Source organism: Vannielia sp. ABF1_015, from assembly GCF_056160745.1.
Genome location: NZ_JBSWXT010000003.1, coordinates 214,622 through 269,673 on the forward strand (window position 1 = coordinate 214,622; position 55,052 = coordinate 269,673).

Sequence of the window (55,052 nt, forward strand, 5' to 3'; positions counted from 1 at the left end):
GGCGGCGTCGTTGGCGCGCTGGCCCCGCATGTGCCAGAAAACTGGAACCCGAAGAAGGCCTTTCAACTGGAAAGCCTGCTGGCGGCAGAGAGCTTTTGGAGCGGCGTTCAGGCTGCCGGAGGGGTAGACCCGGGCTATGCCCGCACGGGGCGCGTGCAACCGGTGGTGCCCAGCGGCGAGGCGCTGGCCCGGGCGCGGGCGGCGGGGGCCGAGGCGCTCTGGCAGGGACGCGCGACCTGGCAGGTGGTGGGTGAGAGCGAGGCCCCGGCCTTCCGCCCCGTCTCGCAAACCGGGCTTTATGTGATCGACACGCTAACAGCCCGGCTCCACCCCGCCCGCGCCTGCGCCGCCCTCGCGGCGGCGCTGGAAGCTGCGGGCAGCGAGGTTGTGGTTGGCGACAGCGCCAACGAGGACGGCGGGCAAGGCCCGGTGATCTGGGCCACCGGGGCCGATGGCCTCGCCGCGCTCTCCGCCGATATGGGCCGCTCCGTTGGTGCACCGATCAAGGGGCAGGCCGCGCTGCTGCACTTCGAGGCGCAGGAGGCCGCGCAGCTTTTTGCCGATGGTGTCCATGTCGTGCCCCACGCAGATGGCACGGTGGCCATCGGCTCCACCTCCGAGCGCGAATTTGATGGGCTGGAGACCGATGCGCAGCTCGATACGCTGCTGGAAAAGGCCAGCGCCCTCGTGCCCCTGCTCCACGGCGCACCGGTGCTGAAGCGCTGGGCCGGCCTGCGCCCCCGCGCCCGCAGCCGCGCGCCCATGCTCGGGGTCTGGCCCGGGCGCGACGGGCACTTCATCGCCAACGGCGGCTTCAAGATCGGCTTCGGCATGGCCCCCGGCGTGGCCCGGGTGATGGCCGACCTCGTGCTGGAAGGGCGCGATGCGATCCCGCAGGGCTTCCGGGTGGAAGACAGCCTCTAGCACGGCCGGGGTTTTGGGGCACAGATCCGGCGCCGCGCCGAGAAAAGTGTTAACAAAAGGTTAACGCCAGCCTAGCCTCTGCCCAAGAGAGGCCCGATGACCGAAACCGCCCTTGCCCTGATCTACTGTTCTATGTTCGCCATGGGCGATGTCGAAGTGCGCGTGCCCTATAACGTCGGCTACGATCTGCACTACGTCCGGGTCGATTGCCGCACCGAAAGCCACGTCATCGAACTGGGGCTCGACAAGCGCAGCTCCATCGACAGCGTGCATCAGGCGGTGTTTGCCGCCACGCAAACCGGCCTCACCCCCAAGGTGGTGATGATCGACACCGACGGGCGCGAGGATGCCTATGAGTTTCAGGTGCGCACCGTCGCCCAGCAGCTCGGCGTGGCCTATGAGGTGGTTGACGCCAACTACCTCATCCGCTGGCAGATGACGCAATACCTCCGCAACTACCCCCGCCCCTCCGGCCCCGGCGGCTCCTGAGCGCGCCTCGCCCGGCCCTAGGCGGCCTTCAGAGCCTCACGCCCATGCGGCGCCGTCCAGTCCAGCACCGGGTTCAGCGGGATGATCCGATGCGGGTTCACCGTGTCGTGGCTGTAGTGGTAGTGGCGAATGTAATGCGCGGGCACGCAAGTCCTGGCCACGCCGGGCACCTGATAAAGCTCGCGGGCATAGCCCCAGAGGTTGGGCATTTCCCGCAGAAAGTTGCGGTTGCACTTGAAGTGCGTGTGATAAACCTCGTCAAAACGCACCAGCGTGGTGAACAACCGCCAATCAGCCTCGGTCAGGCGCTCGCCCATCAGGTAGCGGTGGGTGGCAAGGCGATCTTCCAGCCAGTCGAGGCTTTCGAAAAGCGGGTGCACGGCCCCGTCATAGGCCTCCTGCGAGGTGGCGAAGCCGGACTTGTAGACGCCGTTGTTCACCGTGTCATAAACCCGCGCGTTCACCTCTTCGATGCCCCCGCGCAGCTCTTCGGGCCAGTAATCATCGCGGTTGCCGGTGATCCCGTCGAAAGCGGAGTTGAGCATGCGGATGATCTCGGAGCTTTCGTTGCTCACGATGGTGTCGCGCTTGGTGTCATAGAGCACCGGCACCGTCACCCGCCCGCTCATCTCGGGGTCCACATGGGTGTAGACCTGCCAAAGATAGTGTTTGCCAAAGAGCCCGTCGCCGGTCGCGCCCGGAAAATCGGTGCGAAACTCCCAGCCGTTCTCCAGCATATCGGGGTGCACCACGGAAACGGAGATATGCTCTTCAAGCCCCTTCAGCGCCCGGAAGATCAGCGCGCGATGGGCCCAGGGGCAGGCCAGCGACACATAGAGATGATAGCGCCCGCTCTCGGCCTCAAAGCCGCCCTCGCCCGACGGCCCCGCAGCGCCATCGGCGGAGATCCAGTTGCGGAACCCCGAGGTAGAGCGCACAAACTTGCCGCCACTCTTGCTGGTATCATACCACTCGTTTTTCCAGTCGCCCTCAACCAAACGGCCCATGTTCGCCTCCTACATCTCAGTGTCCCACGCTACTTAGCCAATGTGCGCCGCATATCATACGGGCAGTCATGAAGGGTGTTTTGCGCATTTTCGCACGGAACCTCTCGCCGTGCCCAAGTGTTACACTCGCGCAGGGAGGGAACCGCCGGAAAACGTTAACCTTGACGTCACCCGATTCGGTCACAATGCTCCTGCCCACGAACCGGAGCTGCCAAATGTCTGATTTTCTGCCACAATCGGTCCGCGAAGGGCTGGACGCGGCGCGACGTGATGCCGAGCGCCGCAAAAGCCGCCTGCGGGTACGCGACGGCGATGAAAGCTACCCCGTGCTGCGCTTCTGGTCCAAGGGCTTTGCCCTCGCCGCAGAGCCCGCACCCAATCTGCGCGGATTGGTGGACCTGTTCGAGGGCGAGCGGCACCTCTACCAATGCCTGATCGTCACCAGCCGCGAAGAGGCCGGGGAGCGCATCTTCGAGTTCAAGCGCAACACCGCCGCTGCCGACAGCGCGCCGCTGGATTTTGCCCGCGCCAAGGATGCGCCGGTCGGCCTGATCGAAAGCCGCTAAGCACCGCGCTCAAAGGCACGACGCCGGAGAACCGCAAGCTGCCAGCCCGAACGGGCCGCACCGCCGCGCCTCAGGCAAACTGCTCCCGAATGAGCCGCTCCTCCAGCCCGTGGCCAGGGTCAAACAGTATCCGGTGGGTGATGCTCTCATCCGAGCGCACGATGACCGTCACCACGTTTTCCACTGCCCGGCTGTCGGCCTCGGCCCGCACCGGGCGCTTTTGGGGCTGGAGCACGTCAAAGCGCACCTCGGCGGCCATTGGAAGCAAGGCTCCGCGCCAGCGGCGCGGGCGGAAAGCGGCAATCGGCGTCAGCGCCAGCACCTCGGCCCCAATCGGCAGGATCGGCCCGTGTGCCGAGTAGTTATAGGCCGTGCTCCCCGCTGGCGTGCACAGCAGCGCCCCGTCACACACCAGCTCTTCCATCCGCTCCCGGCCATCCACCTGAATGCGCAGCTTCGCCGCCTGCGGCCCCTGCCGCAGCAGGCTCACCTCGTTGATCGCCAGCGCCTCCTCGGTGCCGCCATCGGCGGTAAAGGCCCGCATCCGCAGCGGGTGCAGCACCTCTTCCTCCGCCGCCTCAAGCCGCTCCTTCAGGCTCGGCTCGCTGTATTCGTTCATCAAAAAGCCGATGGTTCCGCAGTTCATCCCGTAAACCGGCGTATCCAGATGCTGGGTGTCACGCAGGGTTTGCAGCATATGCCCGTCCCCCCCCAGCGCCACAATCACCTCGGCCTCCTCGGGCGGCACATCCCCATGCTGCCCGGCCAGATGGCGGCGCGCCTCCTCGGCAATCTGGGTCTCGGCGGCCATGAAGGCGATCTTGTCCAAGGGGCATCCTCCGGGTTTCCCCAAAGACTTCGCCCGCGCCGATCCGAAACACAAGACCGCCGATATGCCGTCATTCCGCGCAAAAGTGGCGCTTTGTCGCTTTTGCCCCGCCCTGCCATGGGGTAAACCCCGCCCAACCGTTCCCCAGCCAAAGAGGCCCGCCCAATGAACGCGCCCCACCGTGACAGCGGATTTTTCACCGAAGAGCTTGCCAGCCGCGATCCCGAGATCGCCAAGGCCATCACCCAGGAGCTCGGACGCCAGCGCGACGAGATCGAGCTGATCGCCTCCGAGAATATCGTCTCCAAGGCGGTGCTCGAGGCCCAGGGCTCGGTGCTCACCAACAAATATGCCGAGGGCTACCCGGGCAAGCGCTACTACGGCGGCTGCCAATTCGTCGATATCGCCGAAACGCTGGCGATCGACCGCGCCAAGGAGCTCTTCGGCTGCGACTTCGCCAACGTCCAGCCCAACTCCGGCTCCCAGATGAACCAGGCCGTCTTTCTCGCGCTGCTGAAGCCGGGAGACACCTTCATGGGGCTGGATCTCAACAGCGGCGGCCACCTCACCCACGGCTCCCCCGTTAACATGTCGGGCAAGTGGTTCAACGTGGTCAGCTACGGCGTGCGCCAGCAAGACCAGCTGCTGGATATGGAAGACATCCGCGCCAAGGCGCTGGAGCACAAGCCCAAGCTCATCGTCGCTGGCGGCACCGCCTATTCCCGCGTCTGGGATTGGGCCGCCTTCCGCGAGATCGCCGATGAAGTCGGTGCCTACCTGATGGTCGACATGGCCCATATCGCCGGGCTCGTCGCCGGGGGCGTCCACCCCTCGCCGATTCCGCATGCCCACGTCTGCACCACTACCACACACAAAAGCCTGCGCGGTCCGCGCGGCGGCATGGTGCTCACCAACGACGCCGACATCGCCAAAAAGGTGAACTCCGCCGTCTTCCCCGGCCTCCAGGGTGGCCCCCTGATGCATGTCATCGCCGCCAAGGCCGTGGCCTTCGGCGAGGCGCTGCGCCCCGAGTTCAAGAGCTACGCCGCCCAGGTGGTCAAAAACGCCCAAGCCATGGCCGACCAGCTCCAGAAGGGCGGGATCGACATCGTGTCGGGCGGCACCGACAACCACCTCTGCCTCGCCGACCTGCGGCCCAAGGGCGTCACCGGCAAGGCCGCCGAGGCAGCCCTTGGCCGCGCCCATATCACCACCAACAAGAACGGCGTGCCGTTTGACCCTGAGAAGCCCTTCGTCACCTCCGGCATCCGCCTCGGCGCGCCCGCAGGCACCACGCGCGGCTTTGGTGAGCCCGAGTTCCGCCAAATCGCCGACTGGATCGTCGCCGTGGTCGACGGGCTCGCCGCCAATGGCGAAGACGGCAACGCCGAAGTCGAAGAGAAAGTAAAAGCCGAAGTCAGCGCCCTCTGCGCCCGCTTCCCGCTCTACGAATGAGCCGCGCGCGGCGTCATCCTCGGGCCTGACCCGAGGATCTCTTACATCCCAAAACCCCGCCCCTCCCGGCGGGGTTTTTTCTTGCCACCCTCACCGCACGGTCGATTGATTAATGCCACCTATGTCATCCGACATGTGCATAGGATGTGCATCACTTGTGCACAGGATGTTGCCCTTTGCTATTTGGGGTTAACGCCCGCTCCCTACCCCTCCGCACGCCCCCATTCGGAATCCTGCATCTCGCGCAACCGGCTGGCCGTGCGCTCAAACTCAAAGGTGCCTTCGCCTTCCAGATAAAGGCTTTCCGGCTGGTCGGCGGCAGAGCAGATCAGCCGCACCTTCCCCTCGTACAGCGCATCAATCAGGGTGACGAACCGCTTGGCCTCGTTAAAGTTCGAGCGGCTCAGGCAGGGGATATCATCCACCATCAGCACGCGCGCGGCCTCTGCAATCGCGAGGTAATCCGCAGGCCCCAGCGGGCGGCCGCAGAGCTCATAGAAACTGGCACGCCCCACCCCGTTGGAAAACCTCGGCACCTCCACCTCGCGGCTCTTCACCACCAGCTTCAGCGGCGCCGCATCGGGGCCCGAGAGGTCGTGCCAAACCTCGTCCATCTTCGCCCGCGTCTCCGGGCCAAGCGGCGAGAAATAAACAGGATTTCCCGATAGCCTGTCTTGCCGATAGTCAGTATCGGCGGCCAGCTCGCGCACCTCCATCCGGGTGTCCAGAAGCTCGATGAAAGGCACGAAGAGCTGCCGGTTGAGGCCGTTCTTATACAGGTCTTTCGGCGGGCGGTTCGAGGTTGTCACCACGGCCACCCCGGCAGCAAAGAGCTTCTCGAACAGCCGCCCCACGATCATCGCATCGGTGATATCGGTAATCTGCATCTCGTCGAAACAGAGTAGCTCCACCTTCTGTGCCACATCCTCGGCCACCGGGCGAATGGCATCATCCACCCCGGTCTTGCGCACCTCGTGCAGCGCGCCATGGATCTCCTGCATGAAGGCGTGGAAGTGCACGCGGCGCTTCTTCGGGCTGTTAACGCTTTCGTAGAACATATCCATCAACATGGATTTGCCCCGGCCCACTCCGCCCCAAAGGTAGAGGCCCTTCACCGGCTCGGGTGTGCTCTTTCCGCCGAACAGGCCGCGCAGGCCGCCTTTTGGCTCCGGTCGCGCCTCCAGCGCGGCTCGCACCCGCTCGAAGGCGGGCAAGGCGCCCCGTTGTGCGGGGTCGTCCTTCAGCGTGCCATCACCCACGCGGGCGTCGTAAATCTCGGGCAGAGTCGCGCTCATGCTGTCCTGTACCTCGGCTGCCGGGCGGGTAAAACCCACCACCTGTGATCCGTCACATCACGAAATGCGATTTGACCTATTCCATGACTTGGTCAAATAAATCCACATGGAAACCCGCACCCCTCTCCTTACCCCGGTCCTGATCGGCGGTTGCCTCGTCATCCTCGTCGGTTTCGCCATCCGGGCCAGCTTCGGGGTGTTCCAGATCCCTATCGCGGAAGAGTTCAACTGGCCCCGCGCCGAGTTTTCCCTCGCCATCGCCATCCAAAACCTCGCATGGGGCATCGGCCAGCCGATCTTCGGCGCGATTGCCGAGCGGATCGGCGACCGCAAGGCCATCATCATGGGCGCAGTGCTCTATGCCGTGGGCCTCGTGCTCTCCTCCGTCGCCGTCTCGCCGCTCCAGCACCAACTGCTTGAAATCCTTGTCGGCTTCGGCGTCGCGGGCACCGGCTTCGGGGTGATCCTCGCGGTCGTGGGCCGCGCCTCCTCGGATGACAACCGCTCCATGAGCCTTGCCATCGCCACCGCCGCCGGGTCCGCCGGGCAGGTTTTCGGCGCGCCGCTGGCCGAGTGGATGCTGGGCTTCCTCAGCTGGCAGGAGGTCTTCCTCGTCTTCGCCGTCGCCATCCTCGCCGTGCTCGCGGTGCTGCCGATGATGCGCTCCCCCAGCCAGGTCAGCCGCCACGAGCTGGAAGAATCCATCGGCCAAGTGCTCATCCGCGCCGCCAAAGACCCCTCATTCACCCTGATTTTCCTCGGCTTCTTCTCCTGCGGCTACCAGCTCGCCTTCGTCACCGCCCACTTCCCCGCGCTGGTGGCCGAGATGTGCGCCCCGATCCAGGCCGGCGGCATGCTGGCAGGGCTAGGCATCTCCACCACCTCCGCCCTCGGAGCCATCGCCATCTCGCTGATCGGGCTGGCCAATATCGCCGGCACCCTCGCCGCAGGCTGGGCCGGCAAGCGCTACACCAAGAAATACCTGCTCGCAGGCATTTACACCGCCCGCACCATCATCGCGGCGGCCTTCATCCTCTTCCCGATCACCCCCGCCACCGTGCTGCTCTTCTCCGTCCTCATGGGCTCGCTCTGGCTGGCCACCGTGCCGCTCACCTCCGGCCTCGTGGCCCATATCTTCGGGCTGCGCTACATGGGCACGCTCTACGGCATTGTGTTTTTCTCGCACCAGCTTGGCAGCTTCCTCGGCGTTTGGCTCGGCGGGCGGATGTATGACATCTATGGCGACTATACGATGGTCTGGTGGATCGGCGTCGGCATCGGGGCCTTCTCGGCGCTCGTGCACCTGCCGATCCGCGAAAACCGCACGCCGTCACAAGGACTTGCCGCTTGATCCGCACTGCCCTCGCCGCCCTACTCCTCCTCCTCACACCGCTGAGCGCCACCGCGCAAGACACCCTGTCATGGGCGCGCAACCAGCCTCAGCCGATGCGCACCGTGCTGCTGAAAATCGCCAAGGATCCGGCCTTCGTCGCCACGCTCCGGCAGTGCCCCGCTTCGGTCTACCGCGCCTCGAGCACCCGCTACCGCTCCGACAAAAGCTGCGCCCGCAAGCCCAACGCCTGCCTGAACCGCTGCCTCGGTGGCGACCAATCCTCCTGCTTCAACCTCGCCCACGCGATGCAAACCGCCACGCCGCTGGAGGAAGAAAGCCAGTTCACCTACCCGCTCTTCATGCGGGCCTGCGCGCTCGGCAACGCCAACGCCTGCGTCAACGCCGCCGCCACCGCCCGCAACGGAAGCTGGCGGCCCGGCACCCGCCCGGCGCAAGCCACCGCCCCCGCCTGCCAGAAGAAAACCTATTCCGAAGCCTGCACTCGCGGCGCGGCATGGGGCTGCTTCATGGAGGGCAACATCTACCGTGACGGGGCACCGGGCACCGGGCGGAACACGCAACGGGCCGATGCACTTTATCGCCGCGCCTGCGATCTGGCCCCGCGCTCCGGGGCCTGCAAGGCAGCCTACCGCTAAAGCCTTGGCGTAAAGCCTGCCAGCGCCTTCAATACCTCGCGCGGATGGGTGTGCGGCAGCCCGTGGCCTGCCTGCGCCACGGTGATCTGCGCCGCGTTGCCCGCCTGCCGCGCCAGCCGCTCCCGTGCCGTGCGGGCAATCAGCCGGTCTTCCCCGCCCCAGATCGCCAGCATCGGCAGGCCCCCCGCATCCAGCGTCTTCAATATCGGGCCGATGCGCTCGCGCAGCATGTGGCGCAGCGATGACAGCACCGCGCGGCGATAGCCCCGCGTCCGGCTCTCTGCAGCCAGCCGCGCGGTGAGCCCCTCCACCGAGGACGGCCCCTGCGCCGCCGCCTTGCGCGCCTGTGCCCGCAGCCCGAAGCCCGAGAAGCTGGCCCAGAGCCAATCGCCCACCACCGGCGTGGCGAGGCAAAAGCGGGTGAAACCGTCCAGCCGGTGCCCCAATCCGGCCGGGGCCAGCATGGCCAGCCCGCGCACCCGCGCCGGGTAAGCCTCTGCATAGACGGCCGAAATCGCCGCACCCATCGAGTAGCCTATCAACAGCACCGGCCCCTCCGGCGCCTCGGCCTCGATCACCCCGGCAAGCTGGCGCACAAACAGCGCCTTGTCCTGCGTCTTGCGCGGCATGTCCGAGCCGCCACGGCCCCAAAGATCGTATCGCAACACCCGCCAGCCCTGCACCACGAGCCCCTCGGCGATGGCGTCAAACACCCAGCTGGGCGTTGTCAGCCCGTGCACCATCACCGCCACCGGGCGGCCCTCCAGCCCGTCGAGCCGCAGCTGCACCTGCCCCTCGTCCAGCGCAAGGTTCCGCCCCGGCAGCCCCTTGCGCGCGGCACGGCGCGACCGCGAAAGTAGCCATGCAATCAAGGGCGGCGCGAGGATCGTCACGCCAAACGCGCAGGCAATCCAGAGCCAGAGGCTCACGCCCTCACCCGGTCGAGGATGTGCCGGGCGGTCATCAAATCCAGATGCGCCCCGCCGCCGTTCTTGGCCATGGTGATCTCTTCGGCGCTGCCCCGGCAATAGGCCTCAGGCTCATAGAAATCGGCCAGCACATCGGCCTGCGTGATCACGCCCCGCGCCAGAGGATCCTTCAGCTCGCCGATATGGCCGATGGTCGTTGCTCGGGAATCCACAAACAGCCGCGCGCGTTGCAGCGCCGTGTCATCCGCCTCGCGCATGTCGGGCCGGTAGGCCCCGATCAGGTCGATATGCTGGCCGGGTTGCAACCACTCGCCCTTCAGCACCGGTTCGGTGCTCATGGTGGCCGTGGCGATAATATCTGCCGCGCCAACAGCCTCCGCCAGATCGCGCGCCACAGAAGCGCCGGTGGCCTCTGCCAAATGCGCCGCCCGCCCGGCGGTGCGGTTCCACAGCGTGAACTTTGCCCCCGGAAAGCCCGCCGAATAGGCCTCGATCAAAGAGGCCGCCACCGTGCCCGCACCGAGGATCAGGATGTTGCGGCTTTCAGGCCGGGCGAGGCGACGGGCAGAGAGCAGGCTGTCGCCCGCCGTCTTCCACTTGGTCACGAGGTGAAAATCCACAAAGGCTTCCGCCTCGCCGGTGCGGTCAGAAAACAGCGTCACCGCCCCATTCACCGCCGGTTTGCCCGCATCCGCATTGCCGGGGAAGATCGTGGCCGTCTTCACCAGAGCGCCGAGCCCGTCGATCCACGCGGCGCGGCTGAGCATCGTGTCGTCGCCGCGATAAAGAAAGCTGTCTTCGATCTCCGCCTTGGGCAAAGCGTGGCCCTCGGCCAGAGCGTCGGTCAGCGCGATCCAATCCAGCGCGGCCTCGCCCTGTTCATAAGTTATAAACTTCGGTGTGGTCATCTTGCGCTGTCCTCGGTGAGCAGCCCCTCGGCTACGAGCCTGTTTGCAAACCCCGCCGGGTGCTCAAACAGATGGGTCTGCCAGCCACGCGATTTGGCCATGGCAATGTTGTCGGCCCGGTCATCTGCAAACAGCAGCGCCTCGGGGGCCACGCCGCAGTCCTCCTCGACCATGGCGTAAATCTCCGGGTCGGGCTTGGCCACGCCCATGTGGCCAGAAATATAGCGCCGGTCGAACTCGGCCAAAAACGGGTAGTGGCTTTCGCCCAGCTCGAAGCTCTGGATGCCGAAGTTCGACAAGGCGAACACGGGCACGCCGCCCGCGCGGAGCGCCCTCAGCAGGCGCACCGAATGGTCGATGGCTGGCTGCGCCATCTCGATCCAGCGGTCGTGCCATAGCGTGATCTCATCATGCCAATCCGGGTTCGCCCCGGCGCATTCCATCACCATGTCCCGAAAGGTCTCACCCCGGTCCACCCGGTCGTTCATCCCGTGCAGGTCCACCTCGGCAAACAGCCGCTCCCGCCGCTCCTTCCCGATCTCGGCATCGTAAAACCGCTCGGGGTTCCACTCGATAAGCACATTGCCGATGTCAAAGATGACGGCGCTGACGGGCATGGGGATTCCTTTCCGGGGAGGCTTCGGGCGAACTCAACCACCTGACGTTGCGGCCCTCAACCCCCACAGTAGTTGCCCGGCCCTGACACGGGGCTACAATCAGGGCAACGGCAGAGGAGGCCCCCATGGACGATATCGTGATTCTCGACGGTGCCCGCACCGCAATCGGCACTTTCGGAGGGGCGCTCGCAGGCACACCGCCCGCGCAGCTTGGCGCCGTGGCGGCCCGCGAGGCCATGCAGCGTTCTGGCGTGGAGCCGGGGCAAATCGGCCATGTCGTCTACGGCCATGTCATCAACACCGAGCCGCGCGATATGTACTTGTCGCGCGTTGCAGCAATGGATGCCGGCATCCCAGAGAGCACCCCGGCGATGAACGTCAACCGCCTCTGCGGCTCCGGCGCGCAGGCCATCGTCTCGGCCACGCAGGCGCTTGCCCTTGGCGATGCCGACTTCGCCATTGCCGGTGGTGCCGAGAGCATGAGCCGCTCGCCCTACATCATGCCAGAGGCCCGCTGGGGCCAGAAGATGGGCGATATCAAGAGCTTAGATATGATGCTCGGCGCGCTCAACTGCCCCTTCGGCACCGGCCACATGGGGGTGACGGCAGAGAACGTCGCTGCTGAACATCAGGTCAGCCGCGCCGATCAGGACAATTTCGCGCTGGAGAGCCAGACCCGCGCCGCAGCGGCGATTGCCGAGGGTCGATTCCAAAGCCAGATCGTGCCGGTGGAAATCAAGGTGAAGCGAGAGATGGTGCCCTTCGCCACCGATGAGCACCCCAAGGCCACCTCCGCCGAAAAGCTCGCCGCCCTGCGCCCTGCCTTCCAGGAAGACGGCACAGTGACGGCAGGCAACGCCAGCGGCATCAATGACGGCGCGGCGGCCCTCGTGCTCGCCCGGGCCGAAGCTGCTGAGAGGGCCGGCCTGAAGCCCCGCGCCCACGTCATCGGCTACGCCCATGCAGGCGTCAGCCCCCACGTCATGGGTATCGGCCCGGTGCCCGCCGTGCAGGCCCTCTGCGCCCGCACCGGCCTTTCGGTGGATGATTTCGACGTGATCGAAAGCAACGAAGCATTTGCCGCACAGGCCATCGCCGTCAACCGGGGGCTCGGGCTCGACGGGGCCAAGGTCAACCCCAACGGCGGCGCCATCGCGCTTGGCCACCCTGTTGGGGCAACCGGCGCGATCATCACCGTCAAGGCGCTTTATGAGCTGGAGCGAACAGGCGGCAAGCGGGCGTTGGTAACCATGTGCATTGGCGGTGGTCAGGGCATTGCGGTAGCGCTGGAAGCGCTCTGACTGTCACTCGCTGGAAGCGCTCCGCAGACACCGGCCATCTCTGTAACCCTCAGTCGAAGCTGAAGGATTCCAGCATCCGGCCAGTGAGCGAGGCGGGAAAGTCATCGGGCGAACCGATCGGCACCGCCTCCTCCGAAATCTGCGCCAAAGCCACCACACCGGCCTCCCCGTCGGGGTTGGGCAGGCCCACCATCCGCCAATGGATCACGCCGTAATCCTCGTGCCGGTAGGTGCCGAAGATCTCCACCGCCTTGTGCCGCCCGATGTCGACCTTGCGGATTTTCTGGCGGCTGGCCTCGGGCTTGCTGTCTACAAACTGCCCCACGGCGACCGCGAGCATGATCTCGCGCAGATAGTCCAGCCGTGGCTCTTCCTCCGCCTCTGGCAGGGTCAGCTCGCTGAAGGTCATCGCCTCGACCAGCCCGCCCCCCGGGGTGGAAAAGACAAACTTCACAAGCCCTGTGCGTGGCGTCTCCACCACCCGGCTTTCATAGCTGCCATCGCCTGAAAGGGGCACCACCACGGCAAAGGGCGCCGCCTCGGGCTTGCCGTGCTTGGTGAGATAGTCCGCATCCGCCTTGAAGGTCTCGCCCGATACCACGTCCTCCGTCGAGCCGAGTTGGAGCGTGAAGCCTGCCAGTTCCGCCCCCTGCGCTGTCAGGGTGGGCTCGGGCGAAGCATCGGTGGTTTGGGCCGCAAGCGGCGCGGCGGCGGCAAGGGCCGTGAGCAGGGCGGGAAAGCGCGTCATCGAAATGGCATCCGTTCTGAGAATATGAATGCCACCAGTCTATCCACCCCTATGCCGTTAGGGGAAGCCCCGGCGCAAATGGCCTATTCGCCCGCCGCCTCGCCGGCCGTTTCCTGCACCGGCGGGGCCATCAGGCGCAGGGTCGAGAGCGCCTTGCCGGTCAGGCTGGGGCCAAAGTTGGCCCCCTCAATCACCAGATGGGCCTGATTGATATGGCTCACCGAATACAGGCTTTCGGCGCGTTCAGGGTCCGGCACGGCGATGAAACGGTAGGCGTAGCGCGCCTCGTCACGCGGATCGAGGTAGGTGCCGGTCAGCTCCAGCGCCCGGTAGCCCTCGCCGGTGCCAAGCCGGATCTCGCGCACCTCGCCCGAGGTCACCTCTTCAAACTTCTGGCCCAGCAGCGCAGGCCCCTGCTCCGCGAGCTTGGGAGCAATGGCGGCCAGCCGGTCGTCCATCTTACCCATGGGAATGCGGATCGGCGCCATGAAGAGACTTTCCAGAAAGGTCTCGTCCTCGGCCCGGAAGTTGAACTGCACCACGCCCCCCTCGGGCAGCTCTTCCACGCCGATGTGGTGGGTCTGCTCCGGACGCTTGGGCAGGATGATCTGGAAGGCCACACCGGGCACCTTGCCCGTACGTTGCACGAAGCTCTTGTCCACCCGGTAGGTGCGCCCGATCACAACCTGCTCGGCCACGGCAGCCACATCCTCGCCGCCACCTCCACGGCGCATGGTTTCTCGCGCCACCAGCGCGACACCCGCCACGAGGACGGCCAGGATTATCAGGTTGATCGGACGAAACATCGGCCACTCTGCTCGGTTTTCCGCGACCATATTGAAGCGCCGCCGCCCCCGCAATGCGCAGTTGCACCACGCGCCGGTTCAATGCTCTATGAAGCCCAACAAGGGGCGGTGGCATGGCAGAAATCTCGGCGAAAAAGCGCATATGGGGCTGGTTCTTCTTCGATTGGGCCTCCCAGCCCTACAACACGCTCCTGCTCACCTTCATCTTCGCGCCCTACGTCAACTCGGTGCTGGGCGACGGATCGAAGGCGCAGGCGGCATGGGGCTTTGGCGTGGGAGCGGCCGGGATCGTCATCGCTATTCTCGCTCCGATCCTTGGGGCCATGGCCGACACCTCGGGCAAGCGCGTGCGCTGGATCTGGGGCTTTTCAGCGCTCTACATCGTGGGCGCAAGCGGGCTCTGGTGGGCCGCGCCGCAAGACTTTGACCTTACCCGCACGCTGGTGTTCTTTGCGATCGGCCTGATCGGGATGGAGTTTGCCACGATCTTCACCAACTCCATGCTGCCCGACCTCGGCACACGAGAAGAGATCGGCCGCATCTCGGGCAATGGCTGGGCCTTCGGCTATGTCGGCGGGCTTTTCGCGCTGGTCATCATGCTTGTTTTCCTCGCCGAAAGCCCGACCACCGGCAAAACCATGGCTGGCTTTGCCCCGATCTTCGGGCTTGATGCAGAAGCCCGCGAGGGCACCCGTGCGGTCGGGCCGCTGACGGCCATCTGGTACGCCATCTTCATGGTGCCCTTCTTCCTGTGGGTGCGCGATCCGCGCCGCGAAAAGCCCTCGGTGGGTGCCGTCAAAAAGGCCCTGCGCGGGCTCGGCAACACCATCCGCACCCTGCCAAAATCCCCCTCGCTGCTGGCCTATCTTACCTCGTCGATGTTCTACCGTGACGCGCTGAACGGCATGTATACCTTCGGCGGCATCTACGCGGCTGGCGTGCTCGGCTGGTCGGTGGTGCAAACCGGCATCTTCGGCATTCTCACCATCATCACCGGCGCTGTCTTTGCCTGGATCGGCGGGCGGGCCGATGTGCGCTTCGGCCCCAAGCCGGTGATCGTCACCTGCGTTCTGGTGCTCACCGGCGTGGCTCTATCGGTGGTGATGGTCAGCCGCGAAAGCGTGTTCCTGATCCCGCTGGAAGCCGGCAGCCAACTGCCAGACCTCGCCTTTTACTTCTTCGGCGCGGTGATCGGTGCGGCAGGCGGCGTGCTTCAGGCCGCCTCGCGCACCATGATGGTGCGTCAGGCCAACCCGGCCCGGATGACAGAGGCCTTCGGCCTCTACGCCCTTGCAGGTAAGGCCACCTCCTTCATTGCGCCCATCTCCATCGGCGTGGCCACCACGCTCACCGGATCACAGCAACTTGGGGTCACCCCCCTCATCGGGCTGTTTATCATCGGGCTCGTTCTGCTACTCTGGGTAAAACCGGACGGAGCAGACCCGCAATGATGATCCGAGCAGCCCTGATCGCCCTTTCCATCGCCCTCGTGCCCGCCCTGGCCCCCGCGCCGGTGGAAGCACAGCAAAAGGCCAACCGCCTCTTCGGGTCGCATCCCGAGGGCTCGCGACAGCGGCCCGAATCCATCGGCTTCTACTCCAAAGGCTGCGCGGCGGGCCTTGTCGAGCTGCCAGAAACCGGGCCGACGTGGCAGGCCATGCGCCTGTCGCGCAACCGCAACTGGGGCCATCCTGAAACCATCGCCTTCATCCAGCGGCTCTCCTCCGGGGTGCGCAAATTTGGCTGGCCGGGCCTTTACATTGGCGACATCTCACAACCGCGCGGCGGCCCGATGACCTCGGGCCACTCCAGCCACCAGATCGGGTTGGATATCGACATCTGGATGAACAAGCCCAAAAGCCTCGGCCTCTCCCGCAGTGCCCGCGAGAATATCTCGGCGATCTCGGTGCGCTCGAAGGATCAACGCTCGGTCAACGGCAACTGGACAGGGGCGCATGCCGCCGTGCTGGAGCTTGCCGCGCGTGACCCGGCGGTGGATCGCATTTTCGTTACCCCCCCGGTCAAGATCTTCCTCTGCGAACGGGCCAAGCGGCGTGACAAGAAGTGGCTGCAAAAGATCCGCCCGCTCTATGGCCACCACTATCACTTTCACGTCCGCCTCAAATGCCCGCGCGGCGACCGTGAGTGCGTAACCCAGCAGCCCTCGGTCAACGAGCTTTCCAAGGGGGGAGACGGCTGTGATGAAACGCTACAGTGGTGGGTGACGGATTATCTGAACCCACCAAAGGTGAAGGCCGGAACCAAGAAAAAGGCCGCCCCGCGCAAGAAGCACCCGCGCGATTTCACCATGGCCGATCTGCCTCGCTCATGCGTCGGTGTTCTCAACTCGGATTAAGCCTCACCACCCTCGCGCTCCTCTCCGGCCTCGCCCTCGCGGCGGGGCAAGGGGGTGGGCGCGTGGCGTCGGTGAGCTTTGGAAGCAGCGACGAAGCCCGGCGCTTCGGCGGGTTCTCCGGCATTGAAGTGTCGGAAGATGGCAGCCGCTTCTGGGCGCTGTCCGACCGCGCCGCGCTGGCCGAGGGGCGGCTGATCCGCAACGAACACGGCACGCTCACCGGGCTGGAAGTGCAGCAACACAAACGCCTGACCGACCCCGATGGCCACCCGGTAGACGGCTATGAAAGCGATGCCGAGGGGCTGGCGCGGCGCGAGAATGGCCGCTTTTACGTGAGCTTCGAGGGCTATCACCGCATATGGACGTGGCGCGGCGACGATATCATGCAGGGCGGCGAGGCCGCGTGGATGCCCCGGCACCCCGATTTCAAGACACTCCAGAACAACTCCGCTCTGGAAGCGCTCGCCATTGATGCCGATGGTGCGCTCTATACCCTGCCCGAACGCTCTGGCAGCTATTCCACCCCATTCCCGATCTATCGCTATGCCGAGGGCCGCTGGGAGAAGGTCGGCGCTGTAAAGCGGGAAGGTGAATGGCTGCCCGTGGGGGCCGATTTTGACGACGAGGGCCGCTTTACCTTGCTTTGGCGTCACTTCACCGGCTACGGCTTCTCCTCACGCATCACCCGCCACGAAATGAAGGGTGATGTCTGGCCCGCCCGCGTGCTCTACGAGACTGGCCCGCTCACCCACGGCAACCTTGAAGGGCTCTCGCTCTGGCGCGATGGCACCGGGCAGCTTCGGGCGGTGATGGTCTCGGATGACAACTTCAAAGGCTACCAGCGCAGCGAGATCGTCGAAGTCACGCTGAGCGACTAGGTGTTGCAATGTGCCCGGACGGGCGCTATTCCCCCGCCGTCCCGCGCGGTGCGGGGCCAAGTCCCCGACCACCTTGCTAAAACGGGCCCAAACACATGAAGACCAATCTGATCGCTGGCGTTCTCGCCATGGCCGCCGTTGTTGTGGCCTCCAATATTCTCGTGCAGCACCTGCTGGGCGACTGGCTGACATGGGGCGCGCTGACCTACCCCATCGCCTTCCTCGTGACCGACACGATGAACCGCCTCTACGGCGCCGCCACCGCCCGCAAGGTGGTTGCCGCCGGTTTTGTCGTGGGTGTCGCCTGCTCGCTCGTCGGCTCGCAGATCCACGGCGAATTCGGCCCGCTCGTCACCCTGCGTGTGGCGCTCGGCTCCGGCCTTGCTTTTCTTTCTGCCCAATTGTTGGACGTTGCGGTGTTTGACAAAATGCGCGCGCGGGCATGGTGGCAGGCGCCGCTGGCCTCCACCCTCGTTGGCTCCACGCTCGATACAGTGATCTTCTTCTCGCTCGCCTTCGCCGCCACCTTCAACGGCATCGAGCCGGGGAACGTGCCAGGGTGGGCGCAGGAAGGCGTTCCGCTGCTTGGACAGGGGCCTGTGGCACCGCTCTGGGTCTCGCTCGCCGTGGCCGATTGGAGCGTCAAGCTGGCGCTGGCGGCCCTCGCCCTCATCCCCTTCCGCCTCATCACCGCGTCTTTCGCCCGCGCAGAAAAAGTTTGACAGGTGCGCACCTCCTGATTCACGCTGAACTTGCGTTTTTGAAACAGCTGAAAGGAGGTGATCCAGTGTCGAGAGCTACATTGGAGAGAGGTGTCGGGACAACAGCGGAGGTTCGCACGTAGGGAAAACCCTGCGGCGTGAATGTCGCTTTTGGCCGATGGTCTAACCGGACCTCGCCTCCAAAAAGTTCGTTAGGGCCGCTCCGGCATCCGGGGCGGCCCTTTTGATTGAGAGCAGCAAGGCGCTAGGTTCGGGATCATGCCAATACGGGTCAACGACCAGATCACCATCGAAGACTGGGAAATCACCGAAGTCTTCACCACCTCGCAGGGGCCGGGCGGGCAGAACGTCAACAAGGTGGCCACTGCCGTCGAGCTGCGCTTTGCCGCCGCCGCCTCGCCCAACCTGCCCCCGCCGGTAAAGAACCGCCTGCGCAGGCTTGCGGGCCGGCGCTGGACCGAGGCGGGCGAGTTGCTTCTGCTAGTGCAGGACACCCGGTCACAGGCGCAAAACCGTGAGCTGGCCCGCGAACGCCTCGCCGAGCTGATCCGCAAGGCCACCGAAAAGCCCAAACGCCGCATCCCCACCCGCCCCACGCTCGGCTCAAAGAAGCGAAGGCTCAAGGCCAAGAAGGTGCGCGGCGAGGTAAAGGCCATGCGCGGCAAGGTCGACCCGGACACCTGAGCGATGCGTAGGGTGGGCAATCTGCCCACCACCCATGCTGCCCCGGCTGTAAGGTGGGCGAAACCCACCGCCCCGTTACATCAGTGCCGACCAGAGCATCTTTAGCGAAGACAAGAACAGAAACGCCGCAAAGGCCAGTTTCAACCGTGCCGGATCGAGGCTGTGCGCAATCTTCGAGCCCACCGGCGCGGTGAAGACCGAGGCCGAAAAGATCAGCACAGCCGCCGGGATTGAGACATAGCCCAGCGAATAGGGCGGCCGCAGATCAACCCCGATACCTGACCAGACGAACCCGATCACCGCAGGCACCGCGATGACCAGCCCAAAGGCCGCCGCCGTGCCCACCGCCCGATGCACCGGGAAGGAAAACGCCGTCAGCGTCGGCACCGAAAGCGTGCCCCCGCCAATCCCCATCAGCGCCGAAAAGACCCCGATGAAGCCGGGCACCACACCCCGCGCCACCGGCCCTTGAGGCAGGTCATCGGCCAGCACGATTTTCTTTGGCAGCGCCATGTTGATCGCCACCAGCAGCGCGATCACCCCGAAAATCAGCGTGAGGCCCGAGGATGCAATCACCTTGGAGAGCAGCCCCCCGATCAACGCGCCAACAAAGATCAACGGCGCCCAGCTCTTTAGCAGGGCTGCATCAATCGCGCCCTTCTTGTGGTGCGAACGGGCCGAGCTGATGCTTGTCGGGATAATCGTCGCCAGCGAGGTGGCCACCGCCACATGCATCGCCACCGCATCAGGCACACCGAGCCAATCGAACAGCCAGAACAGCACCGGCACAATCACAATGCCGCCGCCCACGCCCAACAACCCGGCCAGCACCCCGGCCACCGCCCCCGTCGCCACAAGCCCCACGGCCAGCGCAATCAGCAGGCCCAGCGAATAGGTGTCGCTCAAACCACAACCTCCATCGCCTCTTGGGCCCCCACATCAAAGACCCGCTTGTAGCGCGCAATCTCCTCCGCAGGCCCCATCGCCTTCTTCGGGTTGTCCGAGAGCTTCACCGTCGGCCGCCCATTGGCCTCCACCGCCTTGCAGACAAGGGAGAACGGCGCCAGCGCGTCACCCGGCGTGAGGCCGCGGAAGTCGTTGGTTAGCAGCGTGCCCCAGCCAAACGAAACCCGCACCCGCCCGCGGAACTGCGCCGAAAGCTCTTCGATCTTTTCCACGTCGAGCCCGTCGGAAAAGATCACCAGCTTCTTCGTCGGATCTTCTCCGCGTGATTTCCACCAGTTGATCGCCACCTCGGCCCCCGTCGCCGGATCGCCCGAGTCAATCCGGATGCCCGTCCAGCCCGCCAGCCAGTCCGGCGCATTCGCAAGGAAGCCCTCGGTGCCATAAGTGTCAGGCAGGATGATCCGCAGGTTGCCGTCATGCTCCTCATGCCAATCGCTAAGCACGTCATAGGGCGCGCGCGCCAGCGCGGCGTCATCCCTGGCCAGCGCGGCATAGACCATGGGCAGCTCATGGGCGTTGGTGCCGATGGCCTCAAGGTCGCGGTTCTTTGCTATCAGGCAGTTTGAGGTGCCGGTGAACTTGTCGCCCAGCCCTTCCACCATCGCCCGCACGCACCAGTCCTGCCAAAGAAAGCTATGCCGCCGCCGCGTGCCGAAATCGGCCAGCCGCAGCCCTTCAACCTGGCGCAGCCGCTCGACCTTCTCCCAGAGCTTGGTCATCGCCCGGGCATAGAGCACCTGAAGCTCAAACCGCGCCATCTCGTTCAGCACCGCCCGCCCGCGCAGTTCCATCAACACCGCGAGCGCCGGGATCTCCCAAAGCATAACCTCGGGCCAAGAGCCCTCGAAGGTCAGCTCATATTGGTCGCCCACCCGCTCAAGGTGATAGGCGGGCAGCCGCAGGTTCTCGAACCATTCCATGAAGTCCGGCCGGAACATCTGCCGCTTGCCGTAAAACGTGTTGCCCCGCAGCCAAGTGCTCTCGCCTCGCGTCAGCGAGAGCGACCGGATATGGTCCAACTGCTCACGCAGCTCCCCCTCGTCGATCAGCTTGGCCAGCGGCACCGACTTGGTCCGGTTGATCAGGCTGAACGTCACTTGAGTGTCGGGCTTGTTGCGAAACACCGACTGGCACATCAGCAGCTTGTAGAAATCCGTGTCGATGAGCGACCGCACGATAGGGTCGATCTTCCACTTGTGGTTATAAACGCGGCTCGCGATGTCGACCATCTGGTCCTCCGGGGTGGTGCCGGGTGGTTATTTCAAGCGGGGCCGGGGGAGTCCAGCGGGGGGGCGGGTCAGGTGGCGTCTTTCAGGTTCACCCGCTTCGATAGCTCCTCGCGGGTTTCCACCCGTTCCGAGTAGCGATCCACCAGATGGTCCTTGATGTCACGGGTCAGGAGGGTGAAGCGCACCAGCTCCTCCATCACATCGACCATGCGGTTGTAGAACGGCGAGGGTTTCATTCGCCCGTCTTCAAACTCGTTCCAAGCCCGCGCCACCGAGCTTTGGTTGGGGATGGTCAGCAGCCGCATCCAGCGGCCCAGAATGCGCATCTGGTTCACCGAGTTGAAGCTTTGCGAGCCGCCCGAGACCTGCATCAGCGCCAGCGTCTTGCCCTGCGTCGGGCGCACCCCGCCGATGGGCGAAAGCGGGATCCAGTCCACCTGGTTTTTCAGGATGCCGGTCATCGCGCCATGCCGCTCGGGCGATGACCAGACCATGCCTTCGCACCACATCACCATCTCGCGCAGTTCCGCCACCTTGGGATGATCGGCGGGCGCGTCATCGGGCAGGGGCAGGCCGGAGGGGTTGTAGATACGGGCCTCGCAGCCGAGCTTTTCCAGCACCCGCGCCGCCTCTTCCACCATCAGCCGGGAATAGGCCACCTCGCGCAGCGAGCCATAAAGCAGCAGAATCCGCGCCGGGTGCGTGCTGTGCTGCTGCGGGAAAAGCTGCTCCGGGTCGGGCGCGCGAAAGCTCGCCTCGTCAAGCTGGGGGGTATTGGTCATCTGTTCTCCGTTCCGGGGCTTCGCATGGCGGAACAAGTCCCCTTGAGGATCAATCCACCACCACGCCGGCGCCGCGCATCCCGTCCATCGCCGCCTTCAGCGAGCCGTCGAGATCAATCGCGCGGCAAAGGTCGGTTCGCACGGTCACGGTGAAGCCGAGCTTGGCAGCGTCGACGGCGGAGAAGTTCACGCAGTAGTCGGTTGCCAGCCCCACCATTGTGAGCTTTTCGATCCCACGCGTGCGCAGGTAGCCCTCCAGCCCGGTCGGCGTTTCGTGGTCGTTCTCGAAGAAGGCCGAATAGCTGTCGATCCGCGGGTTGTAGCCCTTGCGCACGATCAGATCGGCCCGGGTGGTATCAAGATCGGCATGAAACTCGGCCCCCGCGCTGCCCTGAATGCAGTGATCCGGCCAAAGCACCTGCGGGCCATACGGCATGTCGATCATCGAGAACGGCTCGGCCTCGGGGTGGCCCGACGCGAAAGACGAATGCCCCTCCGGGTGCCAATCCTGCGTCAGCACCACGGCGGGAAAATCACTCATCAGGTCGTTGATCCCCTGCACGATCGTATCACCCCCCTCCACGGCCAGTGCCCCGCCGGGGCAGAAGTCGTTTTGCACGTCAATGACGATAAGGGCGCTGTCGGGCATGGGCTGTTGTCTCCTTTGGTTGGCGCGAAAGGTAGCAGCGAGGATCAAAGCGTCAATCTCCGGGTTGATCTTGCCGCCTGCCGGGCCAGTTGGAGCCAGCGGGAGGACAGGACAGAAGGAAAGACACATGAAGAAAATCGGCGTGATCGTCGGCAGCCTGCGTGAAGGCTCGCTCAACCGCAAACTTGCCGAGGCCGTTGCCGGAATTGGCACAGACCTGATGGCCTTCTCCCCCATCGAAATCGGCGCATTGCCCCATTACAACGATGATCTCTGGTCCGACCCGCCCGCAGACGTCACCGCCTTCAAGGCCGCGATTGATGCGGTTGCTGGCTTTCTTTTCGTGGTGCCCGAATACAACCGCAACATCCCCGGCTTCGTCGCCAATGCGCTGGATTGGGGCTCGCGGCCTTGGGGCAAGAGCACATGGGTCGGCAAGCCCGCCGCCGTGATAAGCGCCTCGCCAGGCGCGATCAGCGGCGCCGTTGCGGCACAGCACATGCGCATGCGCGGCGTAGCGCTGGGGATGCACGTGATGGGCTATCCCGAGGTGTATATGCGCACCGATGGCGAATTTTTCTCGGAGACTGGCGAGATTGCCAAGGAAGACACCCAGAAGTTCCTGCGGGACTGGGCCGAAAGCTTCGCCGCCTTCGCAGAGAAGTTCTAAGCCACCCTTGGCATTGCCTGAGGGCGCGGCGAGCGCTATGCCGCGCCCCATGTTCACCGTCGCCGCGCTCTACAAGTTTGCTTCCTTCCCCGACCCTGCCGCGCTGCAGGGGCCGCTCAAGGCCCTCTGCGAGGCCGAAGGGCTCTGCGGATCGCTCCTGCTGGCGCCCGAGGGGATCAACGGCACCGTGGCCGGGCCCCGCGCCGGGATTGACGCGCTGATCGCGCATATCAAAGCCCTGCCGGGCTGCGCCGATCTGGAGTGGAAGGAAAGCAAGGCCGCCGAGCGCCCCTTCCGCCGGATGAAAGTGCGCCTCAAGCGCGAGATCGTCACCCTTGGCGTGGAGGGCGTGGACCCGACGGCCTCGGTCGGCACCTATGTTGCCCCCGCCGAATGGAACGCGCTTATCGAGGCGCCCGATGTGGCGGTGATCGACACGCGGAACGATTACGAGGTTGCCATCGGCACCTTCGAGGGCGCGGTGAACCCCGAAACCGCCAGCTTCGGCGAGTTCCCGGCTTGGTGGGAGGCCAACAAGGATCGGTTTCACAACAAGCGCGTGGCGATGTTCTGCACTGGGGGCATCCGCTGCGAAAAATCGACCAACTACCTGAAATCACAGGGCGTTGACGAGGTGTATCACCTGCAGGGCGGCATCCTGAAGTATCTGGAAGAAGTGCCGGAGGAAGAAAGCCGCTGGGACGGCGAGTGCTACGTGTTCGACCAGCGCGTCTCGGTGGGCCATGGATTGAAGCCGGGCGACTACCAGCTTTGCCACGCCTGCGGACGGCCCGTTTCGCCCGAGGGGCGCGCCGCGCCGGACTATGAGGAAGGCGTGCAATGCCCGGCCTGCGTGGGCGAATATACAGAAGAGGACCGCGCCCGCTTTCGCGAACGGCAGCGCCAGCTTGCACTGGCCCGCACCCGCGCTAGCTCCGCCGAATGACCGAGCTGGATCTTCACACCCGCGCACAACTTCCCGACGCCCTCCGTGTTCTGCTGGCCGACCACCCCCGCGAAACATGGGAGGCGCATCCGCATTTCGCCGGTTTGGTGGAGTTCTGGCTCGACCGGCACCTGATGTTCCGCCGCCTGCTGGCGCTTTTATCACAAGAAACCGAAACGCTGCTCGACAGCGGCGATGCGTCTCGCTTCGGCGCCGCCCTACCGCGCTATGGCGGCATGCTGCTGCAACAGCTCCACGGCCACCACCAGATCGAAGATCAGCACTACTTCCCGCTTCTGGAGGCCAAGGCACCGGAGATTGCGCGGGGGTTTCAGCTGATGGAGGCTGACCATGTGCAGCTTGATCCGGCCCTCGTGGGCTTTGCCGATGCAGCGAACCTGACGCTTGGCAAACTGGCGGAGGGAAAGAATGCCAAGGATGCCGCCGCCCCCTTCGCCGCGTCGCTCGGAAGCCTCGGAGGCCTGCTTGACCGACACCTGACCGACGAAGAAGAACTGGTTGTGCCCGTCGTGCTCAAGCTCGGCCCCGACACCATCGGATAACGGCAGCCGAGTGTCGCCTAGCGGCGCGGATGAACGCGCCGTCAGGGCTCATCGCAGCTGCGATGAGGGCCAAACGGGCCGAAGAGCTGTTCCCGACTACCCGGTAAATCGCTCGCGCGCCGCAATCACCCCGGCGCGCAATACAGAGGCGTCCAGCGTCACAGCCACAAACACCGCGCCCGCCTCTTCGGCCTCTTTCTGGAAGGTCGGATCCAGCGTCAGAATGCCCGGGGCCTTGCCCGCCGCCTTGATCCGCCGGATCCCATCGAGGATCGCGGCCTTTACCTCCGGATGGGTCGGCTGACCGGCATAGCCCATCGAGGCGGCAAAATCCGCCGGGCCGATGAAGATACCATCAACACCATCCACCGCCGCAATGCCCTCGGCCTGTTCCATCGCCTCCACCGTCTCGATCTGCACCAGCAGGCAGATCTCGCGCTCGGCGTTCTGGATGTAGTCTTTCACCGCGCCATAACGGCTGGCCCGCGTGGTGCCGCCCACGCCGCGCACGCCCTTGGGCGGGTAGCGCACGTGCTTCACCGCAAGCTCGGCTTCTTCCACGCTCTGCACGTAGGGAATGAGCAGCGTCTGCGCGCCCTGATCAAGCAGGCGTTTGATCTCCAGCATGTCGTTCCAGCCGGGCCGGGCGATGGCGCTCACCGGGTAGGGCGCGGCGGCCTGCATCAGCGGCAAGAGGCCCGGAATCGTCACCGGCGTATGCTCGCTGTCCAGCAGGATCCAGTCAAAGCCCGTGCCCGAAAGCAGTTCGACCACGCCCGGATCGGGGATCGTGTTCCACACACCAACCTGAAGCCGACCCTCGGCAATTGCGGCCTTGAAGGCGTTCTTCGGCAAGTCCATGGCGCTCTCCCTCTCTCGCTCCGGCGCGACTATCCGCCATTCACCGGGAGAAGCCAAGCCAACGGCCCGGCGGAACAAAATTGCCAACCCACCGCCATATTGACGCCCCGCCAGCGGCTATCCTTCCCCCTCAGCAAGAGGTGCCCCGATGGCTGACGAAAATTTCTGGTCCTACCACCTGCCCTACCGTCTGTCCTGCCTGCGCCGCCGGATCGTGGCGTTTTCGGCGCTGCCGCTGATCGGGGCCGCCATTTCCATTGCGCTCAGCCCGGGCACCGCGCCATTGGCCGACCCGGCGGTGCTGCTCGTGGTCATGGCGCTCTGGGCAGGCTTCATGGTCTGGCACCACGCGATCTTCCCCGGCGGCTGGACCGAGGCCTTGCCAATGGCCGTGATGTTCACCGGGCTCCTCGCAACAACCGGCGGGATGACCCTGCACACCAATGGCCCGGCGCTCGCCGACCCGCAGGTGCAATGGCAAATCATCTGCCTGTTCATGACCTTTGTCGCAGGCACCTTCCTGCTCGTCTGGCTGCTGCCCACCGCCCTCGTGGCCCTGCCCACGCGCACCTACCGAACGCGCGGAAGCACTTGGGTTCCGGTCGCGCCCGAAGCGCTGGAAGAGGCGATGATCATGCGCCCGGGCGAAGCCAATGGCCACCACCGCTGCGGCCAGGCTGACGACGAGGGCTTCTTTCCGGTCTGGTTCACCGCCAACATCCCCGATTCAGAAACCTTCGAGCCATGCGAGCGCGAGATGGGCTACAAGATTCGGGTGATAGAGTCCGAAGATGGCGAGATCACCTGCCATGCCATCGTGCCCGAAAGCGGCGCAAGCTCGATGGCGCGGCAGCGCTTCATCCCCGAGGCGGGCGGCACCCGCTACGAGATTGATGAGGTGCATGACAACTTCAACCCCTTCACCCGGCTGATGTTCTGGCTAGATGACGCCCACACCGATTATGTCACCTCCTTCGTCGACGAGATCGAAGGCCGCGAACCCCGCGCCATCAAGCAGCAGGTGCAGGACATCATGCTGTCGCGCCTCGCAGGCTGGATGGTAAAGAACGATCTGGCCGGGCCCAACGCGGGCGGAAAGCCCTAGGCCGCGCGGGCGGCAAAGCCACGCTCCAGCGCGATCAGCCGTTCCTTGCGCCAAAGCCCGCCGCCATAGCCGGTGAGGTTGCCATCCGCCCCGATCACCCGGTGGCAGGGGATCACCAGCGCAATCTGGTTGGCGCCGTTGGCCCGCGCCACTGCCCGCACCGCTTGCGGCTTGCCAATGGCCTGCGCCACTTCGCTATAGCTGCGCGTCTCGCCTGCCGGTATCTCCTGCAACGCGGCCCAAACGGCGCGGGTAAACTCCGAGCCATGCAGCGCCAGCGGCGTGCCAAAGCGCGCGCTCTCTCCGGCAAAGAACCGGCCCAATTCGGCGGCAACCTGATCGGTCGGCGCAGGCCGCCCAAAGCCCAGCGAGCCCTTCACCGCCGCATGAAGCCTCTGCAACTCGCGCGGCAGAGCCTTGCGGCCCACGAATTCCAGCAGGTGCAGCGACCGGGCATCGCTGACAGCCACCATCGGGCCAAGGGCCGTGTCGATCCAGTCGGCCATCAGCAGCGGCTTGCGGTCGAACGCGCCGGGCACCATGCCCAGCATCCGTCCGAAGGCAGCGCGGAACGCCGACGCGCTCTCGAATCCTGCATCCAGTTGCGCCTCGATCACCTTGCCGCCCTCTCCCAGCACCTCCAGCCCGGCGAGCAGCCGCCGCTGCCGCGCCATCTCCAGAAAGGTGGTGCCGAAGGCCCGCTTGAAGGCGCGGCGCACGGTAGAAGGATCATACCCCTCCGCCGCCACATCCGCCTCGCTCCAGCGCCGCGCCGGATCGGCGGCCAAGGCCTCCAGCAGTGCGGTGACTGTAGAATCATCGGTGAGCGCGTCGAGCGGCTTGCACCGCTTGCAGGCCCGAAAGCCCGCCTCGATGCAGGCCTGCGCTGTTTCTCTGAATTCGCAGTTCTCCCGCTGCGGCTTGCGCGCCGGGCAGGTCAACCGGCAGAAAATCCCGGTTGAGCGCACGCACACCAGCGCCCGCCCCTCATAGCTCGCATCCCGCGCCATCAGCGCGGCATAGAGCGTGTCATCATCTGGCAATCGAAACAGCATGGCCCCAGCCTAGCCCGCCGCCCGGCCCCGCGCAGCCGGAAATCGGGCGCCTATTTTCACCCTGCGGCAAAGCGGCACTCCGACTCGACGCGCTTCGCCATTAGGCTACCTCCTGCGCAACCTGAAACAGCCAATGCCGAGATCCATGTTCGAAGCCTTTGATGCCGTTTTCCTCGCCCGCCTGCAGTTTGCCTTCACGGTTTCATTTCACTTCCTGTTCCCAGCCTTCACCATCGGGCTGGCCTCCTACCTCGCCGTGCTCAACGCGCTTTGGCTCTGGACCAAGGAAGAACGCTTCCTTGCGCTGTTTCGCTACTGGGTGAAGATCTTTGCCCTCGCCTTCGCCATGGGAGTCGTCTCCGGCATCGTGATGTCTTACCAGTTCGGCACCAACTGGTCGGTGTTTTCCGACAAGGCCGGCCCGGTGATCGGTGCGCCGATGGCCTACGAGGTGCTCTCGGCCTTCTTCCTTGAAGCGGGCTTCCTCGGCATCATGCTCTTCGGGCGGGATCGTGTGGGCCCGGGGCTTCACATGGCCGCCACCGCCATGGTCGCCGTGGGCACCTTCATCTCGGCCTTCTGGATCCTCTCGGTGAACTCGTGGATGCACACCCCCGCGGGCTTTGAGATTGACCCGGAAACAGGCCAGTTCCTGCCCACCGATTTCTGGCAAGTCATCTTTAACCCCTCCTTCCCCTATCGGCTGGCCCACACCGTCACCGCCGCCTACCTCACCACTGCTTTCATCGTCGGCGGCGTGGGTGCCTGGCACCTGCTGCGCCACCGCCGCAGGGGCGAAATCTCGACCCCTGCCAACCGCACCATGTTCTCCATGGCGATGTGGATGGCCGCGATCGTCGCCCCGGTGCAGATTTTCCTCGGAGACCTACACGGTCTGAACACGCTGGAGCATCAGCCGGTAAAGGTCATGGCGATGGAGGGCCACTATGAGAGCCACCCCGACGGCGCGCCGCTCTATCTCTTCGGGGTGCCCAATGACGAGACGCAAACGCTCGACTACGCGGTGGGCATTCCCAAGCTGTCATCGCTGATCCTCAAGCACGATCTGAACGCCCCGCTCGACGGGCTGGATACCGTGCCGGATGAAGACCAACCGCCGGTTTTCATCGTCTTCTGGGCCTTCCGCATCATGGTGGCCATTGGCTTTGCCATGCTCGGCCTTGGCCTCTGGTCCCTCTTCGCGCGCGCCCGTGGCCGCCTGTTCGACTGGCCCATGCTGCACCGCGCCGCCGTGCTGCTCGGCCCCTCCGGCCTTGTCGCCGTGCTCGCAGGCTGGGTCACCACCGAGGTCGGCCGCCAGCCCTTCACGGTGTATGGCCTGCTGCGCACCGCTGACAGCGCTGCCCCGCTCGATGCGCCCGCCGTGGGGGCCTCTCTGCTGGCCTTCTTCTTGGTCTATATGGCCGTCTTCGGCGCGGGCACATGGTATATCCTGCGCCTCATGAGCCACCCGCCCGCCACCGGCGAGCCTCGCCTCAAGGATGTGGCCACCGGCCCCGTCCGCGCGGCGGGCCGCTCCCCTGTTTCCGACGCCCCGAAGGAGGAATGACCCATGCCCCTTGCTGAAGGTATCTCCTTTGATCTCACCATCATCTGGGCCTTCATCATTGCCTTCGCGGTGCTGGTCTACGTTGTGCTCGACGGGTTCGACCTGGGGCTCGGTATGCTCTTTGCTCTCGAACCCCGCCGCAAGGACAGAGACGTGATGATGAACACCGTCGCCCCCGTCTGGGATGGCAATGAAACATGGCTGGTGATGGGCGGCGGCGGCCTTTTCGCGGCCTTCCCGCTGGCCTACGCGCTGATCCTTCCCGCGGTCTACGCCCCGCTCATCGCCATGCTTCTGGCGTTGGTCTTTCGCGGTGTTGCTTTCGAGTTTCGCTGGCGGACCGAGCGTTGGAAGCCGCTGTGGGACATTGCCTTCATCGGCGGTTCGGGCCTTGCCGCGTTGACCCAGGGCATCACCCTCGGCGCGATCCTGCAAGGCATCGAGATCGACAAAGCCGCCCGCGTCTACGCCGGTGGCTGGTGGGATTGGCTCACCCCCTTCACGCTCGCCGTGGGCGTTGCGGTGATGGTCGGCTACATGCTGCTGGGAGCCTGCTGGCTGGTGCTCAAAACCACGGGCGAGTTGCAAAACCGGATGCGCCGCTGGGCGCTGCTTTTCGCCCCGCTCACCGTTGGCTTCATCGCATTGGTCAGCCTGTGGACGCCCTTCCTACAAGAGGGCTACTACGCCCGCTGGTTCACCGGTTGGGGCTGGGGGCTTGCCGCCATTGTCGGCGCGTTCACCGCCGCCGCCTTCGTCTTGCTGATGATCCGCCTGCGCGTGGCCTCTGCCGAGCTTTCGCCCTTCATCCTCGCGCTTGCGCTCTTCACGCTCTGCTTTGGCGGCCTTGGCGTGTCGATGTTCCCCTACATCGTGCCCACCGAGGTGACGATCTGGGAGGCCGCCGCGCCGGAAAACTCGCAAGTCTTCATGCTTATCGGCGCGGGCATCCTGATCCCGGTGATCCTCGCTTATACCGCCTTCGCCTATTGGGTCTTCCGCGGCAAGATCGACGCGGATTCGGGCTATCACTGATGCGCCGAATAGCTTGGTTCATCGCGCTTTATGGCGGCTCGGTGCTGGTGTTGGGCCTCGTGGCCCTTGCCATCCGGGCCGCGCTTGGTCTCTGATCGGGGGCATGAAAACGCCGCCCGGCACCCGCGCCGACTATTTTGCCCATGCCAGTCACGACACCCGCTGGAAGGACATGGACCCGTACGGCCACCTCAACAACGTGGCCTATTACGAGCTGTTCGATACGGCCGTGAACGCTTGGCTCATCCAAGCAGGCCTGCTTGACCATATGAATGGCGACCAGATCGGCGTGATGGTCGAAAGCGGTTGCCGCTTCCACGCCGAAATCCGTTTCCCTGATCCGGTCACCTCTGCCTTTCGCGTCGCCCATATCGGCACCTCCTCCGTGCGCTACGAAATCGCCCTTTTCCCCGGCGACAGCGATATTGCCGCCGCCGAAGGTTTTTTCACCCACGTCTACGTTGACGCGGCCACCCGCCGCCCCAAACCGCTGCCAGACAGCCTGCGCAAAGCCCTCACCGCGCTACGCCCCGCGCAGATGTGAGGCGCGGGCCGAAACCCTGACGACCGCGACGCCTCCACCGAGGCCCTGCTCGCCGTTCTGACCAGATAAAAAGCAACGCACGACCCGTAGGGTGGGCAATCTGCCCACCATCCCTACCGGCCATGCATCCCCCGTCCATTCAAGATCAATGGCGAAGCCTTCTTGGCCCGCCGCTCCCGCGTCGCCCCCCGAAATGTCAGCAACCGGATTGCAAACCCCGCGCACCCGGCCCAATCCTGCCGCAATGACCGCGCTCACCATCTCCAATGCCCAGGCCCGCGCCCTCTGGCTCTCTGCCCACGGCCTCGCCACGCCGCCCACCGGCAAGCTCGACGCGCCCGGCATTATCCACGATCTCGGCTTCGTCCAGCTCGACTCCATCCAGATCGTCAGCCGGGCCCATCACCACATCATGTGGTCGCGCAACGCCAACTACCGTGAACCGATGATGGACAAGTTGCTCGGCAAGCAGCGAGCCGTCTTCGAGCATTTCACCCATGATGCCTCCGTGCTGCCGATGGAATTCCTGCCCATGTGGCGCCGCCAGTTTACCCGGATGCGCGAAAGGATTTCCCGCTCCGGCTGGTGGGGCAAGATCGACCCCGATCTGCTCTCCTCCGTCAAGGCACGGGTGGCCGAAGAAGGCCCGCTTTGCACCCGCGATTTCGAGCACACCCACGAGGGGCCCAAGGAGATGTGGCAACGCCCACCGCACAAACGTGCGCTCGATTTCCTGTGGTTTTCCGGTGAGTTGGCCACCTGCCACCGCGAGGGTTTCACAAAGCATTACGATCTCGCCGAGCGCGTCTTTCCCGCTCATTTGCGCGAGCAGGAGGTGCCCGATTCCGAGCAGATCGACTGGCTCTCCCGCGCCGCCCTGCACCGTATCGGCTTCGGCACGCCCGGCGAGATTCGCAAGTTCTGGGATGCCACCACCGTCGCCGAAACCGCCCGCTGGGCCGAGGCCGCGCCCGGCCTTGTGCCTGTCGAGGTGGAAACCGCCAACAAGACCCGGTTCAAGGCGCTGGCCTGCCCCGACATTAAGGCCCGGCTGGAGGCGCTCACCGCCCCCACCTCACGCCTTCGCATCCTCAACCCGTTTGACCCGGCAATCCGCGACCGCACCCGCCTGAAACGCCTCTTCGGCTTCGACTACACCGTCGAAATGTTCGTTCCCGCCGCCAAGCGGCAATGGGGCTACTACGTGTTTCCACTGCTCGAAGGGTCGCGCTTCGTTGGCCGGCTGGAAGCCAAGGCCAACCGCAAGGCGGGCACGCTCACCGTGATGAACCGCTGGTCAGAACCGGGCGTGCGCCCCTCCAAGGCCCGTGAAGACAAGCTCGCTGCCGAGCTCACACGGCTCTGCCGCCTTGCGGGGCTCGACAGCGTTATCTGGGCCTGCGACCGCTAATGTAGGGTGGGCAATCTGCCCACCTTCCCTAGAAGTCGAGGTTCTCCACGCTCAGCGCGTTCTGCTGGATGAACTCGCGGCGGGGTTCCACCACATCGCCCATCAGCTTGGTAAAAAGGTCATCGGCCTCCGCGAGGTCTTCGACTTTCACCTGCAACAGCGTGCGCGCCTCCGGGTCCAGCGTGGTTTCCCACAGCTGACCGGGGTTCATCTCCCCGAGACCCTTGTAGCGTTGCAGCGTCAGCCCGCGCTCGCCTTCCTCAAGGATCGCCTGCAGCAGGTCGAGCGGCCCGTGAATCTGGGTTTCGCGGTCTTTGCGGCTCAGGGTGCCCATTTGCTTGTAGATGTCGCGGCCTTCACCGGCCACCTGTGCCAGTCTGCGGGCCTCGCCCGAGCGCAGCACAGCGCCATCCAGCGTGCGGATTTCTTCAACGCCCCGCAGAACGCGGGCCAGACGAATGCCATGGTCTTGCGTGATCCGGCCCTGCCAGCCGCGCTCGTATTCCACCGCCACCTGATCCAGCCGGGCGGCAATGGCATCGGCGACAGCTTGCAGGTCTCGGTCTGCCGCGCCCGGCTCAAACGCGCCGGCCAGCGCGGCCTGCTCCAGAATGCGCGTGGGGTAATGGGTCGGGAAGGCCTGAAGGATGCGGCGAAACTGGCGGGCGGCATCGGCCACGCGGGCCAGATCCTGCCCGGCAATCTCCTCGCCGCTCGGCAGCCGCAGCACCGCGCCCTCCACACCCTGCGCGATTAGGTAATCTTCCAGCGCGGGCACGTCCTTGAGGTAAACCTCTGACCTCCCACGCGAAACCTTGTAGAGCGGCGGCTGCGCAATATAGAGATACCCACCCTCGATGATCTCCGGCATCTGCCGGAAGAAGAAGGTGAGCAGCAGCGTGCGGATGTGCGCGCCGTCCACGTCGGCATCGGTCATGATGACGATCTTGTGGTAGCGCAGCTTGTCGATGTTGAACTCGTCGCGGCCAATCCCGGTGCCCATCGCGGTGATCAGCGTGCCAATCTCCTGACTGCTCAGCATCCGGTCAAACCGGGCGCGCTCGACGTTGAGGATCTTACCGCGCAGTGGCAGCACCGCCTGATTGCTCCGCGCCCGGCCCTGCTTGGCCGAGCCCCCGGCGGAGTCACCCTCCACCAGAAAAAGCTCCGACTTGCTCGGATCTTTCTCTTGGCAATCCGCCAGCTTGCCGGGCAGCGAGGCCACGTCCATCGCCGTCTTGCGCCGGGTCAGCTCGCGGGCCTTGCGCGCCGCTTCGCGGGCCAGCGCCGCCTCGACGATCTTGCCGACGATCTGGCGCGCTTCCAGCGGGTGCTCCTCGAACCACTCTGCGAGCTTTTCGTTGACCAGCCCTTCAACTGCAGGCCGCACCTCGGAGCTCACCAGCTTGTCTTTGGTTTGGCTGGAGAATTTCGGGTCAGGCACCTTCACGCTCAACACGCAGGTCAGCCCCTCGCGGGCATCGTCGCCCGAAAAGCTCACCTTCTCCCGCTTCGCAATGCCCGAAGACTGCGCATAAAGGTTGATCGTGCGGGTCAGCGCGCCCCGGAAGCCTGCCATATGGGTGCCGCCATCGCGCTGGGGAATGTTGTTGGTAAAGGGCAGCACCGTCTCGTGGTAGCTGTCGTTCCACCACATCGCCACTTCCACGCCGATGCCATCCTTATCGCCGACCATGAAGATCGGCTCTTCCATCACCGGGGTCTTGTGCCGGTCGAGATACTTGACGAACTCGCGCACGCCGCCCTCGTAAAACAGCTCGCTTTCCAGCGCCTCCGCCGGGCGCTCATCGCGCAGCAGGATGCGGACGCCCGAGTTGAGGAAGGCCAGCTCGCGCAGGCGGTTCTCCAGCGTCTTGAAGCTGTATTCAAGGTTTGAGAACGTCTCGGTCGAGGCCAGAAAGCGCACCTCGGTGCCCTTCTTGCCACCCGCATCGCCAAGCACCTTGAGCGACTCTGTCGTGACGCCGCCCTCAAACCGCGCCACGTGCTCCTTGCCGTTGCGCCAGATGCGCAGTTCCAGCCAGTCAGAAAGCGCGTTGACGACCGAAACGCCAACCCCGTGCAGACCGCCAGACACCTTGTAGCTGTTCTGGTCAAACTTACCGCCCGCGTGCAGCTGGGTCATGATGACCTCGGCCGCGCTGACGCCCTCTTCAGGGTGCATATCCACCGGAATCCCGCGCCCGTTATCGCTGACAGAAACCGAATTATCGGCATGCAGCGTCACGGTTACACGGTCGGCGTGGCCCGCCAGCGCCTCGTCGATTCCGTTATCGACGACCTCATACACCATGTGGTGCAGGCCCGAGCCGTCATCGGTATCACCGATGTACATGCCAGGGCGTTTGCGAACCGCCTCCAAGCCCTTGAGAACCTTGATGGAATCTGCGCCGTATTCTTCGGGTGCCTGTTCGTTTTCGGCCATGCCGCCTGTCCGTTGTTGTTGTGCCGGATTTATAGACTTTCGGGCCGGGGATGTCACGCGGATGACACGATTTTCGGCGGCTTTTCAGGGGCTTTCCGCTGGCGCTGTATCTGCCTGATTTTCCTTGGCGATTTCGGCGATCCGGTCGCGGGTGACGCCAAGGTATTCGGCCTGCTCCGCAGAGAGCCAGCCCCGCGCCTCCATCCGCTCCAAAACCTCCAGCGCGCGCGCCATATTCTCAGCCGGTTCCACCCCCAGATCCGCGAGGTGATAGTAGCTGACATAGAGCCCCCAAGTGACGCCGCGATCAGCCTTTAGCGTCTCCAACAGCTTGAGCCGTATGTCCAGCGCCGCCTCATGTTCGGCAATCGCCTCCTCCTTGCGCCCCTGTGCGGCCAGCGCAATGCCGAGTTGCTCATGGCTCACCGAGAGCAGCCAGCCACGGCGCGTGTCTTGCGAATGGTTCACCATCAACTTCTGGCGCAATTCCAGCGCGATCCGGTGCCATGCCTCGGCGTTCTCGGCGCTGCCATAGCCAAGCTCCAGCTGCCCCAGCGACTCCGCAGCCTCGGCGGCGTAAATCGTCGGTTCCGCCCGCTCCATTCGCGCGGCGGCCGAGGTCAGCCAATCATAGGCGTCGCGCATGGTGCCGTCGGCTTCCACCACCTCACCCAACACAACCTCCGTCTGCCCGAGTCGCAGCATCGCAAGCCCGGCCTGCAGGGCGGTTTCCGGGTCTTCCGCGTCCTGCATCAGCAGCCAGATGCTGGTCAGCACGATGTAGGAGCGGGTCAGGTGCAACTGCTTCAGCTCCGCCTCGCTCGTGGCGCCAAGCTGTTGGGACTCGATTTGCAGGTTGATCTCAAGGTTCAGATCCCGCCAACGACGGTTTTCACCCTTCATGTTCATCAGGATCCTGGCAAAGCCTCGCGCTTCGATCAGCCCCTCCAGTGCCGCCTCCCGGTCCCCCGCGCGCGCGGCGCGGTAGGCGATATACCGTTCCAGAACGATGCCGTCATAAATCCAGCCCGCGTGGGTCCGGTTGGCCTCGCGCAGTGCTTCCATCTGCCCACGGGCCCGCTCCAACGCAGCCTTCGCCTCGGCATCCTGGCCCAGGAACGAAAGCGCCCGCCCCATCGCAAATTCCGCCTCGAACACCGCATGCCCGATGGCCGTGTCCCCCGGCGCCGCCGCCAGCATCGGGCGCAACAAGTCCAGCGCCTCCCGCGCCTTCGCTTCGGCCTCTTCGCGCTCCATCATCCGGGTCAGCGCCATGGATTGCCCGATCAGCGTGCTACTCAAAGCGTGGCGCAGCGCCGCGCGTTGCGGGTCTTGCTCGAACATCTTGACCAAGAACTCTTCGGCCTTCGCAAAATACTGAAGCGCTGGCTCAACATCGCCGGTCTCCAGCAGAGCGCGCCCCACCTTCATCGCCGTGCGCCCGATCGCAAGGCCATCGCGTTTGCCCGATTCACGCGCCGTCGCGCCGTAAATCTCCAGCCCCTCCCAGTAGCTGTCAAAGGCCTTCTCCGCCTCGCCCATGCCAATCTGGGCATCGCCGCGCCGCTCATTGGCCTCTGCAAGCCTCAGCTGCACCGCCGCATCCTCAGGGCGGGCCTCGGCGTGGGGCCGCATCCGCGCAGCGGCATCCTCAAAGTCCTTCAGCGCGGCCTCGTGATCTCCCAGCAAGATCCCGAGGTCGCCGATCAACATCTCGACCTCCCAGACATCCAGATCGTGCTGAAGGGCCGCCCCCTGCCCCTCGCCCTTGCGCAGCACCCTCACAGCCTGAACCGCCGCCTCGCGCACAGCCTCGGTATCGCCCACCACCTTCTGCGCCTTGGCGATGCCCACAAAGGCAAGGTAGAGGCGACGGCGCATGGCAACGTCATCCTGCGCCTGCAAAAACTCCGCGCCCGCCAGATCACGCATGCCTTGATAGGCCCCCAGCGCGGCGGCATGGTCGCCCAGCAGGGTGAAAATCTCCGCCGCCTCCTGAAAGAGCTCGATCCGTGCAATTCGCGCCGCCTCAGGCGGGCTCAGCGCGGCAAGCTCCTCGTGGATCACACCCGCCTGCTCCAGCACCTCCAGCGCCAGTGCGTAATCCAACCGGGTGCGGGCCACACCGGCCTTCAGCCGAAGTGTCTCGGCCTCCGACATGCGCCGCGCCACGAGGTTTTCCATCAGCGCATCGCCCGAGGCCCTGTCGAGCGCAACCGCCTCGTCGAGCGCGCCCAATGCGCCGGTAAAATCGCCCAGTTCCAGCCGCATCTCGGCCGTCCGGCGCATCTCGGCCACCTCGCCATCCTGCGCCGAAAGCTGCCGCAACTGCGCCCGCGTCGCCACGAAGGCCGCCGCCGCCTCGGCAAGCTTGGCGCTGCGTTCACTTGGCGACGCATCAGAAAGATCATTGGCCAGAAGCGCCCCGAAGATCGGCGCCAGCGGCACTTCGGCGTCACTGGCGACCCGCTCCACCTCGGCGCGCACATCCGGCGTCAGCTCGGCCATCGCCAGCAACAGCCGCTCCCGCTCGGGCAGCGCGTCATCCTGACCGGCAGCAAAGAACAGCCGCGGCAGGGCGCTTTCCACGTAGGGCAGCTGCGCCCCGCGCGTGCGGTCATACACCTCCTGCTGCACCAGCGTCAGCACCGAGCGTACCTCCAGCCCCGGCGCTGCAAGATGCCGCGCCAGCGCAGCGGCGAAGGGCGAGTTTTTGCCCTCCCCGTCCAGCGCCACCGCCCCCGGTGCGGTGGAGAAGCCGATCAGCGTGCCCTCGCCGCGCGGCACGGCCGCAAAGCCCGGTGTCTCACCTGCCTGCAAAGCAATCGCCGCGCGCCCCTCATCCACGCCCTCAAACGGGTCCACCCGGCACGCGTCCACCAACAGCACCGCGACCGGCGCAATCTTCCCCACCCGCTCGCGGATCTCGGCAAGGCTTAGCGAGCTTTCCATCAGGCTCTCGATCGAAGATCCGTCACCATCCACCGGCAGCAGCCGGTTGTCGCCCCCCACCTCGAAGCCATGCCCGGCGAAGTAGACCACCGCCACATCGGCGCCTTCACCGTCATACTCAAGGTCTTCCAGCGCCCGCTCCATCCGTCGCTTGTCGCGGTCGCGCTCATAGACCACGTCAAAGCCAAGCGCCTCTAGCGCCGCGCCCACTGTATCGGCATCGTTCGCCGCGTTTTTCAGGGGGCGCATGTCCTCGTAGCGATCGTTGCCGATCACCAGCGCCACCCGCTTTTCGGCGAGCGCGGGAAGGGCAGTGACGCACAGAAGGAAGATCACGAACAAGCGGCGCATGATCGGCAGGATACCCGGCCCCCGCCCAAGCGCCAGTGACGTTTTCCGTCAGGTAAAGGGGATCACACAGCCCACGAGCATCAACAGACAGCCCGCCACGATATTCGTCCGCCGGAGCGCCTCCGGTGAGGCCAGCAGGCGGCGGGCGCGGTCGATCATCAGGGCAAAACCGAGGTTGCCCAAAAGCGGCACCACCGCCGAAAGCGCGGTGATCGCGGCGATGTCGGCCCATGTCACGGCGGTGAGGTCAAAAAAGCCCGGCAACACACCGAGGTAAAACAGAACCGCCTTTGGATTGCCCAGGATCACCGCCATCCCGGCGGCGAACCCGGCCCACATGCCGGGCCGCGTCAGCCGGCTGTCAGCGGCAATCGACTTGCCCGCATGGCGCAAGATGAGCCCACCCATGACAAGGAAGATCGCCGCCGCGACCCACTTCAGCACCGCCATGAAGCCCGCGAAAACGGTCGTGACCCAAGTGATCCCGTAGATCGCAAGAAAGGGCCAAAGCACATCGCCCACCGTCACCCCCAGCGCCAGCGGCCATGCGGCGTTGAAGCCCCCGCTCAGCGCCCGCGCCGTCAGCGCCATCCAAACAGGGCCGGGCGTGAGAAACAGGATCAGCAGCGCAAAGGCATAGAGCCCCAGTTCGGCAGGGGTGATCGTCATGGCGCGTCCAGCATCTCGGCCAGCTTGGCGATCGTGGCAAAGTTGCGCGCCGTGGCAGGCGTGCCCAGGAGTCGCTCCACCTTTGCCGGAAACTTTGATTTGCCCATGCCGTTCGGTGCATGAAAGTACAGCACCCGCCCCAGCAGTTCGGCCCGTTCGCCGTTTTCCAGCACCTTCTCAACCGCCAGCATGTCAGCCGCGGGTTGGCGCGCGCAGAAGAAATAATGCATCAGCTTCGGCGTCTCCCGCGCCTCCTTGAAGGGGTCCGCCTCCATCGCCGCCTGCCAGTCATCCGCCCCGATCAACATGCAAGCGGGCCGAAAGCCGAACCCAGCCTCGATCGCCGCTTCGACCTGCTCCACGCCGGGGGCATCGCTCAACACCACATTGCCCGACTGGATATAGCTCTGCACCCGCGTGGCCCCGAGCCGCTCCAACAGCTCGCGCAGCTCCGCCATCGGCAGTTTGCCATGGCCGCCCACGTTGATGCCCCTCAACAGCAACACCTGCCTCACACCGTCACCTCGCTGACCGTCGAAACCCCGCCTGCTTCCGTCACCTCAAAGTGCTGCGCCTTGTCACCCAGTTCCTCGAACAGCTCCGCCCCTGTGCCGGTCATGAAGGCCTGCGCGCCCAGCCGCTCGATCTCGGCATAGAGCGCGGCGCGGCGCGAGGCATCGAGATGCGCCGCCACCTCATCGAGAAGCAACAGCGGCGGTGCACCGAAATCTTCGGCCAACGCACGGGCATTGGCGAGGATGAGCGAGAGGAGCAGCGCCTTTTGCTCGCCGGTGGAGCAAAGCCGTGCCGGGGTGTCCTTGGCAATATAGGTGGCCCCAAGGTCGGCGCGGTGCGGGCCGGTCAGCGTGCGCGTTGCCGCAAGGTCGCGCGCGCGGCCCTCTGCAAGTGCCGCCGTCAGCGCCTCGGCGTCACCGGGCGTGTCACAGGCCGGTTCGGGGTGGCTCAGCATCAGCCCCGCCGCCGGAAAGGCACTGCTCGCCTCATCCTGCGCCGCCGCCAGCCGCATCAACGCGTCTTCGCGGTGGCGATGAATGCGCGCGCCCTCCTCGCCCATCCGCTGCTCCAACGCCGCATACCAATGTGCGTCGCGCACCATGTCCTTCAGCAGCCGGTTGCGCTCGCGCATCGCCTTTTCATAGGCCAGCACCGCCTCGCCATGTGCTGGCTCGAAGCTGAGCACGATCCTGTCTAGAAACCGCCGCCGCCCCTCGGCCCCTTCGATCCAGAGGCGATCCATCGAGGGCACCAGCCAGACGACCCGCGCGAGCCGCCCCAACGCCACCTGCGCCGCCGCCTTGCCGTCGATCTTTACGCTGCGCCCGCTGGCCCCGGCCTCGGCCCATGTTTCCAGCTCATGAAAATGCCCCAGCGAGGCAAGCTCCGCCTTCACCTTCCAGCCCAGCGCCTCGGGCGCGCGCGCCATCTCTTCGGCGCTCGCCCGCCTCAGCCCACGCCCGGGCGAGAGCAGCGAAACTGCCTCCAGCACATTGGTCTTGCCCGCCCCGTTCGGCCCCCAAAGCGCAACCGGACGGCCATCCAAAGCCAGTTCCGCCCGACGATGCGAGCGGAAGTGTGAGAGCGTCAGGGATGTGAGGGCAAGGCGGGGCATGGCTGTAGGGTGGGTTAAACCCACCGCCACTTAAACCCGCATTGGCATCACGACGTAGAGCGCCGAGGTGTCGGAGCCTTCGCGCATCAGCGTCGGATCACCGGCGGAGTTGAACAGGAACACCGCGTTCTCCCGGTCCACCTGGCTGGCAATCTCGGTGAGGTATTTGGCGTTGAAGCCGATCTCCAGATGCTCGTCGCCATAGGCCACCGCCAGCTCTGCCGAGCCTGCACCGCTGTCGGGCGCGTTTACCGAAAGCACCAGCCTGTCTTCGTCGAGCGAGAGCTTCACCGCGCGGGACCGCTCGCTGCTGACCGTCGACACCAGATCAACAGCCTTGGCAAACTCGGCGGCATCCACCTCCAGCTTCTTGGTGTTTCCGGTCGGGATGACGCGGGTGTAATCGGGGAAGGTGCCGTCAATCACCTTGCTCGTCAGGGTGATCTCGGGCGTGGCAAAGCGCACCTTGGTCTCGCTGACCGAAACAGCAATCTGCGCCTCGTCATCGTCGAGCAACTTGCGCAACTCGCCCACCGTCTTGCGCGGCACGATCACGCCCGGCATCGTCTCCGCGCCCTCGGGCAGCGGTGCATCCACGCGGGCCAGCCTATGACCATCGGTCGCCACGCAGCGCAGCGCCTGGCCCTCCTCACCGGTGGCCACATGCATGTAAACACCGTTGAGGTAATACCTTGTTTCCTCAGTGGAAATCGCAAACTTGCTCTTGTCGAAGAGGCGGCGCAGCGTGGCGGCACCGGCGCTGAAGTTGGCCCCATACTCGCTCGACGCCATAACCGGAAAATCTTCTTTCGGCAGCGTGGCAAGCTGAAAGTTAGAGCGCCCCGCCTCCACCGTCAGCCGCCCGGCGGCACTGTCATCGGTCAGTTGCACCTGCGCCCCGTCGGGCAGCTTGCGCACGATCTCATGCAGGGTGACGGCGCTCACCGTGGTGGCCCCCGCCTTCTCGACCACCGCCGGGGCCTTATCGACCACCTCGATATCAAGGTCCGTGGCCCTGAATTGCACACCGTCGCCTTCGGCTTCGATCAGCACATTGGCCAAGATCGGAATGGTGTTTCGGCGCTCGACAACCGACTGCGCCTGCGCGATGGCCTTCAGCAGAACGGCCCGCTCGATCGAGAATTTCATTGCTCTGTCCCCCTAGGTGCCGGGAGGCGCAGACTATGCGTTTCCCCTCGGCAGGCAAGTTGTTTCTCGCAGTTTCGTGAGGTTTCAAAGGAGCGTCAAGAGCACCCCCAACGGCAGACCGGGCGGGCCACAAGCCCGCCCCCGGCGATCAGGCTTCGAGCATCCGCTTCAGCAGCTCGATGTCATCGGCCAATCCACTGTCGGTCTGCATCATCTCTTCGATCTTGCGCACCGCATAAAGCACCGTGGTGTGATCCCGGTTGCCAAAGCGGCGTCCAATCTCCGGCAGCGAGCGGGCGGTCATCCCCTTGGCAAGGAACATCGCCACCTGACGCGGGCGGGCGATGGTGCGGTGCCGCTTGGGGCCGGTCATATCGGAGATGCGCACGTTGTAGTGCTCGCACACCCGGCGCTGAATTTCTTCCACAGTCAGCTTGCGCTCGGAGGCGCGGAGCAGGTCGGCAAGGCACTCTTGCACCATCTCCAGAGAAACCTCGCGGCCAACAAGATTGCCGAAAGCAAAGAGTCGGGTCAGGGCGCCTTCGAGCGTGCGGACGTTGCCGGTAATCCGATGGGCGAGAAACTCCAGCACATGCGGCGCAATATCGAGGTTGCCATAGTGGCCTTTGTAAAACTCCGCCTTCTGCTGAAGGATCCCCAGCCGCAGCTCGTAATCGGTCGGGTGCAGGTCCACGACGAGGCCCGAGGCCAAACGGCTGGCGATCCGGTCTTCGATCTTCTTGATGTCATGCGGCGCGCGGTCGGCGCTGATGACGATCTGCTTGCCCTGATCGGAGAGCGCATTGAACGTGTGGAAGAACTCTTCCTGCGTGCTGTTCTTGCCCGCGAAGAATTGCACGTCATCCACCATCAGCACATCGACGGAGCGAAACGCCTGCTTGAACTCGTGCATCCCGTCTTCGCGCAGGGCGCGGACAAAGCGATACATGAACTGGTCAGACGACAGATACACCACCTTCTTCTCCGGGCAGTATTCCTGCAGAGCCCATGCAATGGCGTGCATCAAGTGGGTCTTGCCAAGGCCGGAACCGCCATAAAGGAACAGCGGATTGAAAGTCAGCGGGCCACCTTCCGACACCCGGCGCGCGGCGGTATAGGCCAGTTGGTTGGGCTTGCCGACGACGAAGCTGTCGAAGGTAAAGCGCTCATCCAGCGCGGCCCCAGGCAGATCATCGTCACTGTTGCTCCCGGCATTGCCCGACCCGCCGGACTGGCCTCGTCCGGACCCACCGGCGCTTGCACCACGGCTGCCAGCGCCAGCATCATCGCTGGCGGCTTCCACAGGGCGCACCTCATTGGCCGCCTGCTCCGCGGCCGCAGCGCGCGCCGCCGCGCTGGGCACACGAAACTCAAGGCGGCGCACTTCAAGCCCGTCGCGGCTCATCTGCTTGACGATCGTGTCCGAGAAATTGCGGCTCACCCAATTGCCAAAAAAGTTGGTCGGCACTTCGAAATGCGCAACGCCATTCTCCAGGCTGTTCAGCTTAAGCGGCTCAATCCAGGTTTTGAAATTATTTTGTCCAACCGTCGTCTTGAGCGACTCGCTGACCTGTCCCCATCGCGTCTGCGGCATTCCCACTATCCTGTCCCACTTTTTGTTTGTCATTCACACACCCACAAACCGCCCCTGCCAAATCTGGCGGCCCGCACTCATGCGGCTCACGGGCGTCGGGGACGCGGATGGCAATGCCTTTCGGTGCCCATTGCGCAATAGCGCTGAGCCGGCTCCATAGAGCATTCAAAAGACAGGCTGTACGGACGCAAGCTTTGCCCGCCAGCCAGTGACATCTCTTCGGACATGTCGTGTCAGCAGCAGCGACCCTGACAGAGCGGCCATTCAGGCTCGCCTGCAGACTCTCTCGACAACAACCCGTTTCCAGCTTTTTGCCCCGGTGCAGCGCTTCCCCTGAAGCTCCGGTGCCCGGCTGAAAACGATCATGTCCCCCCTAGGCGACGTGAATCGCAGGATTGGTGATAGCAAGCGCTCGCGCGAGCGGGCAACTGACCTTTTGCCTTGACTCATGCTTTAATCAGACCGAATCCCGCCACCCCCCTGAACGCCCTAGTTTTTATGGCCTGAACGACACAGCGCAACGAAAAGGGGCGCCAACCCGAAGGTGGCGCCCCTTTCCTGAAATGTGATCACGACTCAGGCGCCGATGGCCTTCACGCGGGCGCTCAGGCGCGACATTTTCCGCGCTGCGGTGTTCTTGTGGTAGACGCCTTTGGTCACGCCGCGCATCAGTTCGGGCTGGGCAGCGCGCAGGGCGGCGGTGGCGGCATCCTTGTCACCGGAGGCGATGGCCTCTTCGACTTTGCGAAGGCTGGTGCGGATGCGCGAACGGCGCGCCTTGTTCACAGCGAAGCGGGCTTCGTTCTGGCGGGCGCGTTTTTTGGCTTGGGGCGAATTGGCCATGGTGTGTCTCTCTTTCGTCGGGTCGTGCGTTTCAAACTGGTGAGCGCGGGAAGACCCGACCCCGGGTTCGCAACCGGGCGATTCTGGCCAGAGCGGGCCTCACACGCATGTATCGCGGGCGTATACAGCCCCTGCATTCGATTGCAAAGAAAAATCGGCGCGGCCGAGCCCGTGAGCCTCGTTCCTCGTTCAGCCCCGCGCTTAGCGCCCGATGTGCGAGAACGTCACGCAGGGGCAGAGAGACCTCGGCTCTACTTGTCGCGAAACTGCGGTTCGCGCTTTTCCAGAAAGGCTTTCATGCCCTCTTTCTGGTCCTCGGTGGCAAACAGCCCGTGGAACAGCCGCCGCTCAAACAGTAGCCCCTCGCGCAGCGGCATCTCGTAGGCGCGGTTCACCGCCTCCTTGGCCGCCTTCACCGAAACCATCGACTTCTCGGCAATCTTCTGCGCCGCCGCCATCGCCTCATCCATCAGCTTCTTGGCAGGCACCACACGGCTCACCAGCCCGCTGCGCTCGGCCTCCTCGGCATCCATGAACCGCCCGGTCAGGTGCATGTCCATCGCCTTGGCTTTGCCAACGAAGTGGGTCAGCCGCTGGGTGCCGCCGATTCCGGCAATGACGCCAAGGTTGATCTCAGGCTGGCCGAATTTGGCGGTGTCCGCAGCAATGATGAAATCGCACATCATCGCCAGCTCGCAGCCCCCGCCCAGCGCATAGCCCGAAACGGCGGCGATGATCGGCTTGCGGCAAGCCAGTATCTTGTCGATCTGCGGGCCGAACATGTCGCCCATGAAGACATCGACAAAATCCTTTTCTGCCATCTCCGAAATATCGGCCCCGGCCGCAAAGGCCTTCTCCGAGCCGGTCACGATGATGCATCGCACCGCTTTGTTGCCATCGGCCTCGGTGACGGCCTCCGACAGCTCACCAATGAGCGTCGCGTTCAGCGCGTTCAGAGCTTCGGGGCGGTTGAGACGGATGGTGCAGACATGGTCGGCGGTATCGACGACGATGGTTTCATAGGCCATGTGGCGGCGGTTCCTTTCGGCTGCCAGACTTCCCTTTGTTAGCAGGGTCAGACCACGCTGCAAGTTATCTTTGACATGATCCGCAGTAGAAAGTGGAACGCCCCGATTGCACGATCCGCCGGATCACGCCGCCGCAACCGGGGGTAGAGCACGGCGCGCCTTCCCGGTCATAGGCGGCAAAACGATGCTGAAAATATCCAAGCTCGCCAGAGGCTTGCCTGTGGTCACGCAGGCTGGAACCGCCCGCCTCGATGGCCTCTTCCAAGACCTCACGAATTGCCGGAACCAGCCGCGCAACCCGGGGCGCAGAGATTTGCCCGGCCTTCCGGCGTGGCGAGATGCCGGTGCGGTGGAGCACCTCGCACACATAGATATTGCCCAACCCGGCCACGATCTTCTGGTCCAGTAGCGCGGCTTTTACCGGCGTATTCCGCCCCTCGAATGCGGCGATCAGGTGCGACTCGCTAAAACTGTTGCCCAGCGGCTCTGGCCCAAGCGCGGCCAGCAGCCGATGCGCCTCGGCCTCCACGGTCGGCACAAGGTCCATCACCCCAAAACGGCGCGCATCATTGAACGTCACCCGCGCCCCGTTCTCCATGTCCAACACCACATGGTCATGCTTTTCCGTCGCTGGATGGCTGTGGTGAAACAGCCCCAGACCCTCGCCGCTCACCCGCATCCGCCCGGACATCCCCAGATGAATCAGCAGCGTCTCACCGCTGTCCAGATCGGCCAGAATATACTTGCTGCGCCGTCGTAGCCCCAGCACGCGCTTGCCGGTGAGCCGCTCTGCCATGCTAGGCGGAAACGGCCAGCGCAGCCCCTCCCGGTTCACCCGGGCCTCGGCAATCACGGTGTTTTCCATGGCAGGCAGCAAACCGCGGCGCACGGTCTCCACCTCGGGCAGTTCGGGCATATCGGCTCCGGCTCAAAGGTCAGACGCCAAACCTAGCGGGCCAGCGCGGCCCCGCAAGCCCTCAGGCCAAGGCCCCGCGCCCGTCAATCGCGCCATGCGCCCGGGTCAAAAACTCGCTCATGCCGGTCATATACTTCTGCACCCGCATCTTCTTGCCATCCGCCGAGGTCAGCCGATACACCCCGTTGCCCTCATCCCTTATGTCCACGAGGTCGCGCCATGCGATCTCGCGCCGAAACTGGATGAGGCTCTGCGAGACGATGACATCCCGATCATAGCGCATCTCAAAGCTGAACACGTGGGCGATGCCCAGCAGCCCAACACCGATTATGGCGGGCTTGACGAATATCATCCACTCCGGGTTCAGCCCCAAGTCTGAAGTAAGAAGCACCGCGACTGCGGCGACCACAAGAAACACTGTAGAAACCCGCATCCCCCAAGTGGTTTTCATCACCTTGCTGCCAAGCGAGTCTTCCGCCGCCTGCGACATGCCACGCGATGCCAATGGAGCGATGTCCCGCTGCTTCATGAACTTCGCCCCCGCCGTCAGCTCCACCCGGCGGCCCTGCGCGTCGGCGGCATTGGTCGCCTCATAAAGCTTGTTGGTGACCGCCCGGCCGAGCTTCGCAGGCAGGATCCAGACAAAATAGACATAGGCCGCAATTGCCGCGATCACGAGCAGCACCACAGCAGCGGCAAGAGCCAACAGCACCAGCGGGTTGTCGAGAACGAAAGTCAACGCCCTCAGCCAGAACTGCTCCTGCTCACCCATCTCGCACCCTCCTGCGCTCATCTGGCACGTTTGTATCCGGTGCAGATTGCCTATATCCGGTTTGCGAACAAAGTTGGGCAAGCCCATGGCAGATGACGGAAAAACCACGCATTTCGGCAATGCCGAGGTGCCCGAGGCCGAAAAGGCCGGCATGGTCCACGAGGTCTTCTCCTCCGTGGCCTCCAAATACGATGTGATGAACGACCTGATGAGCGTCGGCATCCACCGGCTCTGGAAAGACGCGATGATGGATTGGCTGGCGCCCCGCCCCGGCCAAAAGCTTCTGGATGTTGCCGGTGGCACGGGCGACATCGCCTTCCGTTTCCTGCGCCGCGCCGGTGAGGGGGCCACGGCCACGGTCTGCGACATGACCGAGGCAATGCTGGTGGAGGGCCGCAAACGCGCCGAGGCCGCCGATATGGCCGACAAGCTCGATTGGGTGGTGGGCGATGCCATGGCCCTGCCCTTCGAAAGCAACAGCTTCGACACCTACACCATCTCCTTCGGCATCCGGAACGTCACCCGCATTCCAGATGCGCTCGCAGAGGCCTACCGCGTGTTGCGCCCCGGCGGGCGGCTGATGGTGCTGGAGTTCTCGCAACTGCCTAACCCTCTGATGCAAAAGGCCTATGACGCCTACTCCTTCAACGTGATCCCGGGCATGGGCAAGCTGGTGACGGGCGACCGCGACAGCTATCAGTATCTGGTGGAGAGCATCCGCAAGTTCCCGCCGCAGGAGGAGTTCGCCTCGATGATCCGCACCGCCGGCTTCGAGCAGGTGAAATACCGCAACCTCAGCCTCGGGGTAGCCGCGCTGCACTCCGGCTGGAAGCTCTGAGGCCCGGGTGCGCGGCCCGCATAACATCTGGCGGCTGATCCGCACCGGGGCCACCTTTGAGCGCACCGGCGCGATGGGCGTGGCGCTGGAGGCGATGGACGCACCGCGCCCGCTTCGCGTGGCCGCCCGTGTGCTCGGCTGGCCGTTCAAATGGCTGGGGCTGAAGGGCGATCCGTCGCAGCCGCCCGTCACCCGCGCGCTCACCGCCCTTGGCCCGGCCTACATCAAATTCGGCCAGATCCTCTCGACCCGGCCCGATGTGGTGGGCCCCGAGCTCGCCCAGCAGCTCATGGTCCTGCAAGACAAGCTGCCGCCCTTCCCCCGCGCCGAGGCGATGCGTGTGGTGGCGGCAGAGCTGGGCCAGCCGGTCGAGGCGCTGTTCTCGGAGTTTTCCGAGCCGGTCGCGGCGGCCTCCATTGCGCAGGTCCATAAGGCCGTGCGGTCCGACGACGGGCGCGAGGTGGCGGTCAAGGTGCTACGGCCCGGGATCGAACGCGCCTTTGCCCGTGACGTCGACGCCTTCTATTTCGCCGCCGCGATGATTGAGCTGCTCTCGCCCGCCTCCCGTCGGCTTCGCCCCCGCGATGTGATCGAGCACTTTGAAGGCGTGGTGGCTGGCGAGCTCGACATGCGGCTGGAAACCTCCGCCGCCTCCGAGTTTGCCGAGAACACCGAGGGCGACGAAGGCTTCATGGTGCCGCGCCCGTTCTGGCCGCTTTCAGCGCGCCACGTGATGACGCTGGAATGGGCCGAGGGCATATCCTTCAACGACCTCGCGGCGCTGGATGCAGCGGGCCACGACCGGGTGGCCCTTGGCGAACGGGTGCTGTCGCTGTTCCTGCGCCACGCCCTGCGCGACGGCCTGTTTCATGCCGACATGCATCAGGGCAACCTCAAGGTTGCGCCGGGCGGCGAGATCATCGCGCTGGATTTCGGCATCATGGGCCGGATCGACGAGTATACCCGCCGGGTCTATGCCGAGATCCTGATGGGCTTCATCCGCAAGGATTACAAGCGCGTGGCCGAGGTGCATTTTGAGGCCGGATACGTACCCGCCGACCGCGATGTCGACGAGTTCGCGCGGGCACTGCGGGCGGTGGGCGAGCCGATCTTCGGAATGGACGCGACCCATATTTCCATGGCCCGACTGCTCTCCTACCTCTTCGAGGTGACCGAGCGCTTCGGAATGGAAACCCGCACCGAGCTGATCCTGCTCCAGCGGACGATGGTGGTGGTGGAAGGAGTGGCGCGCTCGCTTCACCCCAACATCAACATCTGGCAGGCCGCGCGCCCGGTAGTGGAAGATTACGTGAAGCGCAACGTCGGCCCCGCCGCGCTGCTGCACGACCTCAAGGAAACCGCCCGCGTCGCCATCCGCTTCGGCCCGCGCCTGCCGGCGCTGCTCGAACGCGCCCTGATCGCCCAAGCCACCCCGCCACCGCCCCGCCCCTCGGGCAGCAAGTTCTGGCACCGCCTCGGCTGGACCACCCTCGGCGCCGCCATCGCAATCGCCGCCATGGCCCTGACCAGCAACCTGTAACACCTCTGGCCGCCGGGCTGACGCCCGGCTGGCTTTTCAGTAGCCTCGCTCCGCTCGGGAGGCGCCTGGAGGCTTCGCTACGCTCAGTTGGCGCGCGTAGCCTCGCTACGCTCGGATCGTGTGCTTAGCCTGCTACGCTCGGCGCGGATACCTGACCCTATTGCGCTCGGTGCGCGCGGAGGCGCCGCATCACACGCGCGCTGGCTTTCGCCACCGCCCCACACACGGCCCGGCTCTTCGAGCCCCACGGCGCTCAGGGGCTTGGAATCGCTTCGCAACGCACCTGGGCATCGGCAGCCAACGCTTCGCTCAGCGAGGAGCCGTATCTTACCCTGCGCTCTCGTGCTTTCCGTCACCGCACCGGCAATCAGCGCTGCGTCGCGCTTGAATATTACGTGCCTGCGCCTTCCGCACTGCCGTTCACCGCATCGGGGCTTTCTTCATAGACAACCGGAAAGCGCAGCGCCGTCACCGAAGATGCCGGCACAGTAACGCCGCTGTTCAACAGCAGCATGGTCTCTCCGTTCTCCAGTCTCGCTTCCTCAACGAGGGCATAAACCTGCGCCTGAGTGGTCGCGATCAGCTCTTCGCCCGCGTAACTCTCCACGCTGAACGTGTAAGTGCCATCGGCGAAAAGAATGCCACTTTCATCCACCCCTTGCCAGACGTGGAAGGGCGCGCTTGAGTCGATCATCAGCCGCTGTCGCTCAATGCCAAACTCATCCGTCACCACCAGCATCCCGGCGTCGGCCTCGCTGGCCAGATCGAGTGTCATCTCGATCGGCTGCCCGGTGAACCGCGCAGGGGCGGTGACCCGGGTTTCCATGCCGACAAAGTTCGCCAACTCCGACATGCCCGTCATCCCCATTTGCGCGGACAGCTCTTCAAGCAGCACGTTGGTGCGCACCTGCTGCTCAACATTGGAAAAGGTCGCCAGTTGCACGGCAAAATCTGCGCTGTCGAGTGGGTTCAGCGGATCCTGATTTTGGAGTTGCGTGGTCATCATCTTCAGGAAGGTTTCAAAATCCGAGTTGATGTAGCCTTGGCTGGCCTGGGCGTTGGAATTCTGGCTCAGGGTGGCGGCTGTGGCAGATGAGGTTTCCATCATGGGCTCCAGTCAGAGACGAAGGTCTAGGTCGGTGGTGCCGAGTTGCAGGGTCTGCGGCCCCTCAGCGCCGGGTGGCAGCGCCTCATTCGGCGCGTCGTTGCCCGCCCAGCTTACGGTCTTGCCCTCGCCCTCCCCGTTCTGATGCTGGCCAAATCCGCTGTCGCCGCTGGCAAAACTGAATTGGGCACCCTCATGCCCGAGGCGTCGCATTTCCTGCGCCAGAATTTCGATATGGCGGCGCATCATCTCAAGCGTCTCTGGCCGCTCGGCGGTTACGGCAATATGCAGCCCCGCCTCACTCCCCGTGAACGAAAGCTTCAGTCGCCCGAGCTCTTCAGGTTTCAGGCTCAGTTCCACTGGCCCATCGGGCAGCGGGCGCGAGATCTCAGCAATCTGAGCAGCCACCTGCTGCGCCGCGGCCGCATGCCTGGACGGCGCGGCAACAATCGATGCGTGGGGCGCAAGCTGCGGAATGGTGCGCGCCTCGGGAATCGCGGTCGCGGCCTCCAAGGCCATGCTCGGGGTGATCACCGGAAGCGGCTCCGCGGCCAGCCCTCGCGCGATAACGGCGGCGACCGGTGCGATTTGCGGAGGTGCGGAAGCGACACGCGCGGGCATTGCAAGCTCCGGCGCGGCCTCCGGGGCCGCCGCAACGGGGGCCGAATCCGCCGGCGGTAGCGCAACCGGTACATCCACGCGGGACCGGAGCCGCTCCAAGAATGATCCGTTCAACGGCATATCCGCAACGCTTCCTGAAACGGTTTCGGGCCGGAGAGCGGCAATCGTTTCACGAACCTTGCTCACGGCGGCCTCGATGGCCGGGTTCACCGGTCTCTCACGCGGCGCAGCTTCGCCGCCATTGTCCACATGCGGGCGCCAATTGCTCAGGGCCGACATCAAGGCAGCCCGATCCGTCAACCGCGACATCGCAAGAGCCGGAGCCTCGCGCGAAACATGAGTGGCAGGCGTTTCAGACATAGTCGCCAATGCCCAACCGGGCGCGATCTCCAGCGGTCGTACTGGGGCGGCATCGTGCAACTGTGGCGCCTCTTGCGCAGTTGCCACAGCAGTGCCCAACTGCCCGCCCTCTTCCCTACGCGACACCCTGCGAAGTTCGGCCACAGCCTGGGCAACCTCCTTGTGCAACGGGGGTTCAGGGGCCACTTCAGCGCCCGCTTCTGGTGCGGCCGACATCACCGCAATCCGGGCCAATGCCGCTTCAGGTTCATCCATTTGCGCAGGCTCGGCCATGTCTACCCGTGCGCCAGCATTCTCCGGCAGCTGCACTTTGCTTTCCACTACACCCGCCACCGTGGCATCGGCTTCTACCGGCGGGGCGTCAAAATCGGGCGGCTCAACAACCTCCTCCCGCGCTTCAGGCCCGCCAGCCGCAGGTTCGGCCTCCTCATCCGCGGCTTCAGCCCCCAGCGCCGCGAAAATGGCAGCCCAATCCGGCCCGCCCGCCTCCGCTTGCGCCTGCCCGCCTGCACGGCCCTGCGCGGCGGCGGGACTAACTGCAAATACGGCCATCTCGGACAACATCGCGTTCTGCATCTGAACCTGATCCTTCTGACAAGTTGGCTGCAGAATGCCTTGTTAAAGTTACCAATCCTTTACCGGTTTCTGCCCTAATGCCTCAAAATAGCCTCATTTCGAAAGGCCACCCATGCCGCCGATTCCCCCTATCCCATCGCCCGCTGCATCCGCGGTTTTGCCTCAGCGCGAGCAACACCTGCGCAAGCTGTCTGTCGAGCTTGAGGCGAGCTTTCTTGCAGAAATGTTGGGGCACACGGGGCTGGGCGACACACGAGAGAGTTTCGGCGGCGGCGCGGGGGAAGAAGGGTTTGCATCGTTTCTGAGGCAGGAGCAGGCCAAGGCCATGGCCCAAAGCGGCGGGATTGGCCTGGCGGAACATATTTTTGAAAGTCTGAAGGCGCGAAACCATGGCTGATAACATCGAACTTTATGAACGTGCGCAGGCCCTTATGGAGGCCGAGCGTGAAGCCCTGAAGGGCGGGGATTTCATCCGCCTTGAGGCGCTCTATGAAGAGAAGCACGAGTTGCTCAAGCAGATCGAAGCGCAGGCAGACACATTGACTCGCTCTCAGCTTGAGGCGCTTTCGGTCAGCTCGCGCGGCAATGAGAGGCTGCTGGATGCCGCCCAGCGTGGGCTTCGCGCGGTCGCCCGAAGGCTGAGCGAAACAAGGCGCGCGGCGGAGCACCTCGACACCTATACAGACGATGGCAAACGCAAGGATCTGGGCGTGGCGCGCTCCAGCTTCGAACGTCGCGCCTGATCCTGGCGCGATGTCTGCTGGCATGATTCCAACTGTCTCCGCCCTACGCCCCGCACCGGAGGCGGCCACGTTCTTTTCACTAAACGTCCTCTCCAATCACGAACAACTCGCCTAAAATGCGCGGTTCCGCGGCGGGGGTAAATTAGGACTCCCTTAAACTCACTCGGTCAGGTTCGCAGTCGCACCTTCGTGGGTGGCGCGGCCCGCAACATCGGTCCGCATGACGGTGAAACCGGAAACCAGTCGCCCTAACGGGCGACGTTCCGAAATGGCGCAAAAGCGTCTCATCTGAAAAGGACCGAAAGAACCATGTCCAGTATTCTTACCAACACCAGCTCGATGGTTGCCCTGCAAACCCTGCGCGGCATCAACATGAACCTCGAGCAGACCCAGGCCGAAATCTCTACAGGCAAGTCCGTGGGCTCCGCTCGTGACAACTCGGCCATCTGGGCGATCTCCAAGGTGATGGAATCCGACGTGCGCGGCTTCAAGGCCATCTCCGAGAGCCTGTCTCTCGGTGAAAGCACCGTCGCGGTGGCCCGCAACGGCGCCGAAACCGTCACCGACCTGCTCGTGCAGATGAAAGAGAAGATCGTCGGCGCTCAGGAAGAAAACGTCGACCGCGAGAAGCTGCAGTCCGACATCACGGCGCTCTCCGATCAGATCGCTTCGGTGGTGGGTGCGGCCCAGTTCAACGGGCTCAACCTTCTCAACGGCACCGATGACGTTAACGTGCTCTCCTCGCTGGATCGCTCCAATGACGGTTCGGTGCAGGCCTCCGACATCACCGTTGCCCGCCAGGATCTCAGCTATGATGCTGGTGTCATGGGCACCGGTGCCTCGCTCGTCGGCGGCTCCGCCCTGACGGCGGCGGACGCGGCGGCCACCGGCGGCAACGTCACCGTGCAGGCTGGCGCAGGCCAGAACGCCGATGACAGCTCGACCCGTGATTTCTCGAACACCGGGAACGAGATGGAAATCACCATGAGCACGGCTCAAACCATCGGTGATGTCTTCAATCTGCAGATCAACGGAACCACGGTCTCCTACACCGCTGATTCGACCACGTTGAACGATGTGTCCGACGGTCTGACCGCGGCCATCAACGCTGCCGGTATCGAGGACATTTCGGCAGAAGTCGCCGGTGCGGTGATTACTATCACGTCCACCTCCAAGTTCGACGACATCGAGATCAACGGCGATACCACCTCGGCCACCACGCAATTCTCTGCCGATGTGGAAGGGGCCGTCGCCACCGCCGCAGCCTCCAGCTTCACCGGGGCGAACCTTCAGGCCCGCGCCTCCGAGGTGACCTTCTCGGCAACCGCTGGCGTCAGCGAGGGTGACGGCTACCGCGTCTCGATCGGCGGCACCAACTACGACTACGTCGCCGGCAAGGGTGAAACCTTCGAAGACGTGGCCAAGGGCCTGAAGATCGCGATCGACGGCTCGGGCCTCTCCGACATTTCCACCAACGTTACCCAGGATGCAGCCACAGGCGCTTGGATGCTTCAGGTGGACAATGACGGCGCGGCAATGGCCCTGCAGGTCAACGGTCTGGCCGATGGTGAAGCCACGGGGGGCCTGGCTGGTGTCGACGACATCGACGTGACCACCAATGAGGGTGTCGAGGCGGCTCTGGCCAACATCGAAACCTACATCGACGGCGCGATCGAGGCGGCGGCAAACTTCGGTTCGGTCGAAGGCCGGATCGAGACCCAGTCGGAGTTCATCTCGAACCTGACCGACAGCCTCACCGCGGGTATCGGCAGCCTCGTGGACGCCGATATGGAGGCCGCCTCGGCCCGCCTGCAAGCGCTTCAGGTGCAGCAGCAGCTGGGTGTCCAGTCGCTCTCCATCGCCAACCAGGCACCGCAGTCGATCCTGTCGCTGTTCCGGTAATACGGTAACGGGCGGGGCGCCGAATGGTCCGGGCCAAAACGGCTCGGGGCGCCCCGCCCACTCTCTACTCACCGCAGTTCCCCCCCGAGTGGAAGGACAGAGCCTTGAACTCCGTGCAACTGGCGCAAAGCGCCTACTCCTCCGGCCAGCAGGCCCCGCTGCGCACCCATCGCGGCACCGAATACGCAGCCTTCAGCCGGGTCACCTCGCGCCTCAAGGCCCCCCGAAATTTCAACGCCCTGGTCGCGGCGATCCACGAGAACCGGCAACTCTGGACGGCCCTCGCCGCCGATGTGGCAGACGCCGAAAATGGTCTCTCCCCCGATCTGCGCGCCCGCATCTTCTACCTCGCCCGCTTCACCTCCGAGCATTCCTCTAAGGTGCTGCGCCGCAAGGCCAACGTGGTGCCGCTAATCGAAATCAATATGGCCGTCATGCGCGGCCTCGGGGCCAGCCCGGCTGCCGCTGCACCACGCGCCGCCAAGGCCCCAGCCTCGGCGGCGACCGGAGCAAACAAATGAGCGGCCTCGTCCTCAAGCTCAGCCCCAAGGAGCGGGTGCTGATCAACGGCGCGGTGATCGAAAACGGAGATCGTCGCTCGCGGCTCTCCATTGTCACCCCCGGGGCCCACATCCTGCGGCTACGCGATGCCATCCACCCCGAAGAGGCCAAGACACCCGTCAAACGGGTGGCCTATATCGCCCAGCTTGTCCTCTCGGGTGACACCTCGCCGGCTGATGCCGATATCCAGCTCATGCGCGGGATCGAACAGCTCAGCCAGGTGTTCACCGACCATGACAGCCGCGCTCAGCTCGACGCCGCCACAATGGCAGTGCGCGACGGGCAGCATTATCAGGCGCTCAAGGCACTGCGCACGCTGATACCGCGCGAAGACCGGCTGATTGCAGCGCAGACAGGCCAGCAGGAGCCAAGCCCGCAACAGCTGCCCATGTCGCCCTCCATACCGCCAGATGTGAAGCCCTCCTGATGTTCGCACCTATCGTCCCCACCGGCGGCCTTCTGGGCTGGCAGTTCTTGCAACGTACGCAAGAGAGCCAGCAGCAAACGCTCGCAAACTCGGCCAGCGTGCAAAGTGACATGGCTGTCTTCGAAGAGCGGATCGCCAAT

The 55,052-nt window shown here is 64.7% G+C and carries 55 protein-coding genes and 1 pseudogene (2 of these 56 running past the window's edge); 29 read left to right on the top strand and 27 right to left on the bottom strand.

What is annotated here, in order from left to right:
- Positions 1–924: the 3' portion of an NAD(P)/FAD-dependent oxidoreductase gene (locus tag ACXAG6_RS18360; RefSeq protein WP_475339325.1), read on the top strand. 126 nt of this gene lie to the left of the window's left edge; only the last 924 of its 1,050 coding nucleotides appear in the window; its start codon lies off the left edge, out of view; the stop codon is at positions 922–924.
- A gap of 96 nt (positions 925–1,020) precedes the next feature.
- Complete coding sequence (locus ACXAG6_RS18365; RefSeq protein WP_140015597.1) at positions 1,021–1,413, top strand: hypothetical protein; 393 nt, start codon at positions 1,021–1,023, stop codon at positions 1,411–1,413.
- A gap of 17 nt (positions 1,414–1,430) precedes the next feature.
- Here the strand turns inward: ACXAG6_RS18365 and ACXAG6_RS18370 are convergent, their stop codons facing one another.
- Complete coding sequence (locus ACXAG6_RS18370) at positions 1,431–2,420, bottom strand: glutathione S-transferase family protein (protein ID WP_475339327.1); 990 nt, start codon at positions 2,418–2,420, stop codon at positions 1,431–1,433.
- A gap of 215 nt (positions 2,421–2,635) precedes the next feature.
- On the opposite strand from ACXAG6_RS18370, the gene ACXAG6_RS18375 reads away from it, so the two are divergent.
- Positions 2,636–2,986, top strand: a complete 351-nt coding sequence (locus ACXAG6_RS18375) for a hypothetical protein (protein WP_475339328.1) — start codon at positions 2,636–2,638, stop codon at positions 2,984–2,986.
- Positions 2,987–3,056: 70 nt separating this feature from the next.
- On the opposite strand, the gene ACXAG6_RS18380 is transcribed toward ACXAG6_RS18375, so the two are convergent.
- Positions 3,057–3,815 carry an NAD kinase gene (locus ACXAG6_RS18380; protein ID WP_475339329.1) on the bottom strand — a complete coding sequence of 253 codons (759 nt, stop codon included), beginning with the start codon at positions 3,813–3,815 and terminating at the stop codon, positions 3,057–3,059.
- A gap of 165 nt (positions 3,816–3,980) precedes the next feature.
- On the opposite strand from ACXAG6_RS18380, the gene glyA reads away from it, so the two are divergent.
- The gene (gene glyA / locus ACXAG6_RS18385; protein ID WP_475339331.1) at positions 3,981–5,270 is read left to right on the top strand and encodes a serine hydroxymethyltransferase; all 1,290 of its coding nucleotides are present in this window, start codon (positions 3,981–3,983) and stop codon (positions 5,268–5,270) included.
- A 203-nt stretch (positions 5,271–5,473) separates the two neighbouring features.
- Here glyA and zapE read toward each other — a convergent pair whose 3' ends face one another.
- Entirely contained in the window at positions 5,474–6,565 is a 1,092-nt protein-coding gene (gene zapE / locus ACXAG6_RS18390) for a cell division protein ZapE (RefSeq protein WP_475339332.1), read from the bottom strand.
- Between the two features lie 106 nt (positions 6,566–6,671).
- On the opposite strand from zapE, the gene ACXAG6_RS18395 reads away from it, so the two are divergent.
- The gene (locus ACXAG6_RS18395) at positions 6,672–7,916 is read left to right on the top strand and encodes an MFS transporter (protein WP_475339333.1); all 1,245 of its coding nucleotides are present in this window, start codon (positions 6,672–6,674) and stop codon (positions 7,914–7,916) included.
- On the top strand, positions 7,913–8,554 hold the full coding sequence (locus tag ACXAG6_RS18400; protein ID WP_475339334.1) for a hypothetical protein: 642 nt from the start codon (positions 7,913–7,915) through the stop codon (positions 8,552–8,554). The genes ACXAG6_RS18395 and ACXAG6_RS18400 overlap by 4 nt, the downstream gene beginning before the upstream one ends.
- Here the strand turns inward: ACXAG6_RS18400 and ACXAG6_RS18405 are convergent.
- From ACXAG6_RS18405 to ACXAG6_RS18415, 3 genes are read right to left on the bottom strand one after another with little or no spacing between them, the layout of a single operon-like run.
- Positions 8,551–9,483, bottom strand: a complete 933-nt coding sequence (locus ACXAG6_RS18405) for an alpha/beta fold hydrolase (protein ID WP_475339335.1) — start codon at positions 9,481–9,483, stop codon at positions 8,551–8,553. The two genes, ACXAG6_RS18400 and ACXAG6_RS18405, sit on opposite strands and share 4 nt — an antisense overlap.
- Positions 9,480–10,391 carry an ornithine cyclodeaminase family protein gene (locus ACXAG6_RS18410; RefSeq protein WP_475339336.1) on the bottom strand — a complete coding sequence of 304 codons (912 nt, stop codon included), beginning with the start codon at positions 10,389–10,391 and terminating at the stop codon, positions 9,480–9,482. The genes ACXAG6_RS18405 and ACXAG6_RS18410 overlap by 4 nt, the downstream gene beginning before the upstream one ends.
- Positions 10,388–11,008, bottom strand: a complete 621-nt coding sequence (locus ACXAG6_RS18415; RefSeq protein ID WP_475339337.1) for an HAD family hydrolase — start codon at positions 11,006–11,008, stop codon at positions 10,388–10,390. Before ACXAG6_RS18415 ends, ACXAG6_RS18410 begins: the two co-directional genes overlap by 4 nt.
- Positions 11,009–11,133: 125 nt before the next feature.
- On the opposite strand from ACXAG6_RS18415, the gene ACXAG6_RS18420 reads away from it, so the two are divergent.
- Positions 11,134–12,309 (top strand): acetyl-CoA C-acyltransferase family protein, encoded by a 1,176-nt coding sequence (locus ACXAG6_RS18420; protein ID WP_475339338.1) that lies wholly within the window; start codon positions 11,134–11,136, stop codon positions 12,307–12,309.
- 49 nt (positions 12,310–12,358) lie between these two features.
- Here ACXAG6_RS18420 and ACXAG6_RS18425 read toward each other — a convergent pair whose 3' ends face one another.
- On the bottom strand, positions 12,359–13,057 hold the full coding sequence (locus ACXAG6_RS18425) for a hypothetical protein (protein WP_475339339.1): 699 nt from the start codon (positions 13,055–13,057) through the stop codon (positions 12,359–12,361).
- Positions 13,058–13,140: 83 nt separating this feature from the next.
- On the bottom strand, positions 13,141–13,863 hold the full coding sequence (locus ACXAG6_RS18430) for a hypothetical protein (RefSeq protein ID WP_475339341.1): 723 nt from the start codon (positions 13,861–13,863) through the stop codon (positions 13,141–13,143).
- Positions 13,864–13,976: 113 nt separating this feature from the next.
- On the opposite strand from ACXAG6_RS18430, the gene ACXAG6_RS18435 reads away from it, so the two are divergent.
- The 5 genes from ACXAG6_RS18435 (at position 13,977) to arfB (ending at position 18,503) form a co-directional block, all read left to right on the top strand.
- Positions 13,977–15,314, top strand: a complete 1,338-nt coding sequence (locus tag ACXAG6_RS18435) for an MFS transporter (protein WP_475339342.1) — start codon at positions 13,977–13,979, stop codon at positions 15,312–15,314.
- Positions 15,311–16,219 carry a penicillin-insensitive murein endopeptidase gene (gene mepA / locus ACXAG6_RS18440; protein ID WP_475339343.1) on the top strand — a complete coding sequence of 303 codons (909 nt, stop codon included), beginning with the start codon at positions 15,311–15,313 and terminating at the stop codon, positions 16,217–16,219. Before ACXAG6_RS18435 ends, mepA begins: the two co-directional genes overlap by 4 nt.
- Before the next feature lie 71 nt (positions 16,220–16,290).
- Positions 16,291–17,097 carry an esterase-like activity of phytase family protein gene (locus ACXAG6_RS18445; RefSeq protein ID WP_475339344.1) on the top strand — a complete coding sequence of 269 codons (807 nt, stop codon included), beginning with the start codon at positions 16,291–16,293 and terminating at the stop codon, positions 17,095–17,097.
- A 95-nt stretch (positions 17,098–17,192) separates the two neighbouring features.
- Entirely contained in the window at positions 17,193–17,819 is a 627-nt protein-coding gene (locus ACXAG6_RS18450) for a queuosine precursor transporter (RefSeq protein WP_475339346.1), read from the top strand.
- 258 nt (positions 17,820–18,077) lie between these two features.
- On the top strand, positions 18,078–18,503 hold the full coding sequence (gene arfB, locus ACXAG6_RS18455; RefSeq protein ID WP_140015613.1) for an alternative ribosome rescue aminoacyl-tRNA hydrolase ArfB: 426 nt from the start codon (positions 18,078–18,080) through the stop codon (positions 18,501–18,503).
- Between the two features lie 75 nt (positions 18,504–18,578).
- Here the strand turns inward: arfB and ACXAG6_RS18460 are convergent, their stop codons facing one another.
- The 4 genes from ACXAG6_RS18460 to pncA form a co-directional block, all read right to left on the bottom strand.
- Positions 18,579–19,409 carry a sulfite exporter TauE/SafE family protein gene (locus ACXAG6_RS18460; protein WP_210410511.1) on the bottom strand — a complete coding sequence of 277 codons (831 nt, stop codon included), beginning with the start codon at positions 19,407–19,409 and terminating at the stop codon, positions 18,579–18,581.
- Positions 19,406–20,698, bottom strand: a complete 1,293-nt coding sequence (pncB, locus tag ACXAG6_RS18465; RefSeq protein ID WP_475339347.1) for a nicotinate phosphoribosyltransferase — start codon at positions 20,696–20,698, stop codon at positions 19,406–19,408. The genes ACXAG6_RS18460 and pncB overlap by 4 nt, the downstream gene beginning before the upstream one ends.
- A gap of 68 nt (positions 20,699–20,766) precedes the next feature.
- Positions 20,767–21,480, bottom strand: coding sequence for an arsenical resistance protein ArsH (gene arsH, locus ACXAG6_RS18470; protein ID WP_475339349.1), 714 nt, complete (start codon positions 21,478–21,480; stop codon positions 20,767–20,769).
- 49 nt (positions 21,481–21,529) lie between these two features.
- Positions 21,530–22,129 carry a bifunctional nicotinamidase/pyrazinamidase gene (gene pncA / locus ACXAG6_RS18475; protein ID WP_475339350.1) on the bottom strand — a complete coding sequence of 200 codons (600 nt, stop codon included), beginning with the start codon at positions 22,127–22,129 and terminating at the stop codon, positions 21,530–21,532.
- 127 nt (positions 22,130–22,256) lie between these two features.
- Here pncA and ACXAG6_RS18480 point away from each other — a divergent pair, with 127 nt between their 5' ends.
- The 3 genes from ACXAG6_RS18480 to ACXAG6_RS18490 are packed head-to-tail and all read left to right on the top strand — an operon-like array spanning position 22,257 to position 24,308.
- Entirely contained in the window at positions 22,257–22,799 is a 543-nt protein-coding gene (locus tag ACXAG6_RS18480) for an NADPH-dependent FMN reductase (protein ID WP_475339351.1), read from the top strand.
- 49 nt (positions 22,800–22,848) lie between these two features.
- Complete coding sequence (gene trhO, locus ACXAG6_RS18485; protein ID WP_475339352.1) at positions 22,849–23,745, top strand: oxygen-dependent tRNA uridine(34) hydroxylase TrhO; 897 nt, start codon at positions 22,849–22,851, stop codon at positions 23,743–23,745.
- Complete coding sequence (locus ACXAG6_RS18490) at positions 23,742–24,308, top strand: hemerythrin domain-containing protein (protein WP_475339354.1); 567 nt, start codon at positions 23,742–23,744, stop codon at positions 24,306–24,308. The genes trhO and ACXAG6_RS18490 overlap by 4 nt, the downstream gene beginning before the upstream one ends.
- Before the next feature lie 96 nt (positions 24,309–24,404).
- On the opposite strand, the gene ACXAG6_RS18495 is transcribed toward ACXAG6_RS18490, so the two are convergent.
- On the bottom strand, positions 24,405–25,169 hold the full coding sequence (locus tag ACXAG6_RS18495; protein ID WP_475339355.1) for an HpcH/HpaI aldolase family protein: 765 nt from the start codon (positions 25,167–25,169) through the stop codon (positions 24,405–24,407).
- A gap of 148 nt (positions 25,170–25,317) precedes the next feature.
- On the opposite strand from ACXAG6_RS18495, the gene ACXAG6_RS18500 reads away from it, so the two are divergent.
- Entirely contained in the window at positions 25,318–26,274 is a 957-nt protein-coding gene (locus ACXAG6_RS18500) for a hypothetical protein (RefSeq protein WP_475339356.1), read from the top strand.
- Here ACXAG6_RS18500 and ACXAG6_RS18505 read toward each other — a convergent pair.
- Positions 26,271–27,329: a bifunctional transcriptional activator/DNA repair enzyme AdaA gene (locus ACXAG6_RS18505; RefSeq protein ID WP_475339357.1), complete on the bottom strand. Its 1,059-nt coding sequence runs from the start codon at positions 27,327–27,329 to the stop codon at positions 26,271–26,273. The genes ACXAG6_RS18500 and ACXAG6_RS18505 overlap by 4 nt on opposite strands.
- A gap of 145 nt (positions 27,330–27,474) precedes the next feature.
- Between ACXAG6_RS18505 and ACXAG6_RS18510 the strand changes: the two genes are divergently transcribed.
- The 5 genes from ACXAG6_RS18510 (at position 27,475) to ACXAG6_RS18530 (ending at position 31,889) form a co-directional block, all read left to right on the top strand.
- Positions 27,475–28,899: a cytochrome ubiquinol oxidase subunit I gene (locus ACXAG6_RS18510; RefSeq protein ID WP_475339358.1), complete on the top strand. Its 1,425-nt coding sequence runs from the start codon at positions 27,475–27,477 to the stop codon at positions 28,897–28,899.
- A 3-nt stretch (positions 28,900–28,902) separates the two neighbouring features.
- Entirely contained in the window at positions 28,903–29,934 is a 1,032-nt protein-coding gene (gene cydB / locus ACXAG6_RS18515) for a cytochrome d ubiquinol oxidase subunit II (protein ID WP_475339359.1), read from the top strand.
- Positions 29,934–30,029: a DUF2474 domain-containing protein gene (locus tag ACXAG6_RS18520; RefSeq protein WP_475339360.1), complete on the top strand. Its 96-nt coding sequence runs from the start codon at positions 29,934–29,936 to the stop codon at positions 30,027–30,029. Before cydB ends, ACXAG6_RS18520 begins: the two co-directional genes overlap by 1 nt.
- A gap of 8 nt (positions 30,030–30,037) precedes the next feature.
- A complete protein-coding gene (locus ACXAG6_RS18525; protein ID WP_475339362.1) occupies positions 30,038–30,478 on the top strand; it encodes an acyl-CoA thioesterase in 441 nt (146 codons plus the stop codon).
- 244 nt (positions 30,479–30,722) lie between these two features.
- Positions 30,723–31,889 carry a winged helix-turn-helix domain-containing protein gene (locus tag ACXAG6_RS18530; protein ID WP_475339363.1) on the top strand — a complete coding sequence of 389 codons (1,167 nt, stop codon included), beginning with the start codon at positions 30,723–30,725 and terminating at the stop codon, positions 31,887–31,889.
- Positions 31,890–31,917: 28 nt separating this feature from the next.
- Here the strand turns inward: ACXAG6_RS18530 and gyrB are convergent, their stop codons facing one another.
- The 11 genes from gyrB to ACXAG6_RS18585 all read right to left on the bottom strand — a co-directional run bounded on the left by gyrB (position 31,918) and on the right by ACXAG6_RS18585 (position 46,239).
- Complete coding sequence (gene gyrB / locus ACXAG6_RS18535; RefSeq protein ID WP_475339364.1) at positions 31,918–34,335, bottom strand: DNA topoisomerase (ATP-hydrolyzing) subunit B; 2,418 nt, start codon at positions 34,333–34,335, stop codon at positions 31,918–31,920.
- Between the two features lie 84 nt (positions 34,336–34,419).
- The gene (locus ACXAG6_RS18540; protein ID WP_475339365.1) at positions 34,420–37,638 is read right to left on the bottom strand and encodes a caspase family protein; all 3,219 of its coding nucleotides are present in this window, start codon (positions 37,636–37,638) and stop codon (positions 34,420–34,422) included.
- 48 nt (positions 37,639–37,686) lie between these two features.
- On the bottom strand, positions 37,687–38,307 hold the full coding sequence (locus ACXAG6_RS18545; RefSeq protein WP_475339367.1) for a LysE family translocator: 621 nt from the start codon (positions 38,305–38,307) through the stop codon (positions 37,687–37,689).
- On the bottom strand, positions 38,304–38,813 hold the full coding sequence (locus ACXAG6_RS18550) for a DUF1697 domain-containing protein (protein ID WP_475339368.1): 510 nt from the start codon (positions 38,811–38,813) through the stop codon (positions 38,304–38,306). The genes ACXAG6_RS18545 and ACXAG6_RS18550 overlap by 4 nt, the downstream gene beginning before the upstream one ends.
- Positions 38,814–38,818: 5 nt before the next feature.
- Positions 38,819–39,937: a DNA replication/repair protein RecF gene (recF, locus tag ACXAG6_RS18555; RefSeq protein WP_475339369.1), complete on the bottom strand. Its 1,119-nt coding sequence runs from the start codon at positions 39,935–39,937 to the stop codon at positions 38,819–38,821.
- 30 nt (positions 39,938–39,967) lie between these two features.
- The gene (dnaN, locus tag ACXAG6_RS18560) at positions 39,968–41,086 is read right to left on the bottom strand and encodes a DNA polymerase III subunit beta (RefSeq protein WP_475339371.1); all 1,119 of its coding nucleotides are present in this window, start codon (positions 41,084–41,086) and stop codon (positions 39,968–39,970) included.
- A gap of 148 nt (positions 41,087–41,234) precedes the next feature.
- Positions 41,235–42,680, bottom strand: coding sequence for a chromosomal replication initiator protein DnaA (gene dnaA, locus ACXAG6_RS18565; RefSeq protein ID WP_475339372.1), 1,446 nt, complete (start codon positions 42,678–42,680; stop codon positions 41,235–41,237).
- Between the two features lie 576 nt (positions 42,681–43,256).
- Positions 43,257–43,523, bottom strand: a complete 267-nt coding sequence (gene rpsT / locus ACXAG6_RS18570) for a 30S ribosomal protein S20 (protein ID WP_140015635.1) — start codon at positions 43,521–43,523, stop codon at positions 43,257–43,259.
- A 251-nt stretch (positions 43,524–43,774) separates the two neighbouring features.
- The gene (locus ACXAG6_RS18575) at positions 43,775–44,551 is read right to left on the bottom strand and encodes an enoyl-CoA hydratase (protein ID WP_140015638.1); all 777 of its coding nucleotides are present in this window, start codon (positions 44,549–44,551) and stop codon (positions 43,775–43,777) included.
- Positions 44,552–44,615: 64 nt separating this feature from the next.
- The gene (gene mutM / locus ACXAG6_RS18580) at positions 44,616–45,467 is read right to left on the bottom strand and encodes a bifunctional DNA-formamidopyrimidine glycosylase/DNA-(apurinic or apyrimidinic site) lyase (RefSeq protein WP_475339373.1); all 852 of its coding nucleotides are present in this window, start codon (positions 45,465–45,467) and stop codon (positions 44,616–44,618) included.
- A gap of 61 nt (positions 45,468–45,528) precedes the next feature.
- Entirely contained in the window at positions 45,529–46,239 is a 711-nt protein-coding gene (locus tag ACXAG6_RS18585) for a hypothetical protein (protein ID WP_475339375.1), read from the bottom strand.
- A gap of 85 nt (positions 46,240–46,324) precedes the next feature.
- Between ACXAG6_RS18585 and ubiE the strand changes: the two genes are divergently transcribed.
- Together ubiE and ubiB are read left to right on the top strand one after the other, a co-directional pair.
- Complete coding sequence (gene ubiE / locus ACXAG6_RS18590) at positions 46,325–47,077, top strand: bifunctional demethylmenaquinone methyltransferase/2-methoxy-6-polyprenyl-1,4-benzoquinol methylase UbiE (protein ID WP_475339376.1); 753 nt, start codon at positions 46,325–46,327, stop codon at positions 47,075–47,077.
- A 7-nt stretch (positions 47,078–47,084) separates the two neighbouring features.
- Positions 47,085–48,617 carry a 2-polyprenylphenol 6-hydroxylase gene (ubiB, locus tag ACXAG6_RS18595; protein WP_475339377.1) on the top strand — a complete coding sequence of 511 codons (1,533 nt, stop codon included), beginning with the start codon at positions 47,085–47,087 and terminating at the stop codon, positions 48,615–48,617.
- Positions 48,618–49,008: 391 nt separating this feature from the next.
- On the opposite strand, the gene ACXAG6_RS18600 is transcribed toward ubiB, so the two are convergent.
- Positions 49,009–49,722, bottom strand: coding sequence for a flagellar hook capping FlgD N-terminal domain-containing protein (locus ACXAG6_RS18600; protein ID WP_475339378.1), 714 nt, complete (start codon positions 49,720–49,722; stop codon positions 49,009–49,011).
- Between the two features lie 12 nt (positions 49,723–49,734).
- Positions 49,735–51,279: a flagellar hook-length control protein FliK gene (gene fliK, locus ACXAG6_RS18605; RefSeq protein ID WP_475339380.1), complete on the bottom strand. Its 1,545-nt coding sequence runs from the start codon at positions 51,277–51,279 to the stop codon at positions 49,735–49,737.
- A 112-nt stretch (positions 51,280–51,391) separates the two neighbouring features.
- Here fliK and ACXAG6_RS18610 point away from each other — a divergent pair, with 112 nt between their 5' ends.
- From ACXAG6_RS18610 to ACXAG6_RS18635, 6 genes and pseudogenes are all read left to right on the top strand, one after another.
- Positions 51,392–51,676 (top strand): rod-binding protein, encoded by a 285-nt coding sequence (locus tag ACXAG6_RS18610; protein WP_475339381.1) that lies wholly within the window; start codon positions 51,392–51,394, stop codon positions 51,674–51,676.
- Positions 51,669–52,022: a BAR domain-containing protein gene (locus ACXAG6_RS18615; protein ID WP_140015646.1), complete on the top strand. Its 354-nt coding sequence runs from the start codon at positions 51,669–51,671 to the stop codon at positions 52,020–52,022. The genes ACXAG6_RS18610 and ACXAG6_RS18615 overlap by 8 nt, the downstream gene beginning before the upstream one ends.
- Before the next feature lie 309 nt (positions 52,023–52,331).
- Positions 52,332–53,924, top strand: coding sequence for a flagellin N-terminal helical domain-containing protein (locus ACXAG6_RS18620; RefSeq protein WP_475339382.1), 1,593 nt, complete (start codon positions 52,332–52,334; stop codon positions 53,922–53,924).
- Between the two features lie 113 nt (positions 53,925–54,037).
- Positions 54,038–54,445: a flagellar biosynthesis regulator FlaF gene (gene flaF / locus ACXAG6_RS18625; RefSeq protein ID WP_475339519.1), complete on the top strand. Its 408-nt coding sequence runs from the start codon at positions 54,038–54,040 to the stop codon at positions 54,443–54,445.
- A pseudogene (gene flbT / locus ACXAG6_RS18630) lies at positions 54,442–54,837 on the top strand (flagellar biosynthesis repressor FlbT); the annotation flags it as partial. The gene flaF and the pseudogene flbT, both read left to right, overlap by 4 nt.
- A 74-nt stretch (positions 54,838–54,911) precedes the next feature.
- Positions 54,912–55,052, top strand: partial view of a DUF1217 domain-containing protein gene (locus tag ACXAG6_RS18635; protein ID WP_475339384.1) — the 5' end (the start) only. The gene runs 1,017 nt beyond the window's last position; the window shows 141 of its 1,158 coding nt (coding positions 1–141); its start codon is at positions 54,912–54,914; its stop codon lies beyond the right edge, outside the window.

What these genes read in the sequence shown, in the direction of transcription:
- pncB (WP_475339347.1), bottom strand. Translation starts at nt 20,698, where the DNA reads ATGGTCGACATCGCGAGCCGCGTTTATAACCACAAGTGGAAGATCGAC.
- ACXAG6_RS18620 (WP_475339382.1), top strand. Translation starts at nt 52,332, where the DNA reads ATGTCCAGTATTCTTACCAACACCAGCTCGATGGTTGCCCTGCAAACC.
- ACXAG6_RS18610 (WP_475339381.1), top strand. Translation starts at nt 51,392, where the DNA reads ATGCCGCCGATTCCCCCTATCCCATCGCCCGCTGCATCCGCGGTTTTG.
- ACXAG6_RS18545 (WP_475339367.1), bottom strand. Translation starts at nt 38,307, where the DNA reads ATGACGATCACCCCTGCCGAACTGGGGCTCTATGCCTTTGCGCTGCTG.
- glyA (WP_475339331.1), top strand. Translation starts at nt 3,981, where the DNA reads ATGAACGCGCCCCACCGTGACAGCGGATTTTTCACCGAAGAGCTTGCC.
- cydB (WP_475339359.1), top strand. Translation starts at nt 28,903, where the DNA reads ATGCCCCTTGCTGAAGGTATCTCCTTTGATCTCACCATCATCTGGGCC.
- ACXAG6_RS18490 (WP_475339354.1), top strand. Translation starts at nt 23,742, where the DNA reads ATGACCGAGCTGGATCTTCACACCCGCGCACAACTTCCCGACGCCCTC.
- ACXAG6_RS18410 (WP_475339336.1), bottom strand. Translation starts at nt 10,391, where the DNA reads ATGACCACACCGAAGTTTATAACTTATGAACAGGGCGAGGCCGCGCTG.
- ACXAG6_RS18435 (WP_475339342.1), top strand. Translation starts at nt 13,977, where the DNA reads ATGGCAGAAATCTCGGCGAAAAAGCGCATATGGGGCTGGTTCTTCTTC.
- ACXAG6_RS18365 (WP_140015597.1), top strand. Translation starts at nt 1,021, where the DNA reads ATGACCGAAACCGCCCTTGCCCTGATCTACTGTTCTATGTTCGCCATG.
- ACXAG6_RS18520 (WP_475339360.1), top strand. Translation starts at nt 29,934, where the DNA reads ATGCGCCGAATAGCTTGGTTCATCGCGCTTTATGGCGGCTCGGTGCTG.
- ACXAG6_RS18600 (WP_475339378.1), bottom strand. Translation starts at nt 49,722, where the DNA reads ATGGAAACCTCATCTGCCACAGCCGCCACCCTGAGCCAGAATTCCAAC.
- recF (WP_475339369.1), bottom strand. Translation starts at nt 39,937, where the DNA reads ATGCCCCGCCTTGCCCTCACATCCCTGACGCTCTCACACTTCCGCTCG.
- zapE (WP_475339332.1), bottom strand. Translation starts at nt 6,565, where the DNA reads ATGAGCGCGACTCTGCCCGAGATTTACGACGCCCGCGTGGGTGATGGC.
- ACXAG6_RS18525 (WP_475339362.1), top strand. Translation starts at nt 30,038, where the DNA reads ATGAAAACGCCGCCCGGCACCCGCGCCGACTATTTTGCCCATGCCAGT.
- ACXAG6_RS18540 (WP_475339365.1), bottom strand. Translation starts at nt 37,638, where the DNA reads ATGCGCCGCTTGTTCGTGATCTTCCTTCTGTGCGTCACTGCCCTTCCC.
- mutM (WP_475339373.1), bottom strand. Translation starts at nt 45,467, where the DNA reads ATGCCCGAACTGCCCGAGGTGGAGACCGTGCGCCGCGGTTTGCTGCCT.
- ACXAG6_RS18575 (WP_140015638.1), bottom strand. Translation starts at nt 44,551, where the DNA reads ATGGCCTATGAAACCATCGTCGTCGATACCGCCGACCATGTCTGCACC.
- ACXAG6_RS18420 (WP_475339338.1), top strand. Translation starts at nt 11,134, where the DNA reads ATGGACGATATCGTGATTCTCGACGGTGCCCGCACCGCAATCGGCACT.
- dnaA (WP_475339372.1), bottom strand. Translation starts at nt 42,680, where the DNA reads ATGCCGCAGACGCGATGGGGACAGGTCAGCGAGTCGCTCAAGACGACG.
- fliK (WP_475339380.1), bottom strand. Translation starts at nt 51,279, where the DNA reads ATGCAGAACGCGATGTTGTCCGAGATGGCCGTATTTGCAGTTAGTCCC.
- dnaN (WP_475339371.1), bottom strand. Translation starts at nt 41,086, where the DNA reads ATGAAATTCTCGATCGAGCGGGCCGTTCTGCTGAAGGCCATCGCGCAG.
- arfB (WP_140015613.1), top strand. Translation starts at nt 18,078, where the DNA reads ATGCCAATACGGGTCAACGACCAGATCACCATCGAAGACTGGGAAATC.
- ACXAG6_RS18495 (WP_475339355.1), bottom strand. Translation starts at nt 25,169, where the DNA reads ATGGACTTGCCGAAGAACGCCTTCAAGGCCGCAATTGCCGAGGGTCGG.
- pncA (WP_475339350.1), bottom strand. Translation starts at nt 22,129, where the DNA reads ATGCCCGACAGCGCCCTTATCGTCATTGACGTGCAAAACGACTTCTGC.
- ACXAG6_RS18370 (WP_475339327.1), bottom strand. Translation starts at nt 2,420, where the DNA reads ATGGGCCGTTTGGTTGAGGGCGACTGGAAAAACGAGTGGTATGATACC.
- ACXAG6_RS18530 (WP_475339363.1), top strand. Translation starts at nt 30,723, where the DNA reads ATGACCGCGCTCACCATCTCCAATGCCCAGGCCCGCGCCCTCTGGCTC.
- arsH (WP_475339349.1), bottom strand. Translation starts at nt 21,480, where the DNA reads ATGACCAATACCCCCCAGCTTGACGAGGCGAGCTTTCGCGCGCCCGAC.
- ACXAG6_RS18585 (WP_475339375.1), bottom strand. Translation starts at nt 46,239, where the DNA reads ATGGGTGAGCAGGAGCAGTTCTGGCTGAGGGCGTTGACTTTCGTTCTC.
- ACXAG6_RS18425 (WP_475339339.1), bottom strand. Translation starts at nt 13,057, where the DNA reads ATGACGCGCTTTCCCGCCCTGCTCACGGCCCTTGCCGCCGCCGCGCCG.
- ACXAG6_RS18375 (WP_475339328.1), top strand. Translation starts at nt 2,636, where the DNA reads ATGTCTGATTTTCTGCCACAATCGGTCCGCGAAGGGCTGGACGCGGCG.
- ACXAG6_RS18510 (WP_475339358.1), top strand. Translation starts at nt 27,475, where the DNA reads ATGTTCGAAGCCTTTGATGCCGTTTTCCTCGCCCGCCTGCAGTTTGCC.
- ubiE (WP_475339376.1), top strand. Translation starts at nt 46,325, where the DNA reads ATGGCAGATGACGGAAAAACCACGCATTTCGGCAATGCCGAGGTGCCC.
- ACXAG6_RS18500 (WP_475339356.1), top strand. Translation starts at nt 25,318, where the DNA reads ATGGCTGACGAAAATTTCTGGTCCTACCACCTGCCCTACCGTCTGTCC.
- ACXAG6_RS18415 (WP_475339337.1), bottom strand. Translation starts at nt 11,008, where the DNA reads ATGCCCGTCAGCGCCGTCATCTTTGACATCGGCAATGTGCTTATCGAG.
- ACXAG6_RS18395 (WP_475339333.1), top strand. Translation starts at nt 6,672, where the DNA reads ATGGAAACCCGCACCCCTCTCCTTACCCCGGTCCTGATCGGCGGTTGC.
- ACXAG6_RS18505 (WP_475339357.1), bottom strand. Translation starts at nt 27,329, where the DNA reads ATGCTGTTTCGATTGCCAGATGATGACACGCTCTATGCCGCGCTGATG.
- ACXAG6_RS18615 (WP_140015646.1), top strand. Translation starts at nt 51,669, where the DNA reads ATGGCTGATAACATCGAACTTTATGAACGTGCGCAGGCCCTTATGGAG.
- gyrB (WP_475339364.1), bottom strand. Translation starts at nt 34,335, where the DNA reads ATGGCCGAAAACGAACAGGCACCCGAAGAATACGGCGCAGATTCCATC.
- ACXAG6_RS18450 (WP_475339346.1), top strand. Translation starts at nt 17,193, where the DNA reads ATGAAGACCAATCTGATCGCTGGCGTTCTCGCCATGGCCGCCGTTGTT.
- mepA (WP_475339343.1), top strand. Translation starts at nt 15,311, where the DNA reads ATGATGATCCGAGCAGCCCTGATCGCCCTTTCCATCGCCCTCGTGCCC.
- ACXAG6_RS18430 (WP_475339341.1), bottom strand. Translation starts at nt 13,863, where the DNA reads ATGTTTCGTCCGATCAACCTGATAATCCTGGCCGTCCTCGTGGCGGGT.
- trhO (WP_475339352.1), top strand. Translation starts at nt 22,849, where the DNA reads ATGTTCACCGTCGCCGCGCTCTACAAGTTTGCTTCCTTCCCCGACCCT.
- rpsT (WP_140015635.1), bottom strand. Translation starts at nt 43,523, where the DNA reads ATGGCCAATTCGCCCCAAGCCAAAAAACGCGCCCGCCAGAACGAAGCC.
- ACXAG6_RS18480 (WP_475339351.1), top strand. Translation starts at nt 22,257, where the DNA reads ATGAAGAAAATCGGCGTGATCGTCGGCAGCCTGCGTGAAGGCTCGCTC.